Source organism: Rhodococcus sp. IEGM 1372, assembly GCF_030056835.1.
Lineage (GTDB): Bacteria > Actinomycetota > Actinomycetes > Mycobacteriales > Mycobacteriaceae > Rhodococcoides.
Map to the genome: position 1 here is coordinate 1 of NZ_JASHKS010000009.1, position 57671 is coordinate 57671.

General features: G+C 62.8%; 53 protein-coding genes and 1 pseudogene (1 of these 54 running past the window's edge). 19 read left to right on the top strand and 35 right to left on the bottom strand.

Annotated features, from left to right (window positions below; genetic code table 11):
• Positions 1 to 191 precede the first annotated feature (191 nt).
• From QM590_RS10785 to QM590_RS10800, 4 genes are read right to left on the bottom strand one after another with little or no spacing between them, the layout of a single operon-like run.
• Complete coding sequence (locus QM590_RS10785) at positions 192 to 761, bottom strand: hypothetical protein (RefSeq protein ID WP_269594974.1); 570 nt, start codon at positions 759 to 761, stop codon at positions 192 to 194.
• The gene (locus QM590_RS10790; RefSeq protein ID WP_269594973.1) at positions 758 to 1702 is read right to left on the bottom strand and encodes a hypothetical protein; all 945 of its coding nucleotides are present in this window, start codon (positions 1700 to 1702) and stop codon (positions 758 to 760) included. Before QM590_RS10790 ends, QM590_RS10785 begins: the two co-directional genes overlap by 4 nt.
• A 20-nt stretch (positions 1703 to 1722) precedes the next feature.
• The gene (locus tag QM590_RS10795; protein ID WP_269594972.1) at positions 1723 to 2079 is read right to left on the bottom strand and encodes a hypothetical protein; all 357 of its coding nucleotides are present in this window, start codon (positions 2077 to 2079) and stop codon (positions 1723 to 1725) included.
• Positions 2076 to 4526, bottom strand: coding sequence for an AAA family ATPase (locus QM590_RS10800; RefSeq protein WP_269594971.1), 2451 nt, complete (start codon positions 4524 to 4526; stop codon positions 2076 to 2078). The genes QM590_RS10795 and QM590_RS10800 overlap by 4 nt, the downstream gene beginning before the upstream one ends.
• A gap of 121 nt (positions 4527 to 4647) precedes the next feature.
• Here QM590_RS10800 and QM590_RS10805 point away from each other — a divergent pair, with 121 nt between their 5' ends.
• Entirely contained in the window at positions 4648 to 5421 is a 774-nt protein-coding gene (locus tag QM590_RS10805; RefSeq protein WP_269594970.1) for an 8-oxoguanine DNA glycosylase OGG fold protein, read from the top strand.
• Between the two features lie 66 nt (positions 5422 to 5487).
• On the opposite strand, the gene QM590_RS10810 is transcribed toward QM590_RS10805, so the two are convergent.
• Together QM590_RS10810 and QM590_RS10815 are read right to left on the bottom strand one after the other, a co-directional pair.
• On the bottom strand, positions 5488 to 6003 hold the full coding sequence (locus QM590_RS10810; RefSeq protein WP_269594969.1) for a hypothetical protein: 516 nt from the start codon (positions 6001 to 6003) through the stop codon (positions 5488 to 5490).
• Positions 6004 to 6026: 23 nt separating this feature from the next.
• Positions 6027 to 6554 (bottom strand): hypothetical protein, encoded by a 528-nt coding sequence (locus QM590_RS10815; protein WP_269594968.1) that lies wholly within the window; start codon positions 6552 to 6554, stop codon positions 6027 to 6029.
• A gap of 261 nt (positions 6555 to 6815) precedes the next feature.
• On the opposite strand from QM590_RS10815, the gene QM590_RS10820 reads away from it, so the two are divergent.
• From QM590_RS10820 to QM590_RS10830, 3 genes are all read left to right on the top strand, one after another.
• A complete protein-coding gene (locus QM590_RS10820; RefSeq protein WP_269594967.1) occupies positions 6816 to 7199 on the top strand; it encodes a hypothetical protein in 384 nt (127 codons plus the stop codon).
• 74 nt (positions 7200 to 7273) lie between these two features.
• Complete coding sequence (locus QM590_RS10825) at positions 7274 to 7486, top strand: hypothetical protein (protein ID WP_269594966.1); 213 nt, start codon at positions 7274 to 7276, stop codon at positions 7484 to 7486.
• The gene (locus QM590_RS10830) at positions 7486 to 8142 is read left to right on the top strand and encodes a hypothetical protein (protein ID WP_269594965.1); all 657 of its coding nucleotides are present in this window, start codon (positions 7486 to 7488) and stop codon (positions 8140 to 8142) included. Before QM590_RS10825 ends, QM590_RS10830 begins: the two co-directional genes overlap by 1 nt.
• A gap of 74 nt (positions 8143 to 8216) precedes the next feature.
• Here QM590_RS10830 and QM590_RS10835 read toward each other — a convergent pair whose 3' ends face one another.
• Together QM590_RS10835 and QM590_RS10840 are read right to left on the bottom strand one after the other, a co-directional pair.
• Positions 8217 to 8612 carry a RidA family protein gene (locus QM590_RS10835; protein ID WP_269594978.1) on the bottom strand — a complete coding sequence of 132 codons (396 nt, stop codon included), beginning with the start codon at positions 8610 to 8612 and terminating at the stop codon, positions 8217 to 8219.
• 129 nt (positions 8613 to 8741) lie between these two features.
• The gene (locus QM590_RS10840; protein ID WP_269594964.1) at positions 8742 to 10667 is read right to left on the bottom strand and encodes a flavin-containing monooxygenase; all 1926 of its coding nucleotides are present in this window, start codon (positions 10665 to 10667) and stop codon (positions 8742 to 8744) included.
• 183 nt (positions 10668 to 10850) lie between these two features.
• On the opposite strand from QM590_RS10840, the gene QM590_RS10845 reads away from it, so the two are divergent.
• Genes QM590_RS10845 through QM590_RS10860 form a run of 4 tightly spaced genes read left to right on the top strand, consistent with a single transcriptional unit; the run spans position 10851 to position 14844 of the window.
• Entirely contained in the window at positions 10851 to 11513 is a 663-nt protein-coding gene (locus QM590_RS10845) for a nitroreductase family protein (RefSeq protein ID WP_269594963.1), read from the top strand.
• 25 nt (positions 11514 to 11538) lie between these two features.
• Positions 11539 to 13101, top strand: a complete 1563-nt coding sequence (locus QM590_RS10850; protein WP_269594962.1) for a class I adenylate-forming enzyme family protein — start codon at positions 11539 to 11541, stop codon at positions 13099 to 13101.
• A complete protein-coding gene (locus tag QM590_RS10855) occupies positions 13098 to 13724 on the top strand; it encodes a TetR/AcrR family transcriptional regulator (RefSeq protein ID WP_269594961.1) in 627 nt (208 codons plus the stop codon). Before QM590_RS10850 ends, QM590_RS10855 begins: the two co-directional genes overlap by 4 nt.
• On the top strand, positions 13714 to 14844 hold the full coding sequence (locus QM590_RS10860) for a serine hydrolase domain-containing protein (protein ID WP_269594960.1): 1131 nt from the start codon (positions 13714 to 13716) through the stop codon (positions 14842 to 14844). The genes QM590_RS10855 and QM590_RS10860 overlap by 11 nt, the downstream gene beginning before the upstream one ends.
• A 41-nt stretch (positions 14845 to 14885) precedes the next feature.
• Here QM590_RS10860 and QM590_RS10865 read toward each other — a convergent pair whose 3' ends face one another.
• Positions 14886 to 15803: an ABC transporter ATP-binding protein gene (locus QM590_RS10865; RefSeq protein WP_269594959.1), complete on the bottom strand. Its 918-nt coding sequence runs from the start codon at positions 15801 to 15803 to the stop codon at positions 14886 to 14888.
• 279 nt (positions 15804 to 16082) lie between these two features.
• On the opposite strand from QM590_RS10865, the gene QM590_RS10870 reads away from it, so the two are divergent.
• A complete protein-coding gene (locus tag QM590_RS10870) occupies positions 16083 to 16934 on the top strand; it encodes a GntR family transcriptional regulator (RefSeq protein WP_269594958.1) in 852 nt (283 codons plus the stop codon).
• 43 nt (positions 16935 to 16977) lie between these two features.
• Here QM590_RS10870 and QM590_RS10875 read toward each other — a convergent pair whose 3' ends face one another.
• The 12 genes from QM590_RS10875 to QM590_RS10930 form a co-directional block, all read right to left on the bottom strand.
• Positions 16978 to 18306 (bottom strand): NtaA/DmoA family FMN-dependent monooxygenase, encoded by a 1329-nt coding sequence (locus QM590_RS10875; protein ID WP_269594957.1) that lies wholly within the window; start codon positions 18304 to 18306, stop codon positions 16978 to 16980.
• Entirely contained in the window at positions 18303 to 19499 is a 1197-nt protein-coding gene (locus tag QM590_RS10880; protein WP_283279063.1) for an NtaA/DmoA family FMN-dependent monooxygenase, read from the bottom strand. The genes QM590_RS10875 and QM590_RS10880 overlap by 4 nt, the downstream gene beginning before the upstream one ends.
• Positions 19463 to 20902: an MFS transporter gene (locus QM590_RS10885; RefSeq protein WP_269594956.1), complete on the bottom strand. Its 1440-nt coding sequence runs from the start codon at positions 20900 to 20902 to the stop codon at positions 19463 to 19465. Before QM590_RS10885 ends, QM590_RS10880 begins: the two co-directional genes overlap by 37 nt.
• Complete coding sequence (locus tag QM590_RS10890) at positions 20902 to 22191, bottom strand: NtaA/DmoA family FMN-dependent monooxygenase (protein WP_269594955.1); 1290 nt, start codon at positions 22189 to 22191, stop codon at positions 20902 to 20904. The genes QM590_RS10885 and QM590_RS10890 overlap by 1 nt, the downstream gene beginning before the upstream one ends.
• Complete coding sequence (locus QM590_RS10895; RefSeq protein ID WP_269594954.1) at positions 22188 to 23648, bottom strand: MFS transporter; 1461 nt, start codon at positions 23646 to 23648, stop codon at positions 22188 to 22190. Before QM590_RS10895 ends, QM590_RS10890 begins: the two co-directional genes overlap by 4 nt.
• Before the next feature lie 59 nt (positions 23649 to 23707).
• Entirely contained in the window at positions 23708 to 24997 is a 1290-nt protein-coding gene (locus QM590_RS10900; RefSeq protein WP_094704339.1) for an NtaA/DmoA family FMN-dependent monooxygenase, read from the bottom strand.
• Between the two features lie 37 nt (positions 24998 to 25034).
• A complete protein-coding gene (locus QM590_RS10905) occupies positions 25035 to 26348 on the bottom strand; it encodes an NtaA/DmoA family FMN-dependent monooxygenase (protein WP_269594953.1) in 1314 nt (437 codons plus the stop codon).
• A 33-nt stretch (positions 26349 to 26381) separates the two neighbouring features.
• On the bottom strand, positions 26382 to 27689 hold the full coding sequence (locus QM590_RS10910) for an NtaA/DmoA family FMN-dependent monooxygenase (protein WP_269594952.1): 1308 nt from the start codon (positions 27687 to 27689) through the stop codon (positions 26382 to 26384).
• Between the two features lie 183 nt (positions 27690 to 27872).
• On the bottom strand, positions 27873 to 29528 hold the full coding sequence (locus QM590_RS10915) for an ABC transporter substrate-binding protein (RefSeq protein WP_269594951.1): 1656 nt from the start codon (positions 29526 to 29528) through the stop codon (positions 27873 to 27875).
• Positions 29529 to 29659: 131 nt separating this feature from the next.
• A complete protein-coding gene (locus tag QM590_RS10920; RefSeq protein WP_269594950.1) occupies positions 29660 to 30544 on the bottom strand; it encodes an ABC transporter permease in 885 nt (294 codons plus the stop codon).
• The gene (locus QM590_RS10925) at positions 30544 to 31587 is read right to left on the bottom strand and encodes an ABC transporter permease (RefSeq protein WP_269594949.1); all 1044 of its coding nucleotides are present in this window, start codon (positions 31585 to 31587) and stop codon (positions 30544 to 30546) included. The genes QM590_RS10920 and QM590_RS10925 overlap by 1 nt, the downstream gene beginning before the upstream one ends.
• Positions 31584 to 32411, bottom strand: a complete 828-nt coding sequence (locus tag QM590_RS10930; protein WP_269594948.1) for an ABC transporter ATP-binding protein — start codon at positions 32409 to 32411, stop codon at positions 31584 to 31586. The genes QM590_RS10925 and QM590_RS10930 overlap by 4 nt, the downstream gene beginning before the upstream one ends.
• Positions 32412 to 32829: 418 nt before the next feature.
• Here QM590_RS10930 and QM590_RS10935 point away from each other — a divergent pair, with 418 nt between their 5' ends.
• From QM590_RS10935 to ribA, 4 genes are all read left to right on the top strand, one after another.
• Positions 32830 to 34122: an NtaA/DmoA family FMN-dependent monooxygenase gene (locus tag QM590_RS10935; RefSeq protein WP_269594947.1), complete on the top strand. Its 1293-nt coding sequence runs from the start codon at positions 32830 to 32832 to the stop codon at positions 34120 to 34122.
• A 158-nt stretch (positions 34123 to 34280) separates the two neighbouring features.
• Positions 34281 to 34787 (top strand): NAD(P)H-dependent oxidoreductase, encoded by a 507-nt coding sequence (locus QM590_RS10940; protein ID WP_269594946.1) that lies wholly within the window; start codon positions 34281 to 34283, stop codon positions 34785 to 34787.
• On the top strand, positions 34784 to 35281 hold the full coding sequence (locus QM590_RS10945; RefSeq protein WP_222075317.1) for a flavin reductase family protein: 498 nt from the start codon (positions 34784 to 34786) through the stop codon (positions 35279 to 35281). Before QM590_RS10940 ends, QM590_RS10945 begins: the two co-directional genes overlap by 4 nt.
• Positions 35281 to 36507 (top strand): GTP cyclohydrolase II, encoded by a 1227-nt coding sequence (ribA, locus tag QM590_RS10950; protein WP_269594945.1) that lies wholly within the window; start codon positions 35281 to 35283, stop codon positions 36505 to 36507. Before QM590_RS10945 ends, ribA begins: the two co-directional genes overlap by 1 nt.
• Before the next feature lie 110 nt (positions 36508 to 36617).
• On the opposite strand, the gene QM590_RS10955 is transcribed toward ribA, so the two are convergent.
• The 4 genes from QM590_RS10955 to QM590_RS10970 are packed head-to-tail and all read right to left on the bottom strand — an operon-like array spanning position 36618 to position 40416.
• A complete protein-coding gene (locus QM590_RS10955) occupies positions 36618 to 37721 on the bottom strand; it encodes an LLM class flavin-dependent oxidoreductase (RefSeq protein ID WP_269594944.1) in 1104 nt (367 codons plus the stop codon).
• 28 nt (positions 37722 to 37749) lie between these two features.
• Positions 37750 to 38796: an ABC transporter substrate-binding protein gene (locus QM590_RS10960; RefSeq protein ID WP_269594943.1), complete on the bottom strand. Its 1047-nt coding sequence runs from the start codon at positions 38794 to 38796 to the stop codon at positions 37750 to 37752.
• Positions 38797 to 38832: 36 nt separating this feature from the next.
• Positions 38833 to 39552: an ABC transporter ATP-binding protein gene (locus QM590_RS10965; RefSeq protein WP_269594942.1), complete on the bottom strand. Its 720-nt coding sequence runs from the start codon at positions 39550 to 39552 to the stop codon at positions 38833 to 38835.
• 3 nt (positions 39553 to 39555) lie between these two features.
• Entirely contained in the window at positions 39556 to 40416 is an 861-nt protein-coding gene (locus tag QM590_RS10970) for an ABC transporter permease (RefSeq protein WP_411741327.1), read from the bottom strand.
• Positions 40417 to 40531: 115 nt separating this feature from the next.
• On the opposite strand from QM590_RS10970, the gene QM590_RS10975 reads away from it, so the two are divergent.
• On the top strand, positions 40532 to 41062 hold the full coding sequence (locus QM590_RS10975; RefSeq protein WP_269594941.1) for a GNAT family N-acetyltransferase: 531 nt from the start codon (positions 40532 to 40534) through the stop codon (positions 41060 to 41062).
• Positions 41063 to 41154: 92 nt separating this feature from the next.
• On the top strand, positions 41155 to 42237 hold the full coding sequence (locus QM590_RS10980; RefSeq protein ID WP_269594940.1) for a ParB/Srx family N-terminal domain-containing protein: 1083 nt from the start codon (positions 41155 to 41157) through the stop codon (positions 42235 to 42237).
• 43 nt (positions 42238 to 42280) lie between these two features.
• On the opposite strand, the gene QM590_RS10985 is transcribed toward QM590_RS10980, so the two are convergent.
• The 3 genes from QM590_RS10985 to QM590_RS10995 form a co-directional block, all read right to left on the bottom strand.
• Positions 42281 to 42937: a nitroreductase family protein gene (locus tag QM590_RS10985; protein ID WP_094670769.1), complete on the bottom strand. Its 657-nt coding sequence runs from the start codon at positions 42935 to 42937 to the stop codon at positions 42281 to 42283.
• A gap of 279 nt (positions 42938 to 43216) precedes the next feature.
• Positions 43217 to 43930: an alpha/beta fold hydrolase gene (locus QM590_RS10990; protein ID WP_269594939.1), complete on the bottom strand. Its 714-nt coding sequence runs from the start codon at positions 43928 to 43930 to the stop codon at positions 43217 to 43219.
• Between the two features lie 12 nt (positions 43931 to 43942).
• Positions 43943 to 44452 carry an EVE domain-containing protein gene (locus QM590_RS10995; protein WP_269594938.1) on the bottom strand — a complete coding sequence of 170 codons (510 nt, stop codon included), beginning with the start codon at positions 44450 to 44452 and terminating at the stop codon, positions 43943 to 43945.
• A 190-nt stretch (positions 44453 to 44642) separates the two neighbouring features.
• Between QM590_RS10995 and QM590_RS11000 the strand changes: the two are divergent.
• Positions 44643 to 44900 (top strand): annotated as a pseudogene (locus QM590_RS11000) (TerD family protein); the annotation flags it as partial.
• Positions 44901 to 44972: 72 nt separating this feature from the next.
• Entirely contained in the window at positions 44973 to 45845 is an 873-nt protein-coding gene (locus QM590_RS11005; RefSeq protein WP_269594975.1) for a vWA domain-containing protein, read from the top strand.
• A 44-nt stretch (positions 45846 to 45889) separates the two neighbouring features.
• On the opposite strand, the gene QM590_RS11010 is transcribed toward QM590_RS11005, so the two are convergent.
• Positions 45890 to 46528 carry an isochorismatase family protein gene (locus QM590_RS11010; protein ID WP_269594937.1) on the bottom strand — a complete coding sequence of 213 codons (639 nt, stop codon included), beginning with the start codon at positions 46526 to 46528 and terminating at the stop codon, positions 45890 to 45892.
• A gap of 124 nt (positions 46529 to 46652) precedes the next feature.
• Between QM590_RS11010 and QM590_RS11015 the strand changes: the two genes are divergently transcribed.
• On the top strand, positions 46653 to 47633 hold the full coding sequence (locus tag QM590_RS11015) for a GlxA family transcriptional regulator (protein ID WP_269594936.1): 981 nt from the start codon (positions 46653 to 46655) through the stop codon (positions 47631 to 47633).
• On the top strand, positions 47630 to 48469 hold the full coding sequence (locus QM590_RS11020; RefSeq protein WP_269594935.1) for an adenylate/guanylate cyclase domain-containing protein: 840 nt from the start codon (positions 47630 to 47632) through the stop codon (positions 48467 to 48469). The genes QM590_RS11015 and QM590_RS11020 overlap by 4 nt, the downstream gene beginning before the upstream one ends.
• A 21-nt stretch (positions 48470 to 48490) precedes the next feature.
• On the opposite strand, the gene QM590_RS11025 is transcribed toward QM590_RS11020, so the two are convergent.
• The 6 genes from QM590_RS11025 to QM590_RS11050 form a co-directional block, all read right to left on the bottom strand.
• Entirely contained in the window at positions 48491 to 48985 is a 495-nt protein-coding gene (locus QM590_RS11025) for a hypothetical protein (RefSeq protein ID WP_269594934.1), read from the bottom strand.
• Positions 48982 to 49836 carry a ParA family protein gene (locus QM590_RS11030; RefSeq protein WP_269594933.1) on the bottom strand — a complete coding sequence of 285 codons (855 nt, stop codon included), beginning with the start codon at positions 49834 to 49836 and terminating at the stop codon, positions 48982 to 48984. The genes QM590_RS11025 and QM590_RS11030 overlap by 4 nt, the downstream gene beginning before the upstream one ends.
• Positions 49837 to 49842: 6 nt before the next feature.
• On the bottom strand, positions 49843 to 52797 hold the full coding sequence (locus tag QM590_RS11035) for a Z1 domain-containing protein (protein ID WP_269594932.1): 2955 nt from the start codon (positions 52795 to 52797) through the stop codon (positions 49843 to 49845).
• A gap of 145 nt (positions 52798 to 52942) precedes the next feature.
• The gene (locus QM590_RS11040; RefSeq protein ID WP_269594931.1) at positions 52943 to 54271 is read right to left on the bottom strand and encodes an ATP-binding protein; all 1329 of its coding nucleotides are present in this window, start codon (positions 54269 to 54271) and stop codon (positions 52943 to 52945) included.
• The gene (locus tag QM590_RS11045; RefSeq protein ID WP_269594930.1) at positions 54268 to 56331 is read right to left on the bottom strand and encodes a hypothetical protein; all 2064 of its coding nucleotides are present in this window, start codon (positions 56329 to 56331) and stop codon (positions 54268 to 54270) included. The genes QM590_RS11040 and QM590_RS11045 overlap by 4 nt, the downstream gene beginning before the upstream one ends.
• Positions 56332 to 56355: 24 nt before the next feature.
• On the bottom strand, positions 56356 to 57671 hold the 3' portion of the coding sequence (locus tag QM590_RS11050; RefSeq protein ID WP_269594929.1) for a CocE/NonD family hydrolase. Its footprint extends 379 nt past the window's final position; the window shows 1316 of its 1695 coding nt (coding positions 380–1695); the start codon falls outside the window, past its right edge; it ends in the stop codon at positions 56356 to 56358.

The window sequence follows — 57671 nt, forward strand, 5'->3', positions numbered from 1 at the left end:
ACCAGTGGGGACCTCGACCTGGCCACCAGTGGGTACTTTTTCATGGCCACGGACATGCGACTACCGCCACCCCGACGAACTGCTGCCCAATGATGATTCGACTGAGTCCTGAACCACAGACTTCGCGCGCTTGTCATCTCGCAGTCAACGAGAACCACCAGTTCGCACCCGTCAGCTGACGAACAACAGAATCAACCCCCCAGCATGAACAAGGCTTTGTCGATATCACGTGCGAGCCACGTAATGTCCTGCGCTGCAAGTTGCATTCTGATGTCTTCCACGATCTGCATGTAGCGTCGATACTGTCCGCGACTCGTTGTAGTTTTCACGCCAAGACCCTTCAGCGCCGCGACGGCCCGCCTGTCGAAAACAGCCATGCGCTCCGGTGCCGCAGCAAGGATCAGAGCCGACGCCAACGCGTCGCCAGAGGAGAATCCCGGCAAGACGCTCAGAGCACTCCGTGCCTCGCCGGCTGCCGATACAGTATCGGTCACCTCGTTGTTCGCTGCGACATACATTGCCCCAGTTGCTTGTCGGACCACGGTGTCCGGCGTTCTGTTCAATGCCATGACCCACGGCGTATCTGCACGCAAACGCTTCCAGAACAGCAAAGCTCCGATGTCGACTTTGCCCAGGCTCTTTGCGTCCTCAACTCGGGCCACCACGTCGAACAGGACCTCGTCGTAGGCTTCGGACGCCGCCGCGTCATAGGCAACATGCGCGTCGACAAGGCGTCGAAGACCGTTGGCTTCGAGAATCATTGCTGATGCACCGGTGCCAACTCCTGAACGAATCGACCTGAGTCTTCGTACACGCACCCGACCCCATGCTCCGAGAGCAAAGCGAGCAAATCATCGACCGGCTTGTCAGGAAGCAACATTGAGACCGCCGGTTTCGAATCGATGTGCCTTCGATAGTCGAGTAGCTGCCCCAACGCCATTCGGACAGCCTCTCGTGAGCTAGATGCCTTGGCCTCGTATAGAACATTGTCCGTGTGGTCAAAAATGTCTGCAAGAAGCGAGCGCGCGCCATCATCGACCTTCATCTGATAGCTACTCACGTCCGAGTTCCGCTTGACCAGCGTGGCCGCGAATCTATGCATCATTTCGCTCTCGGCACGCCGCGCACGGTAAGAAGAGAAGCTCTCGACGTAATACTCCTTGATCCGGTTTTCCTCCAACGGAATACGTCTTGATGAGGGCTGGCCGGGAGCACTTCTGCGTCCGCCGAGCCAAGGGTTGTCGGTGGCGCGGCCCAAGTCTTCGATGTGCCTCGCCCACAGCTCGGCCAGTACGGACGCCGACGGCTCTTTGATCAGCCGACCTGAGTTCAATACTGGGAACTTGAAGTTGGTCAGAGCAGATTGCACTTCTTCGACTGGTAGGCGGTCTTCGTCGGCAAGCATCACGTCCCAGCTGACGTCGACGTACTTTGCTTCGCGGCCGCTGTCGCCCCAGTGCTCGCCAGGGAAAATGCCGTCCGAGATGAGCTCACCGGCCGCTACAACGCCACGATTTGTGCCTGTGCGCAGCATGAAAACACGATCCCCTACTAAGGGATCACCATAGCCTTGGCCGAAGCTCCAGAAATCCGGATAAGTGAGACCCGCAGCGGTTTCTTCGATCATCTCCTCGCGAACAGAAGGATCGAGGCCTTCGTCACTTCCGTTCCACAGTACGAAGAAGCTCTTGTTCATTTCCATACCATCTCCTTTGGTCGCATTCATTCACCGTTCAAGAGCACAGCAACCACTCCGCACAGGTGCCGCACTTCCGCCACCGTGGGTGCCAACTCATACGCATGGTGGTGGCAGGCGTTGCTCAGCCTGTTCCACGCGACCGACGCGGCGTCCGCACGTTCCGTGGTATCCAACGACCGCAAGATCACCAAACGCGATCGCATGCTCGGCCTATCGATATCCACGCCCAGCGCCACACATCGCGCGACCACCAGTTCCTCCAACGCCTGGCGAGCGAGGAATGCGGCGAAACGCGCGGAACCGCCTGCAGCGCCATGACTTCCGTCGAGCAGCAATTCCGCGTTGCGGAGCGCCACTGCCGGTGACGTGGTCGTAGTCATTCGGCGAGAATCCCGTCGACCATCTTCTTGAGATCGTTCACCACTTCCCAGGTGATGGGTCGATCTGCACCTTTGTGAGTGCCGGCGTTCGCGATGTGGAGCGTCGGGAATCGTTCGGTTCGGAAGCCCAGCCACTGCGACAGGTCCTTGTCGGCATCCTCATGCACGGCCAGCGCAATCTTGTTACGAGTCTTGTGCACTGCCGACCATCGCTCTTCGGTCGCCAGTCGAGACTCCCCCGCCCTGTGTTGCTTTGCGTAGAACACCTGCTGCGCGGCCGATTCCAGCGCCAACCGGAACAAGCCCGGTGCAACTCGACGCTTGACGTCCTCGGGCACATTCTCGTCCAACACCAATGCCCGAACATCGTTGAAATACCGGGTCGCTTGATTCTGAGTCTCGGAAACACTGATGTTGGAACCTGGTTCGCGCATCACCTCCAACAGCCGAGCATCGACTGCGAGTTGCCTGATCGCAGTTGCCAATCGGTCGTCGTGCGAGAAAACGATGACCTGCCTGGTCTTCGCGAGCGTCGACAGGACCTTGATGAAGCCGTCGATCTTCGCTGGATCCATCGCCTGGATCGGATCGTCCAGCACGATGAATCGGAACGGACTGTTCGGCGTAGTCGCTCTCGGTATGAACAGTGCCAATGCCAACGCATGCAGCTCGCCCTGACTCATCACCGACAGCGCCTCGGACTCCACGCCGTCGACCGAGCCGGTCATAACCACTCGCCTGCTGGTGTTGTGGCCCACCAAGTTGATAGCACCGATGTCGACATTGCTTTCCTGCCGCAACTCCGCCCAAATGTCGCGCGCCTGCTCGGCAATCGGAGCAAGCCGCTGATCCCTCAATTGCTTGGCGTGCGAGGCAATCCACTTCTTGGCCGCGTCGACGTTCTTGACGGCTTCATCCGCCTCTCGCGCCGCGGATTCGAGAGTGGCCCACGCGGCCAGACGTCCAGCAATAGGTGCCCACGTGTCCTCACGCTGAGCCGCCGCTTCCTTGGCCTCGGTGCGCAACGCCTCCGCAGACTCGATAACCGCGGGGATCGTCGCAGCCAAGTGATCCGCCACACCGGAAGAACTCGACTGTTGCTCGCGCGCCAGGGCGACGGACTTTCGGTACTTCGACAAGGAAGGCAGGTCGACGCCCTCCACTGCGGTGGCGTCGGCGATTTCGTTCCCCAGTTCGACTGCGGCGCGTTGCGCTTGGTCGAGTCGGCGGCGGCTGTGCTTGTAGGCGGCCAGTTTCTGGCTCTGCTCGGCAAGCTGCGCCCGCGAGTGCTCGGCCCACGCATCGTCGAGCGTCCCCGTCGCGCAGACCGGGCACTCGATAGTGCCCGTCTCACTGTGCAGTCGCAGGGCCGCATCGAGCAGATCGTTGCGCTGCTCCACAATCGACAGTGCCTCATCAGCGGAATCCGCAATCTCGGCCGCAGCTGCCCGGAGCTCCGCCACGACCTCGTCGACACGCTGCTGCGTCGGGGCGCTCAACGCTGCGAGCCGCTTCAAACCGATGAGCGCGGGCGATGCCGATGCGTCGGCTCCCGTGGCGAGCGCCAGCACCGCGTCGAGATCCGCAACCCGCTTCTTGACCAGGGCTGTAGCGGTTTTGGCACGATCGTCCGACGCATCCGACAACGAGTTCTTGAGCTGGCGCAGGCTCTCCGCTGCTCGTTGACGGGGCCCCTTGACCTCCTTGAGTACCGCTGCCAGTCGCTTCTCGGCATCGGTGATCTCGTCGAGTCCAAGGAGTTTGGCCAGGGCGTCGTGCAGGGTGGACGGCGTCGCGTCGAACAGTCCGCCGATTTCGTCGTAGGACAGGATCGGGCGATGTAGTTCGACCGCAGACTTCCACCCCAGTGCATCGGTACCGGTGCTGCGCTTCTGCTTCCCCACCTGAGTCCAGGTGGAGCATCCCTTCAGCGCGGCATCGGAGGTCCAGTCGACACCGACTACCGTCGGTCCGGACCCTTCGATCGTGAGCCCCACCCGCACCTCACACGGATCTCCCTGATGCAGATTGCGCCAGGTATCGGCCCACAGCTTGGCCTTGTTCTCCCAGCGATAACTCGAACCGGTGATCGCGAATTCGAGGGCCTCGGCAAAGCTCGACTTTCCCGATCCGTTGCGCCCACTGACGATCGTGATGCCCGGCGCGGGGTGTAGCTCCAGCGCTGCTTTGGGCCCGATGCCCCGGAATCCCGCGACAGTGATCGAGGTCAGAAACGCACCGACCGGCTCTTCGAGGAGCTGACTCCCCGACGGCTCCGGAACGTGCGGGGTCGAGATGCCGTCGAGAAGCTCCTGCAGTGATGTCGGCCCTTCCAGGGCTGCGAGAACGAAGTACTTGACCTCTTCGGACAGCTCGGCATCCGCATCGATGGCGTCGATCACCACGTCGACGAGTGGCCTGTCGACAGCATTGTCGGCTACGGTCACCGGCACTCCCCTGCTCGTTCTGATGGCTAACCAGACCCCACAGTTCCATATGGGACCGACAGTTCGCAGGGACATCGCAAACGCAACGGAGTGTGTCGGTGCCCGATGCTTCGATGGCGGTATGTCACGACTCGACGAGGGGTTCCCGCCGCCCACGGCCTGTGTGCAGTGGTGTCAGCACCGCAGCTACGACCTGCATGTCCTCGACGACGGGGTGGAGCTGGACCTGGATTGGTGGAACGGCCATCTCGACCGAGCCGGTCATGATCTCCGGCTACGCGGCCGCAACCTCGACGGCGAAATCGTCGAATACGGCGGTGCCACCGTGCAGCGCAACGATCTCCGAATCGGCACCGATCTGGCTGTAGGTGAACACGATTCGCTCGGCCTGCTGTTTCTCTGCGCAGCCTGGCAGGGCAGCCACCGGCACCGCCGAGCGATGCGGCGATTCCCGGATGTCATGAACCCGCACCTCAGCCGTCCCGACGAGAACCCCGTCGCCAAGACCCTCGCCGTGCTCGACAGCTGCGTACGCAATCGCGTCGTGCCAGACCATCCGAACTCGACCTGGTCCGGCTGGCCCGATGCACCCGGCGTCGGAATGTCCCTGATGGCGACGTTCCTGTGGGCGGTGAAGGCGTCGGTCTACGGCGGCCCAGCACAGCTGATCGACCAATACGGAGTCTCGACCCTCATCCACGAAGGATGGCTCGAAGACCCGTCGGTCACTGGATTCACCCGTCGCCGCTACGACCGCTACGTCGAACTCATCACCGCATGGGCCACCGACATCGGCACCAGCCCCGAACTCGTCGAAATGTGGCTCGTGCAGCGCTGGAGCGCCCGACTGAACGAAGCACGACACGGTCGATACACCGCGCCCACGTTGTTCTGAATCAGCCTGCAGCTCAAGCGGATCCGAGCATGCAACTTTCCGTGGCACGCTGACCGTCGACACACGTCACGGAACGAACAGCACACCCAAGCCGGGGATCAGAGCATTTGACGCATCGGGATTCTCGCGGTCGTGGGTGACCGTCACGACCACTGGCCCCGCGCCTGTCTGAGCCGTCACCTCGACGGGCAAGCGATATGCCTGCGAGCCACCCTGATTGGCGGGCTGAGTGCGATCGACTTCGTCGTTCCAGTGCCGCAAGCCTGCGGAGCCCACTTTACCGGTAGACAGATTGCGCCAGTTGACCGTCAGGTGCCGGTAAGCGAACTGGTAGTAGTACGGACGTAAGTCGGCAGCAGCGAAGCGCACCTCACCCGGCTTCTCGCCGACCGTCGCCTTGATCGGGATCGTTTGGATAAGTCCGCCAGGAACGCTCACCGGGCCGAATTCGGGACCGGTGACGACTGGCACCAGAAGCTCGGACGTTGTGGGCGCTGCCGTGGCCGTACCGACGCCCACCCCCAGGACCAGTGGTACCGAGAGCGCCAGAGCTACTGCGGCTTTTCGTATCGATAGCTGCATTGCATGCCTTTCGTGTTGTCGGATCAGGGAACGAGCACGAGCCCAGCACCGGGGAGAAGAGTGTCGAGGTACGGAGAGCCCCATTGGCCGCCGTTCGAGTAGTCCTTGGTGTGCGTCACCATCACCACGACGGGACCCGGTCCGGTATTCGCGACCACCTCGAGGGGTAAATCTTCCCGCCCGTAGGGTCCACTCGGCGACGGCGTCGGATCGTCCTGCCAATGCCGCAGATCGGCGGTCCCCGTTGCACCCGTCGCAAGGTTTCGCCAGGTCAGGTTCAGATACCGGTAGGGATACTGATCGGCGAACGGGGCAATATTCGCGGCCGAGAAGGTAGCAACACCCGGCTCGTCACCCACCGTGGCTTTCATCGGAATGGTCTGGAAGAAGCCACCGGGAACGGCTCCAGGAGCGATCTGGAAACCGGTCACTATCGGCACTTGCAGGTTCGCCACCTGCGGGGCAGCCGCCGCCGTACCCACGCCGATGCCGAACACCAACGGGACGGTGAGGGTTGTCGCTACTACAGCTCGCCGCAATGGCTTTCGCATACTGCATCCCTTTCGTCGATGTCACACAACGCGATTCCACCTCGAACCGGAACCAGAGCCACATCACTTGGGTTGAAGCTGAAACATCAAGTGGTTCTTGACTCTTTCGTCGACCCACCCTCGCAGCAAATACGACACAAGGACCACTCGTATACCGATTCGTGACGGGGTCGTGACACGAATGACGTTAACAGACCACTTGGCCCGTTCGATTCAAAGAGTAGAGGTGATGCACTCCGCAGCCACCGGTGAGGACGACGAATGAGGCAAGTCCGCAACATCGTGGCCACGTGTGCCCTGGTCGCCGCTACCGCCCTTGCAGCCACCGCCTGCGGGTCCGAGGAGCCGACCACCACCGATACAGCCCCGGTCACCAGCGCGACTCCCGCTCCGTCGGCCGGCGGCTCCCCCGGCGGCGGCACCGGGACGGACGGATCGGCCGTCGAGGCTCCGAAGGTCGTGACTCCGGCACCGGAGCAGCCTGCCGATGCGGGACCCGCCGCCGTACAACCTGCACCCAATCGCGACGATGTCAACGTCGATGCACGCGATTTCGAGTTTGCCGAGGGCGAGTACTTTTCCAATCCCCCAGCGGCAACATCTTCTGCGGCTTCAATTCCGTCAATGCACCGGGTACAAAAGTAGGTTGCCAGGTGCGCTATTCGGTTCCAGGCAATACCGGCCGAGTCTGCGGCAACGTTGCCAATCACACCTACGGGGTGAAGATCACCCAAGACAGCATCGTCGAGCAGATCTGTACCAATCAGGGAATCTTTCTCCCCTCGAACTTGACCAGGGACGTCCCGGTTCTCGAGTACAGGCAAACGATTGGGGTTACCGGCAACTTCTGCCGCTCCACCGAAGCCGGCATCACCTGCTACGACGGCGACAGAGGCTTCATGATCTCCCGCGACGTCAACATCGCGTTCTGATGAAAGAGATCCGGAAACTCACGCTCGCCGTAGTGGTCACCACAGTTGCGCTGACTGCATGCGGCAATCAGGATGCCCCCGCCGCTGGGTCGGCCCCATCCACCAGCGCCGCCGCGGAGATACCCGCACCACCACAGGTGACCGTCGCGGCGCCGTCGAGCACCAGCGGTGAAGGTTCCGGCGAATCAGCCGAGGCACCCGCTGCCACCAGCGTGAAGCCGACGGCTGCCGATCCCGCGAACAACACCGCACCCATCACGCCGGTAGACCCGGCCACCTACTCGGTGCCCGACAATCAGGTTGCGTGGAAGTCCCCGTCCGGCAACGTGTATTGCAAGATCGGGTCGGGCCCATCCTCCTCCGGCTGTCAGGCCTCCGATGCTCCGGTGCCTGCGGGTGCCGAAGCCGATTGCGCACCGAACACCACATTCACCATCGACATGCTGTCGAAGGGCTTCTATCTCGACCCGGGTCACGTCACACCCACGTGTTTCAACCAGGGGGTGTTCGGGGCCGAGGGTCAGAAAGTGTTGCAGTACAACACATCCATCACCTTCAGCGGGTTCACATGCTTCTCCCGCGTCGAAGCGATGATCTGCGACGCGGGAGGTGGACACGGATTCGTGTTGTCGATGCAGCAGGCGACATCCAACTGACCATGCCCAACCGATCCAGACGGGCCTCCATGATCAAGTCCTTCGGATCGGCCCGCCTCGTCCCAGCGGTTGATCTACCCGACCGCGGTGCCCTCGAGCTCGACCAGCAAACTGGGATACGCGAGCCGGGTGACCCCGAGCAGGGTGCTGGTCGGCTTCACGCCCGCCGCGCCGAGCCTCGCTGCCAAGTCGCCGTAGTGCGGCAATAACGCGTCGACATCGGTGGTGTAGACATTGAGCCGGACGAGATTCGCCAAAGACATATTTGCTTCGGCAAGAACGGCTTCCATGTTGTCGAGGCACAGGGACAACTGCGCGCCCATGTCGTCGGCATGCTGAGGTGAGCCGTCATCGCCCGTCGCCGTTTGGCCGGAGAGATAGAGCGTCCGGGCCTGCCCCGAGACGATCTCCCCCTGGTTGAATCCCATGTCCACCGACCATCGCACCGGGTTGACTGCCGTTCGTTCCATCGCCGCGCGCTCCATTCGATCGTTCGTGTGAGTGTGCACCGTCGAGCCTTGCATGGAATTCGGACATCGTCGGCGGTATAGGTCCATGCGGTCTTGGATGCCTGTGGCGTCCAGGCGACATCCAACCGATCAGCGAGCCTCAACCCGTCGAGGCTCCATGACGAAGTCGTTCAGATCGGCCCGCCGCGTCATCTCCCAGTAGTCGACGATGCGCCATGGCAGTGTCGAGACCACGCGTCCGGCTTCGTTGCGGTACCAGTTATCCATGCCGCCGTGCGACCAGATCATCTTCGCGTGCGCCTCGTCGTGCTTGCGGACGTACTCGGCTTCCACATCGGCCTTGCACTCGATGGCTCCGATTCGCTTGTCCACCATGTCGATCAACACATCGACGATGTAGCGCACCTGACATTCGGCGATGGTGATGTAACTGCCGCCATGGCCCAATACTGTTCCGGGCCCGCAGGTGATGAAGAAGTTCGGGAAATCCGGGACGGTGATGCCGAGATACGCGTGCGCATCTTCCGGGCCCCAGATATCGCGGATCGACTCACCCGATCGTCCGCGCACGTCGATCGGCGTCAGCAGCTTGTGGGTCTCGAAACCCGTCGCGAGAATCACGACATCGACCTCGGTCTCCGAACCATCCCGTGCCACAACCGAGTTGGCGGTGATCGAGGAGACGGCGTCGGCGATGAGGGTGACATTGTCGCGCTTGAGCGCTGCGTACCAGCCGTTGTCGAGAAGCATCCGCTTGCCGAAGGGCGGGTAATCGGGAAGCGACTTCTCGATGAGGTCGGGGCGACCGTCAAGCTCGGCTTCGATGTAGCGGGTGAACACGCGTCGATGCGCGTCGTTCATCGGATTGATCGAGCGCTGCGGATGCTCCCATTCGGGATCGACCTGCAGCGAGCTGTGCACACGATCGTTGAAGTTCCAGGCGAGCCTGGTCCGGTACCAGAGCCGATACAGCGGAACGACATCCATCAGGTAGTTGGCGTCGTCGCCCATCTCGGTGAAGTACACGTCGCTCGACGACACCCATTGCGGCGAACGCTGAAAGACCGTCGCATGCCCCACCGTCGACGCGATGGCCGGCAGCACCTGCATGGCACTGGCCCCGGTTCCGACGATGGCGACGCGCTTGCCGGTCAGATCCAGATCGGCCGGCCAGTTCGCCGTGTGGAAGATCGGGCCGTCGAACGATTCGAGCCCGGGAATGTGGGGCACCTTCGGCCGGTTGAGCTGACCGGTCGCGGTGATCACCACATCGGCGGTCAGCGTCTCGCCGTCGACCGTCGTGACGGTCCAGCCCTGTCGCTGCGCGTCGTACTCGGCCGTCGCCACCTCGGTGTCGAAGCGAATGCGTTGCCGCAGATCGTGTTCGGACGCGACATCGCTGAGGTACTGCCACACCTCGTCGCGCTTGCCGAAGTGCGTGCTCCAGGCCCGTGGCGCGAAGGAGTACGAGTAGAGATGGCTCGGGGTGTCGACGCCCGCACCGGGGTAGGTGTTCTCGAACCAGCCTCCGCCCACGTCCGAGTTCTTCTCGAGCACAACGTGACTGATACCCGCCTCGTGCAGCTTGATGGCGGCGAGCATTCCGGAGACGCCGGCACCGATCACGATGACCGACAGATCGTTCGGTGCGGCCACCGGAGTGTCCGCGGCGGTGAACCCCATGTCCTCGGCAACCATGACGCCGAACTCGGGTGGAACCTGCTCACCGACGGCCACGCTGATCATCTCGACGAGGTGCTCCTGGTCGGGTGACGGCACCGCCATGGGCGTGCCCTCGTGGAACGCGCAGATCGCGTCGAGCGCTGCGGAGCGGATGCGGGCGGCCACTGAGTCGTCGAATCCGCCGGTTTCGTTGTTGTCCATGCCCCGGCTACGGGTGGGGCGGTACGGATCGGCGAGCCACGTGGGATCTCCGGTCAGCTGATAGAGCACCGCGACCAGCGTGGGCAGGTTGGCTGCGGTGAGAGCGCGCGAGAGCCGATCTCGATCGATCCGACCCACGGTTTCCGCTGCCGTTACTGCGTCTGTGGACACCGGTACCTCCTGTTGCGAGCTGCTCCATCCGACTCCGACAGCTCAACTAACCATGGTTAGGCAATATGACGCAAGGGTTTCGCGATCCCGAGATTCACGGGGCTTCAACCCTTGACAATGTGGCCTACACCACACAATGCTTCAGGGCACTACCTAACAGCGGACAGGCGAAGGGACACACCCATGGAACTCACCGAGGCGATGCGCACCACCGGCACCTGCAGGCGGTACCTCAGCGACCCTGTTCCCGACGAGGTGTTCAAGGCCGCGTTCGACGTCGCCCGCTTCGGTCCGCAGGGCGGCAACCGTCAGCCCGTACGGTGGATCGTCGTGCGCGACGCCGCCCGCAAGCAGGCCCTCGCCGATCTCTACCTGCCGATGTGGGACGCCTACTTCGCCGGCATCACCGGCGGAACCGTCGCTGTCGGGGCACTGCCCAAGACCGTGCAGGACGCCGACTACTTTGCCCGCCACCTCCACGAGGTGCCCGCCATCGTGGTGGTCTGCGCCGCGCTGGACGGACTGCACCCCACCGACCACGAACTCGGCCGACTCTCCGTCGTCGGCGGCGCATCCATCTACCCCACGGTTCAGAACCTGTGCCTGAGCCTGCGCGATCAGGGCGTCGCGACCGCGGTGACGACGTTGCTGTGCCACGAGGAACCCGCCATTCGCGAGCTGCTCAGCATCCCCGACGACTACATCACCGCCGCGCACATCGCCGTCGGCTATCCGGAGAAGTCGTTCCCCCGCAGGCTCACTCGTGATCCGGTGGAGCAGATCGTTGCGGCAGAGACGTTCTCGCAGCCGATGTTCGACTCCGCTGCTCTCTCCCCTGCCCTTTAACAGCTCGCACCTCGAGGAGTCCGCCGTGCCCGGTACCGCCATCCACCACCGCTCCCCCATCGGCCGCGCCACCATCGGCGATCAGCTGCGTCGCCATGCGCGGACTCAGCCGAACAAGGTTGCGTTCATCAGCTACGCGGCGGACGGCACCCGCGAGGTCACCACGTACGGCGAACTCGATTCTCGGGCAAACCAGTTCGCCAACCTGCTGGTCGATCTCGGGGTGACCGCGGGTGACCGCGTCGCATCGATGGCTCGTAACAGCGTCGATGTGGTGGTGGCGTACTACGGAACCCTCAAAGCGGGCGCAGCCTTCACCGGCATCAACGTGATGTATCGCGCCGCCGAGGTGAAGCACCAACTCGAACACGCGGAACCGACTGTGGTGGTGGCCGATCCGGCCTACGCCGAGATCGTCAACTCGGTGAAGCCGGACACCACCACCCTGGTGACGTTCGGCCCCGAATACGCCGCACTGACGGCGAACACCCCGTCCACCGAGCCGGACGTCGAGATGGGCGAGAACGACGTCGCGATGGTCATCTACACCTCGGGAACCGAAGCGGCTCCGAAGGGCGTGATGATTCCGCACCGCAACTTCCTCATCTCCACCGCGCCCGCGTGGAGCTGGGGCCTGCGCACCGGACCGGAGGACACCTGGCTGTTCGTCATGCCCTTCCACACCATCGCCGGGCTCGGTTCGATGACAACCCTGACGCTGATGGGGGCCACCCTCGTACTGCCCGCGACGGTCGACCCGGCTCAATCGCTCCGCATCATCGCCGCCGAGAAGATCTCCGTCATCGCGCAGACGCCGACGTTCTATCTGGCGCTGGCCCGTGATGAGCAGTTCGGCCCCGAGTCCGTGAGCCAGGTCAGACGCTGCCTCACCTACGGTGGCCAGGTGTCACCGCACACGATCAGCGCCTGGGCCGCCGCGGCACCGGAGGCCATCTGGGGCACCTACTGGGGGCAGTCCGAACTCTCGCAGCTCGGCTCGGTCGGCTGGTTCTCCAGCCTCGAGGACATTCCCGACGGCGACGCGTCGTGGATCGGCAAGCCCGTCACCCACCTCGAGATCAAGGTGGTCGACCCCGCGGGCAACAAGAGCGAGATCGGTGAATTGCTCTGTCGCACTCCGTCGGTGATGCTCGGTTACTTCAAGGATTCCGAGCGCACCGCCGAGGTGTTCCGGGACGGATGGGTACACACCGGCGACATGGTGCGCATCGACGCCGACGGCAACCTGTTCTTCTACGATCGGATGAAGGACATGATCAAGTCCGGAGGGATGAACGTGTCGTCACAGGAAGTGGAACGCACCATCCACACGCATCCGGATGTGCTGCGTGCCGCCGTCGTCGGAGTACCCGACCCGTACTGGTCCGAGGCCGTGACCGCCTTCATCATCGCCCGCGACGGGGTGACGGCCGACCCGGCTGCGATCATCGAGTACTGCCGCACCGAGTTGGCGTCGTACAAGGCTCCGAAATCGGTGCACATCGTGGCCGAGCTGCCCGTCGACCCGCAGGGCAAGATCCTCAAGCGAGAACTGCGGCTGTTGGCGGCGGTGGAGGAGACCGTATGACGCAGCCCGCCGAGGTCACCGCTCTCCCCCGACAGCAACGCACCCGCCAACGGCGAGACGACATTGTCGCCAACGCCGCGAACATCTTTGCGCGTGAGGGCTACTCGAACGTGGGGATGCGCGATATCGCCGACGCCGTCGGCATCAAGGGTGCCAGCCTCTACCACCACTTCCCGTCCAAGGAAGACATCCTCTTCGCGATCTGCCTGACGGTGACGCAGGAACCGGCCGAGGAGAACCTGCCACTGCTCGACGCGGCCGGAACTCCCACCGAGCGCATGTCGTCTCTGGTGCGGGCGCACCTGGTACATCTGAACCGGCGACGGGTGGAGTACATCGTCGGGCTGCACGAGCTCGCCTCACTCACCCCCGAACATCGCACTGTCATCGAGGACTACCGCCGCCAGTATCAACGACGCGTCCGCGATGTCATCACCGCCGGAATGCGCAGTGGTGAATTCACCGTCCCGGATGCGCGATTGGCGTCGTTCGCTCTGACCGACATGCTCAACGGCATCAGCAACTGGTTCCACGACGGCGGCGAACTGAGCATCGACGACGTCGCCGACAACTACGTCGAATTGGCCGTTCACCGCGTTCTGGGTGCGTCACATGGCAATTGACGGTCACTGCGACCCAAGCTTCTCGGGCGTGCGCGAGAAATTGGCGGCCAACCTGGACAGTGGAGCCGAGCTCGGCGCATCCATTGTCGTCGACATCGACGGCCACACCGCCGTCGATCTCTGGGGCGGCTATCGAGACACCGAACGCACCTTGCCCTGGGAGTCGGACACGATCACCAACGTGTGGTCGACGACGAAGATGGTGACGTGCCTGGCGGCGTTGATGCTGATCGACCGCGGCGTGCTCGATCCCGATGCGCCGGTCGCGACGTACTGGCCCGAGTTCGCGGCGGCAGGCAAGGAGAACGTCCTGGTCCGGCATCTGTTGTCGCACACGTCCGGCGTCTCGGGATGGGACAGGCCGTTCAGCGAAGAGGAACTCTACGACTGGGAACTCTCTACTTCGCGTCTGGCTGCGCAGGCTCCGTGGTGGGATTCGCGCACGACGTCGGGCTATCACGCAGCCAGCCAGGGCCACCTGATCGGAGAAGTTGTCCGCCGTGTCACCGGAAAGTCGTTGCGGCAGTTCGTGGCCGACGAGATCGCCGGTCCTCTCGGAGCCGACTTTCAGATCGGTGCCGCCGAGGCCGACTGGGGTCGGATCGCCGATGTGGTTCCGCCACCCCCGCCGACCGCTGACGCTGTGCCCGATCCGACGATGGTCCGTCGCAGGACGTTTCTCGGACCGTTGGTGCAGGCCTCGTCCGCGAATACCCCGGCGTGGCGCGCTGCGGACATGGGCGCGCTGAACGGGCATGGCAACGCACGATCGGTCGCGAGAATCCTGTCGGTCATCTCCCGAGGTGGAACTGTGGACGGCATACGACTGCTGGGCCCAGACACGATCGACACGATCTTCGAGGAGCAATCGAACGGAGTCGATCTTGCCCTGGGCATTCCGTTGCGCTTCGGCCTCGGGTTTGCTCTGCCCCAACATGAATCGATGCCCTACATCCCCGAGGGCAAGGTCTGCTTCTGGGGCGGCTGGGGCGGATCGCTCACCGTTCTGCACCCGGAATCGAAACTGACCATCTCGTACGTGATGAATCGAATGGGTCCCGGAATCATCGGCTCGGACCGGGCGGAGCAGTACGTCCGCGCCGTGTACGAAGCCGTGTGATCCACTGCTTCGTACTGAGCAGATAGCCGACCGCGACCCGTTTAAGCAGGCATAAAGTCCCGAAGCACGGGAAGTCTCGTCGCCGAGCGGTTCGCGAGTGTGGGCACGCAACCCAGCAGCCCCTTGGTGTAGGGATGCGTCGCGGTCGCGACGATCTCCGCGGACGCCTTCTGCTCCACCAACTCGCCGCGGTACATCACCAGCATCGTGTCGGAGAATTCGAGGCACAGCTTGATGTCGTGACTGACGATGAGCAGCGCAGTCCCCTGTTCCTGGGTCAGTTGCTGTAGCAACTCCATGGTTCCGCGGGCGAGCGAGGCGTCGAGCGCGCTGGTCGGCTCGTCGGCGATGAGCAGTCGCGGAGACCCGCACAACGCCAAAGCCGTCATCACGCGTTGACGCATTCCGCCGGACAACTCGTAGGGCCGACTACGCATCACCCGCTTCGTGTCGGAGAGCCCGACCTTGTTCAGCCAGTGCGCGGTTGTGTCTGCACGCTCACGCCTGCCCGTGATTCCCGCTCCCGCGAGCACGTGCTTGAACTGGCCCCCGATGGTCCACACCGGATCGAGTGCCGTCATGGCATCCTGAAACACCATCGCAATTCCGTCGGTTCGCCGCGGCACGCTGCGACCGGTCTCCGGCCGGGCCGGCGTGCCCTCGAATTCGAGACGCGTCGATTCGACTGTTGCGCCCGCCGACACGTCGAGCAATCCCGCGATCGTCATGGCCAAGGTCGACTTGCCCGAACCCGATTCACCCACCAGAGCAACTCGCTCGCCGGGTGCAATCTCGAACGATGCTCCCCTCACTGCGACCACCGCGGAGTCACCGGTTCCGTACGTCACAGTGAGATCCTCGACACCGAGAACCGGCCGGTCGGTTACCGGCGAGTAGTCATCGGTGTCATGATTGCGACTGGTAAGCGAAAGCGATTCTCGCTCTGCGGTTGTCGTCATAGGGAGCTCCTGCCGATACGCCGTCGATTAAGTACGGTGCCCATCGTCGCGGCACGGTGTTTCCCTGAGCCGCGTCGGCGGTAAACAGCGCATTACGCAATACATGCGCCGCGGCAATACGCCCCTGAGCAGCTATTTGTTCGTAAATTTCTCCCTTAAGGCCGTAGCGCGAACAACAAGTTCACCGCCGATGTCCGATATGCTCGTAGTCACCACCGGTGATCTCGACGTCGCGGCCACCTCGGATCTCCCATGCGCATCCCCGAAAGGCGATGACCGATGACTCGCCCCTTCTTCGACGACCACTCCGGCTCCGTTGCCGCCCATCTGCGCAGACAAGCCGATGAGCAACGCACCAGATACATTCGCGCGCAATCGAACCGCGGCGAGAAGTCCGTGACCTCGCCCCGTCGTGTGTACGAACTGATCCGCTCGGGAATCCGCCGCGGCACGATGCCACACGACGAAGTTCTCTCCGAGCAGCATCTCATCGAGACGTTGGGAGCGACGAGAAACGCTGTGCGCAAGGCACTTCAAATGCTGGCAGACGATGGCGTCGTACTGCGCGCGCGTCGAGCAGGGACGTCGATCGCCCACGACATCGTGGCCGTGCGAGAAGGCGAAATCGGTCCGCGAGCCTGGGCAGGTGCGCCGGACGAGGGACGCCTGACGGTGGAGACCCTGGAATGTCGGCGCATCACTGCACCTGCGGTGATCCAAGAGTTCATTGGTACCGAGGTGGACACCGTGATCCTGCTCGAGCAGATAGGCCGAATGGGCGGAAAGCCGCTGTACCTGCGGGTGGGCTACTGCATCACAGATTTCGACATCGAGGACTTCAAGGTGCGGATCGAGAGCAACCATTCGGAATTTCCACCGATGGCCGTTGCTCACCAGAGAATCTTCGACACCACGTTCGGCGGGAGCAGCTCCGTGGTCGAGGCAATCTCGTGCCAGGAACGGCCGGCCGAGCTACTGGAAATGGCGGTGGGTGCGCCGGTCCTACTGCGCGAGTTGATCACTCGCGACACCGACGGCCGTCCGGCAGAGCTCAGTTTCACTCATTTCCGAGCCGACCGAGTCGCCATCATCGGATCCACCGTCACCGCCGGCAGCACCACCCTGAACTGACACCAGGGGGTCGTGTGCATACCGACCCCCTGGTGTCGATCAATCAGAAGTCCAGCAGATTGTCGCGTAACTGTTTGTGCGCGTACGTGTCTCGTACCAATCCGCGACGACGCAGTGCGGGCACCAGACCGTCGGTCACCTCGGTGTAGTACCGACGTCCGAGTCGACCGGTCATGAGGAAGCCATCACCACCGACCGCATCGATGACCTCCTCCATCTGCTCTGCCACGGTATCGGGAGTACCCACCAGCGGCACCGAGGTGATGGACCAGGTGGCAGCCAACTGGCGCAACGTCTTCGGAGTTCCGTCCTCGTTGAGCTTGCTGCTCCCCGAACCCGCGAGAAAGTCCGCGAGTGTCGTGCGGTGCCCGTTGGTCGTCAGCTCCGGCGGCGGAGCATCGATGTCCATCGTCGACAGGTCGTTACCCGTCACTGCGGAAATATGCGCCAACGCAGCGTGCACGCGTCCATCGGTGGCCTCGCGGGACCGTGCATCGAGTTCGCGGGCTTCGCTGTCGGTCTCACCGAGCACCGGGGACACGATGTAGAGAATCTTGATCGAATCCGGATCGCGACCCGCGTCCGAGGCCATAGCCCGAACGTCCTCGCGATAGGCCTTCATCGCTCCGATGCCCTGGGCCTGGCAGATGATCGTGTCCGCATTGCGCGCGGCGAATGCGCGTCCGCGCGGCGATCCACCGGCCTGGCAGATCACCGGCCTGCCCTGCGGCATCGGCAGCGTGTTGAGCGGGCCGCGGGTGCGGTGGAACTTGCCGACGTAATTCGCGTCGTGCACCTTGGTGTGATCGACGTAGGTGTTCGACGCCTTATCCATCACCAGCGCGTCCGGTTCCCACGCCTTCCAGAGCGCATCGACCGCCTCGACGAACTCCTCTGCACGCTCGTACCGTTCGTCGTGCGGCGGCAGTGCGTCCATGCCGAAGTTCTGCGCGGCACGGTCCTCACTCGACGTCACCACGTTCCAGCCGACCCGTCCATGGGACATGTGATCGAGGGTCGATACCACCCGTGCCAGCAGGTACGGCGGGTAGAAGCTGGTGGACATCGTGGTCACGATCCCGAGTCTCGACGTTGCCGCGGCCAACATCGGCACCAGCGCAACCGGGTCGTGCTTCGGCGCATACTGCGCCTTCGCCAGGTCGAACTCCGTGGTGCCGCCGTAGATGTCGGACACCATCGACGAGTCCTCGAGCATCAGATAGTCGAACCCTGCACGCTCGAGCGCCTGGGCCATCTCGACGTGAAAGCGCCCGTCGGCCCAGGAGTCGGAATCGGATCCGGTCCAGTGCGAGCTCCACACCGGCGGACGAAAGCTGGTGAACCAGCCCAGATGCATGCGCGGTGTACTCATCGGGCACCTGCCAGGTGCTCACGGAGATTGCTGCCGCGGTATCCGGTGCCTGCGACGCCGCGTCGTGCGAGTTCGGGCATCAGCCCGTCGCACACATCGTCGACGTACCGACGATTGAGCACTCCGCCGCCACCCCCGTAAAACAGGAAGCCGTCTCCGCCGACCTCGTCGATGACGCTTTCCATTTCGTCCGCCACACTGGCCGGCGTGCCGACCAGTCGCAAGGATTCCGTCCGTTCGGTGGCCACGGTTTCGCGAATCGATCTGCCGTTCGCCCATGTCCGCAGGTTGTCCAGAATGCTGGTGCTCCCCTCGGTCTTCAGATCGTCCGGAATCGGCTTGTCCACGTCGAGCACGGAGAAGTCGATGTCGCCGGACAGCATGATCAATCGGCGTGCGATGGCCGCATCGGTTGGTTCGTAAAAGCGCTCCGCCTTGCGCTTCGCGTCGTCCTCGGTCTCCCCCAGAATCGGCGTCACCATGTAGAGAACCTTGATGTCATCGGGGTTGCGGCCGAATTCTGCGGCACGGGCCCGCACCGTGTTCCGGTACTCGCGCATCGCGTCTCGCCCCTTCGGCGCAGCGACCACGAGGTCGGCTACTCGCGCGGCGAGATCGATCCCGGACTTCGACGCTCCGGCCTGGCACAGCACCGGCTTGCCCTGCGGGCTCGGCAGGGTGTTGAGCGGCCCACGGACCGAGAAGTGCTCGCCGACATGATCGATGGTCCGCACCTTGGTGTGGTCCACGTAGGACTCGAGACCGGGAGCGATCGGCGATGCGGCATCGGCGTCCCAGGATGCCCACAGTTGGTTCGCGACGTCGACGAATTCCTCGGCGATCTCGTACCGGGCATCGTGGGTCGGCAGCGTGTCCTTGCCGAAATTCTGTGCCGCTCGGTCCCCGGTCGAGGTGACGATGTTCCACCCCATCCGGCCACGACTGAGATGGTCGAGCGTCGACAGCAACCGGGTGAGCAGGAACGGTGGGTAGAAACTCGTGGACGCGGTGACGACGATGCCGATCCTGTCGGTCTCGTACGCCAGTCGGGAGGCCAGCGCCATCGGGTCGTGCTTCGGCGCTCGCGGTGTCCACTTGAGTTCGGACTCGAACGTGCCGCCGTAGATATCGGTCAGCGCGGTCGAATCCTCCAGCATCACGAAGTCGATTCCCGCTCGCTCGAGCGCGCGCACGACGTCGACAGCGAAAGTGCCGTCGGCCCAGTCTGTTCCACCGGTTCCGGCAAAGGGGCCGGTCCAGTCGGGGACGAGGTAGTTGGTGAACCAACCGAGAGTGAACGGTTGTGACATCGATCCTCTTTTCCAAAGTGGTGGTCGTGAACGGTCGGGGCAGGGACGGCGGATTCCTCGGTGACGACCACCTTCGATTCGGGGGTCGACACAGCGACGGTCCGCCAGGGTCGAAGTGCCAGTAGGACAGCCAACGCCGCGACGGGGATACACGCGGTGAAGGCGAGTGAGTAGGACGCCTGAGCGACGACAGCGCCGGCGACGAGCGGGCCGAGCATGGTGCCGACATCGAACGTGACTTGGTACACCGCAATGGGACTGCCGCCTCGCCCCGCCAGCACGTCACCGACGGTCGCAGCGCTCGCCACCATGGCGCACGTGCCGCCCACTCCCCACAACACCATCGTCAGCACCAGGATCGGAAGTGTGGGAACAAGGGCGAGAACGACGAGCCCGAGCAGAATCAGACCGGACCCGAAGGCCAGCATGGGCCGTCGACCCCAGCTGTCGACGAGTCTGCCTGCAGGTTTGACGACAACGATCTGCACCACGGCTCCGACGACGAGAACCAGACCCGAGACGAAGGGGCTGCCACCGATCACCGTCGCGACGAACAGAGGGATGAGAGTGAACCGCACCCCGTTGCCGACCCAACCGTTGGCGAAGTTCGACGCGATCGACGCCCGGAATCCGCGGTGGCCGAGAGCACTTCGCAGGGTCATCGGTTCCGGTCGGGTCGTCGTATCGTGCACGACACCGTTCGCGGCGTCCTTCCTGTCACTCGATCGGAACGCGAACCATACGACGGCGACCCCGACGATCAGCGTCAGTGCGTGTGTGAGGAACGGAGCCCGAAGCGAGACCAGAGCGACCGCACCGCCGATCACCGGGCCCAGTACCCCGCCGATGAGGAAGCCGGACTGGAAGACGGACGCCGTTCTGCCGCCGGTTTCCGGGGTGCTGTAGCGGAAGAGCAACTGCTGCCCGGCCACGGTGAACATCGCAGTTCCAACGCCGCCGACGGCCCGGAGCAACAACAGTGAGAGAAACGTCGGAGCGAATGCTGCCGCCAGCGACGAGGTGGCCGCAAGCAGCAGTCCCGCGGTGAGGATCGTGCGTTCGTCGAATCGCATCAGCAGACGAGATGCGGAGAACGACGCCAACACTCGGGTGAAGGCGTAGATGCTCACCACCGAGGACGCCGCCAGATCGGACACCCCGAAATCTCTGGCGAAGACCGGAATGACCGGAGCCACAACGCCGTAGCCGAGACCGATGCACACGTTGACGAACGCCAACGCATACACCGGACCCGGCACCACCGAATCTCTGCGCAGCAACCGCATCAGAAGGACATGAGATTCTCACGAAACATGTCGTGCTCGTATTCGGTGCGTACGAGTCCACGTCGCTGCAGCGCAGGGACGAGGCCTTCGGTGATCTCGCCGACGTAGCGTCGACCTATGTTGCCGGTGATCAGGAATCCGTCACCCCCGACGAAGTCCATCGTCTCGCCCATCTGCTCGGCAACGGAGTCAGGGGTGCCGACGTAGTGCACGTTCTTCATGGTCCAACCCAATGCCGCTGTCCGGGGCGTGTTTCCGTAAGACAGGAAGTCACCGAGCGTCGTCCGGTGTCCGTTGGTGGAGAGCTCGGGGAACTCCTCGTCCAGCTCGTACGTCGACAGGTCGATCTCGGTCAGCGCCGAGATGTGGCCGAGCGCCGACTCGATGCGTGAATCGACATCGGCGGACATCCGCTCCACCTTGGCGCGGGCATCGGATTCGGTGTCGGCCAGCACCGGCTGCGTGATGAACATGATCTTGCAGCTGTCGGGATCACGCCCGGCCTTTTCCATCCGCATCCTGATGTCGTCGCGAAATGCCTTCATCGCGACCGGGTCCTTGGCTGCGCTGAGGATGGTTTCCGCGTTGCGGGCGGCGAATTCGCGACCCCGCGGCGAGCCGCCGGCCTGACAGATGACCGGCTCGCCCTGCGGTGACCGCGGCAGATTCAGCGGTCCGCGAGATGCGTGGTACTTGCCGCGAAAGTTCGTGACGTGGACCTTCGTGTGATCGACGTACGTGCCGGTGTCCCGATCGAGGACCATCGCGTCCTCCTCCCACGAAGCCCACAGCTGCTTGACGAGATCGACGAACTCGTCGGCGCGTTCGTACCGTTGGTCGTGCTCGGCCAGCTTGTCCATGCCGTAGTTCTGCGCGGCGCGGTCCTCGCTGGACGTCACGACATTCCAACCGACGCGCCCGCCGCTGAGGTGATCGAGGGTGGAGAACCGGCGCGCAAGCAGCCACGGCGGGTAGAAGGACGTCGAACACGTCGCGATGATGCCGATGTGTTTCGTCGACGCCGTCAGCATCGGAACCAGCGTCACGGGATCGTGTTTCGGCGCATACAGGCCGTACTTCAGGTCCACCCTCGACGTCTGCTCGAAGGCGTCGGAGACCATCGAGGAGTCCTCGAGCATGATGTAGTCGAAGCAGGCGCGCTCGAGCGACCGAGCGAAGTCCACGTGCAGCTCGCCGTTGGCCCAGGTCTTGCCTTCGTCGCCGGCCCAGGTGGTGTTCCACGGCGGGTTGGAGAAGTTGGTGAACCACCCCAGATGAAATTTGGTCATGCCGTGCTCCTTGCTCTCGATGTGGGTAGATCACTTCTGTGCAGCCGAGACAGCTCGGCGGGTTCTTTCGGGTGAATTCCGCGTAGTCCAGACGCCACGCTCGCCAGCAGCGCTGCGACAGCCATCGCGGCCACGGCGATCACGAATCCCGTTGTCAACGAATCCGATTCGCCCGCAGGCAACATCGCGCTGTCGCCGGAGTAAACTAACTCGCGCAGCGCAGGCGGCAGTACAGACACAGCGAGCACCAGGGCAAGCGCCGTGCTGAGGGTGACCGCAGTGTTGTCCAGGGACACCCGAAGACCGTTCGCCATTCCCGAACGGTTCGGTGTCACTCCCACATTGATCGCGGCGGCATTGGCCGTCTTGAAGATGCCGCCACTGAGACCCAGGGCGAACAGCAGTACGACAATGGGAACGCCCCGAGCCGGCCCCGCGATATGCAGGGCGAGCAGTGACAGCACTGCTGCGGTGCCGAGCGTGGACACCGTCGTCAACGTCCGCGTCGATACCCGGGTGGCCAGTGTGCCCGCGATCGGCGACATCACCGTAGTGCCGACGGCAAGCGCGGTGATCTGCAATCCGGCGTCGATAGGACTCGAGCCCCGGACACTCTGCAGGTACAGCGACATGGTCACCGCCACCGCGCCTTCCGCCATCGTCACCAGAAACGATGCGGTGTACGCACTCCCCCGGAACCTGTCCATCAGCAGCTTCGGATCCACGATCGGATCCGCGGCTCTCTTCTCCCACCACCAGAACAGCGGCACCGCAACCACGACGCACGTGAGCGGTACCACCGACTGCCACGCGCCGAAACCGTCACTGCCCCCTCGATTCACCCCGTAGACCAGGCCGCCGAGGATGACCATCGATCCCACTGCGCCAGCGTAGTCCAGGGGTGCCCCGGCTTTCGGCCGCGGAGTCCGGCGCAGGGTGAGCCAGGCCCACACCGTTCCGACGACACCGAGCGGAACGACGATTCCGAATACTCCACGCCACCCGACGGTCTCGGTCAGCACGCCGCCGAGCAGAGGGCCGATGGAGACGGCGAGCGACATGATCGTGATGTTCCAGCCGATGCCGATCGCGAGCTTGTGCGGCTCGAACGCGTCGACGAGAAGCGCAGTGGTGTTGGTGATCACCGCCGCAGCGCCGATACCCTGCACCACCCGCAGCCCGATCACGACATCCGGGTCACTCGCCAGCGCGATGACCGCGGCGCTGACGGTCAGACAGGCCAAGCCGGCGAGGTAGACCGGGCGTCGGCCTACGAGATCGGCGAGTTTACCGAGCACCAGAATGAACACTGCCGTGGTGAGCAGGTAGGCGAGCATGAACCAATCGGTTTGCGCTGCAGAGGCTCCGAGTCCCGCGCTCATATCCGGTAAAGCGACGGGGAGCATCGACACCGATACGAACGTGATGCTCATCCCGAGTCCGGTGACCGACAGCACGCGCCAGGGATACGAGTCGGGTCGCACCTGCGTCGACGGGCCGACCCCTGCAGCGACGATCAGAAGTCCATCAGGTTGTCGCGGAACAGCTCGTGCGCATATCCGTCACGAATCAGTCCACGCTTACGCAGTTCGGGTGCCAGACCGTCGGTGATCTCGCTGATGTACCGCCGGTTCACGCTTCCTGCGATGAGGAAGCCGTCACCGCCGACCTCGGCCGCGATATCGCCCATCTGCTCCGCCACCGCGTCGGCTGTGCCGATCAGTTGGACGGACTTCCTGATGTCCGAACTGGCCGCCTCGCGCAGTGTCATCCCGGTGGTGTTGGCACCGATCAGGGCCATCGTTCCCCTGCCCGCATTGGTCTCGACGGTGGGAATCGGCGCGTCCAGATCGAACTTCGAGAAGTCGATGCCACTCGCATAGGACATCGAGGCCAGGTTGACGTCGATGTTGTTCCGAAAACCGTCGAGGATCCGCTCGTTCTTGTCCTGCGCCTCTTGCTCGGTCTCACCGAGTACCGGGCTGACGATGAACATGATCTTGCACGAATCCGGGTCCCGGCCCTCCACGATCATGCGGGCCCGGACGTCGTCGCGATACGTCTTCATGGCCTCGACGCTCTCGACCTGAGCCAGAATGGTCTCGGCATGCTTGGCCGCGAAGCCGCGACCTGCAGGCGAACCGCCGGCCTGGCAGATCACCGGTCGGCCCTGCGGCGTCGGAGTGGTGTTGATCGGCCCGCGGGACGAGTGGTACTTGCCCTTGAAATCGATGTTGTGGACCTTCGCGAAATCCGCGAAGACGCCCGCTTCTCGGTCGAGCCGAACCGCATCCGGCTCCCACGAGGACCACAGTTGCTTGACGAGATCAATCCATTCGTCGGCCATCTCGTACCGGTGGTCGTGCTCGAACATCTCCTCGTAGCCGAAGTTCTGTGCCGTCCGAACATTGTGCGAGGTAACCAGATTGACCCCGGCACGCCCGTTGCTGAGGTGGTCGAGCGTGGCTGCCGTGCGGGCCGCCATGTACGGCGGATGGAACGACGTCGTCATCGTCGCGATGAGGCCGAGACGCTCGGTGTGCTGACTCAGGATGGGCAGCAACGAGTTCGGGTCCTGCTTGGGCACCGACCGCGCATTGGCCAACCACCACTCCGAGGAACCACCGAACGAGTCCGGGACGAACGAGCCGTCCTCGAACATGATGTAGTCGAATCCGGCCCGTTCGAGCGATCGCGTCATGTCGATGTACAGCTCGGGATGGTTCCATTCGGTTCCGCCCTCACCCGACCACATCTGATTCCACGACTGCACCTGCCAGCTCAAGAACCAACCAAGGTGGAACATGTCTTCTCCTCTTGTTTCGAGACCTACGGTCGGTCGATCAGAATGCGCGAAGATTCTCGCGGAAGTGGGTGTGCTCGTACGACGTTCGAGTCAGTCCTCGACGCTTGAGCGCGGGCACCAACCCGTCGGTGATTTCGGCGACGTAGCGCCGGTTCATCGGAGCGCCCGCGATGAGGAATCCGTCGCCGCCCACCTCCTGCATGACGCCGTCCATCATGTCGGCGACGTCGTTGGGAGTGCCCACGAATTCCAGGGTGTCGATGGCGCTGTGGCCGGTGATGCGCTCGCGCAGGGTCTGCGTGCCGTCGCCCTTGAACTCGGCGAAACTGCTGCGGTGACCGTTGCTTTCGAGATCTGCCGGCAACGGCGCGTCGAGGTCGAACTGGCTCAGATCGATACCGGACAGGTGCGAGCGCCCGGCGAGGAGACCGTCGATGTTGCTCGCCGCGGCATCTGCCCGACGCTTCTGCTTGGCCTTGGCCTCGGCCGTCGTCTCACCGAGGATCGGGGAGATCAGGTACATCACCTTGACGTCGTCGGGGTTACGGCCTGCCTCGACGGCACCCTGGCGGATGTCCTCGCGGTAGCGTCGCATCTTCTCGGTCCCATGGGGATTGGAGATGATGGCGTCAGCGTGCTTCGCGGCGAACTCCTTGCCTTTGTCCGAGCCACCGGCCTGCAGGAACACCGGCCGACGCTGCGGGCTGGGGATGGTGTTCAGTGGTCCCCTCGACTTGAAGAACTTGCCCTCGAAGTCGATTCGGTTGATCTTCTCGTGGTCGGCGTAGATGCCGCCCGCCGAGGTGTCCGCATGCACCGCTCCGTCTTCCCATGAGTCCCACAGTTTGCACGCGAGTTCGACGAACTCGTCGGCGATGTCGTAGCGGAGATCGTGCTCGGGCATATCGAATCCGTAGTTCTGCGCGGCGCGAGTGTTGCTGCCGGTGACGATGTTCCAGCCGATTCGCCCCTCGGCGATGTGGTCGAGCGTCGACATCAGACGTGCCACGGTGTACGGGTGGTAGAAGGTGGTGGTCAGCGTCGGAACGATGCCGAGGTGCTTGGTCGTGTACGACAGAATTCCGGCGAGGACGGCAGGATCGTGTTTCGGTGCCGCGGACGCCGTTGCCAGGTAGTACTCCATCGAACCCTTGTAGGTGTCCGAGACCTGCACCGAGTCCTCCATGATGAGGAAGTCGAAACACGCCCGCTCGAGCGAGTGCGCCAGGTCCACGTACTGATCGGGCATCATCCAGTCGGTCGCACCGGTACCCGACCACGGCTGGTTCCAGGACTGGACGCCGAAGCCGGCTCCGAGGAACCATCCGAGGTGAAATTTGTTGGCAGTCATAGTTTTTCTCCAGATACGAAACGAGTGAAAGGGTCAGAATTCGAGCAGGTTGTCGCGCAGATGATCGCTGCCGTACTCGGTCCGCATCAGACCTCGGCTCTGCAGAGCAGGCACGAGTCCGTCGGCGATCTCCCCGATGTACCGCCGGTTGTGCGGCTGGCTCCAGATCAGGAACCCATCTCCGCCGACCTCCGCCATGGCGTCGCCCATCTGGGCGGCAACAGCATCCGGGGTTCCGACCAGTTCCATGGATTCGGTTCGGTACGCCACGCAGGCCTCGCGGAGCGTTCGGCCGTCGGCCCAGTTGCGGAAGTTCTCCAACGTGGACTGATGTCCGTTGGTGTGCACGTCCTCGGGCATGGGCTTGTCGAGATCGAACGTGGAGAAGTCGATCTCCATGCTCGCCGACCAGCCGACCAGGACGCCGGCCGGGTTGGCGCGCACGGCCTCGGCTTTGCGCTGCTGGCGTGCCAGCGCGTCCTCGTGCGTCTCGCCGAGAATGGGTGAGACCACGTACATCACCTTCGCCGTATCGGGATCGCGGCCGTGCAGCGCCATCCGGCGCCGGATGTCGGAGCGGTACTCCTTCATCGCGGCAACACCTTTGGGTAGCGCCATGATCATGTCCGCGTGCTTGGCCGCGAAGTCGCGGCCTGCCGGTGAACCGCCCGCCTGAGTGATGACGGGTCTCCCCTGCGGTGACGGCAGAGTGTTGAGCGGCCCGCGGGAGGAGTAGTACTTGCCCTGGAAGTCGATGGTGTGGACCTTGGTGTGGTCGACGTAGGTGGACGTCTCACGGTCCATCACCACGGCGTCGGCATCCCACGAGTCCCACAGCTTCTCGACCAGCTCCACGTACTCGTCGGCGCGCACGTAGCGCTCGTCGTGCGGAGGCAGCGCGTCCATACCGAAGTTCTGGGCTGCGCGATCTTCGCTCGACGTCACCACGTTCCACCCGATGCGACCCGAGGACAGGTGATCGAGCGAGGCGATCGAACGTGCGAGCAGGTAGGGCGGATAGAAGGACGTCGATGCGGTCAGGGCGATACCGAGATGACTGGTGGCCCGGGTGAGCAAGGGAGCCAACGCCATCGGATCACCCTTCGGTGCCCACCCGCCGGTCTTCAGGGTTGCTTCCGAACTGCCACCGTACGTATCCGAGACCATCGACGAATCTTCGAGGAGCAGAAAGTCGAAGCACGCGCGTTCGAGTGTCTTGGCGAACTCGACGTAGAAGTCTCCGTTCAGCCAATCCCCACTGTCGGAACCCTCGAACGCGGTGTTCCAGGACGTCGGTACGAAGCTGCCGAACCAACCGAGATGAAATCTGTTGTCTGTCATGGTCACATTCGTTCCTCGCTGGTCGTTCTTCCTCGGTGTCGGTCAACTACACCGCGCGGATGTTTCGCCCGGCCACGTTCTCGGTAGCCGTCGGATTTCGCCGCGGATCGCGGACATTTCCGCACGCAGTTCGGTCGGGAAGCCCGATATGACCACCGACCGAACTGCGTGTGGGAGTGCGCTCTACGAACCGAGCGTCAGATTGGAGTAGTCGATCCGGAAATCGGTGCGCTGTACGAATCCGCCGATACCTGCCTCGAGCGCCACCGACGGCCGCACCCTGGCGATGAAGATGTAGGGAGCCTGCTCGGTCATGCGCAGCTCAGCCTGGTTCCAGAACTCACCGGCTTCCGGACTGAGTGCGTCACCCGCATTCAGACCCTGGTCCACGAGCGAAAGAAACTCCGGGTCGTTCCACAGTGCCGTGTTCGAGCCACCACCGGGCTGCGTCAGCAGCTGCAGCGAGTACGGCGGGGTCATCGTGACCGACGCCCCGATGCTCAGACTTGCCTGGATCTTGCCGTCGAGCTGATCTGCATTGAGCTGTGCCGCCGGGATTTCCGCGATCGTGACGTCGATACCCGCTTCGGCTGCATAGGACTGAATCTGGATTGCAGTGTCCTGCGCCGCAGGCAACTGGTTGTTGACACTCAGCGTGAACGAGAAGCCGTCCGGCATACCCGCTTCGGCGAGCATCGTCTTGGCCCTGGCCGGATCCCCCTCGAATGTCGGCAGATCGGAGCCGTCCCAGTTGGGAGCCTTGTCGTCGAGAACGTGGTTGTACTTGTAGGCACGACCGAAGAACACGTCCTCCATGATTTTGTCGTAAGGAATGGCGTAGGCCATTGCCTGACGCACCCGAACGTCATCGAACGGTGCCGTCGTGGTGTTCATGGCGTAGAGCAGGTACTGGTTGGACGTGGTGGTGGGCACGGAGACTGCGTCGTTGCCTTCCAGTGTCGCCTGATCGGAAGAGCGCAACGCCAGCGCCACATCTGCGTCACCTCGCGTCACCATGTTCGCTCGGGTCGCTGGATCGGCGACAACTCGACGGATCATCCGCTTCACCTCGGGCTCACCCAAGACGAAGTTCGGATTCGCCGTCATGACGATTTCCTGGCCGGGCGTGACGGACTCCAACATGTATGCGCCGTAACCGAAGTTGCCGCGCATCATGTCCTCGGCACCCCAGGCCACCGCATACGGATCCTCGGGAGTGGCGTTCTCGATGAGGTAGTTGCTGTCGTAGATCGACCCGATGTTCTCGGCCAGGTTGGCCAGCAGGGTCAATCCGTAGCCGGCCTTCTCCACGGTGAAGCTGACGGTGTAGTCGTCGACCTTCTTGATCTGGGTCGCCGGGTCGGTCAACATCGGCTTGTAATAGCCGGCCATACCGCCACCCGGAGTGGCGAACTTGCGCTCGAAGGACCACAGCACGTCGTCGGCGTCGAGCTCGTTACCGTGCTCGCTCATCACGCCCTGCTTCAGGGAGAAGGTGTAGACGAGCTGGTCGGGGCTGACCTCGTAGCCTTCCGCCAGATACGGCTCGAAATTGTAGAAGTCCTGAACCAACGCATCCGAGCCGTCCTCCTCGACGTACGGCTTACGAATCAACTGCGCGTGCATGTTGTTGGTGACGTCCTGATTGTCGGTGCCTGCGGTGTAGCCGTAGTCGCGCACCACATTCGACGCCTGATCCGGTGTCACGACGACGATTTCACCGGTCGCCGACGCCGAGGACTCGGTGCCGCCGTCCGAGCACGCGCTCAAGGCGAGGGCACCGACGAGCAGCGGGACCGTCCACCTGAGTCCGATGGAAAGACGATGAGGGGTTTTCACGAGGGTTTGTTCTCCTTGTTCGGTGCACGGGTGCAGGTGTCATCGCCGGTCGAGCCGGTGGCGTCGATCGCGGGAGATGAGGGAAGAGGGGGCTTTCGCGGACCGCGCTGTCCGGTGTGAAGGTGGCGGTGTCAGTGGGAGCGGCGGGTGCCCTTGGTCAGCCTGCGACCGACGATGGCCACCGAGGCGACGGTCAGACACAGCGCGAATGCGGGAGCGCCTGCCGACCAGAGCTTTCCGATGGCGGCGTCACCTGCACCGCGGGTGATCATCGAACCCCATTCGGGGGTGGGCGGCGGCAAACCGACACCCAGGAAGCCGAGGGCAGCGGTGAGGATGATCGTCATACCGAACACGACCGACGCGTTCTGCAACGCCGGCACCGACGAGTTCGGCAACACGTGACGGAACACCAGCTGCGTCTCGGACAGTCCGGCCTGACGGGCCGCGTCGAGATACGCGTCGCCGCGTACCCGCAGTACTTCGGTACGGACGAGCCTGGCCTGAATCGGCGCGAGAATGATCGAGAGTGTGAAAATCATGGTGATCGAGGACGTTCCGAAGAACGACACGACAACCAAGGCGACGATCACGGTGGGAACGGCTTCGAGCAGATCGAGGAAGCGCGCCGCGCCGCGGGCCAGGAAGCCGCCGAGACCGCGTCCTGCCTCGTTCATTCCGATGGTGAGTCCGATCAGAATTCCCGCCACGGTTGCGGCCAGTGTGACGGCGAGGGCGATCGTCACGTCGATGCGGGCACCGGCGATGGTGCGGGAGAACACGTCGAGTCCGTTGGAGTCGGTGCCGAGAAGGAACTCGGAATCCGGTGACAGAGAGGGTGCGCCGACGACCTTGGTCGGATCGAACGGGACGATCCACGGCCCGATCAGCGTGATCAGCAGAATCACGGCCAGCGGAACGAAGAGCAGTACGGTGCCGACCGAAACCGATCTCCGTCTCGGCGGCTTCACACTGCGAGTATCGGACTCGACTTTCTTCGGTACCAGAGCAACCATCAGGAACCACCTCCTGCTCGGCCCGGCTTGCGCCGCGGGTCGAGCAACATGTTGACGAGATCGACACACAGAAACACGATCAGCGAGATTGCCGCGACGACGAGCAGGAATCCCTGCAGCGCAATCAGATCCGTCGCCGCGACCGCCTCGACGGCGTAACGGCCCATGCCGCCGAGTCCGAACAGGGTCTCGAGGATGACCGCACCGCCGAGAAGAGAACCGAAGACCATGCCGAACAACGCGACGGTCGGCGGCAATGCTCGCCGGTACGCACTGGCATAGATGTACTTACGGGCCGAACCGGTGGCGATCTTGAACATCGTCGGTTGCGCGGTCAGGCTCGAATCGAGAGCTGTCAGAAGCTGTTTGAGCAGAATGGGGGTGACCGAGAGCACCAGCACAGCGATCGGAAGCAGCAGGTGCGAGATCATCGAGGACACCACCACGGTGTCGCCCCGCAGAATCGCGTCGAGCAGCGGGAACGAGGTGAGCGGCTCGGGTTCGGTCAATCCGGCCCGCACTCGGCCGGTAGGGGCGGGAACCACCTGCAGCGTGGCGTAGAACAGGAAGATTCCGACCACGCCGACAACGAATTCGGGAACGGCACCGGCTGCTTGGGCGTAACCGCGAACAGCCCGCGCCACAACCGAACCGGGCCAGGCCACGACCACTGCCGAGAGCAGCAACGTGATCGCCAGGAGAAAGAAGAACGCAATTCCTGCGAGTTCGAGCGTGCCCGGTAGCCGGTCAGCGATATCGGTCGTCACCGGCCTACCGGTCATGATCGCGTTGCCGAGGTCGAAGTGCAGGAGATCGCGCAGATACGACATCAACTGGGACAGGAGGCTGCCGTCGAGACCGAGCTCGGCCTTCGTCGCCAGGTAATCGGCCTCGGTCGCTTCGGGACCGACCACTTCGCGGGCCGGGTCACCTGGAATAGCGCGTACCAGGAAGAACGCGGCGACCGCGAAGACCAACAGATGCAGCGGTAGGACGGCCACTCGGCCGAGCCACCACCGTTGACGTCCGACAAATGTCTTCATCGCGCAGCCGCCACGGCGAGTTGCTCGACTGCTTCGTCACCGCGGTACGCGTCGAGCAGTTCCGCTGTGTACGGGTCCTGTGGTCGCTCGACGACATCGTCGGTGGTCCCATGCTCGACGATGACGCCCTTCCGCATGACGACGAGGTCGCGGGCGATGAAGGCCGTCGCGGGAAGCCCGTGCGAGACGAAGACCAGTCCGCATTCCGATTCGATGCAGTACCGACGGAGCATGTTCAGGATTGCGCCCTGAACCGAGACGTCCAACGCGGACACCACCTCGTCGCACAGCAGTATCCGGGGCCGAACGACCAACGCCCGGGCTATCGAAAAACGCTGCCGTTGACCTCCCGAGACCTCCGAGGGAAATCGGTCCGCCATCGAGGGGTGGATTTCGAGGGACTCCAATGTCTCGTCCACTCGTGCGTCTGCGGCCTTGTTGTCCATCCCCAGAAGCCGCAGGGCGGGTAGCCGCACCGCATCACGCAGGGTTCGGCGTGGATCGAAGGACGATGTCGTGTCCTGCGCGACATACTGCACCTTCGACCGGAATTCACGCCTGCCGGCCTTCGAGGACAGCACCCCGTTCAGTTCGGCTCCGTTGTAGCGCACCGAACCCGTCGTGGGCGAGAGCAGCCCGCACATCATCCGAACCAACGTCGACTTGCCGGATCCCGACTCACCGACGATTCCGATTGCCGAACTCGACGTGATCGTCATGTCGATGTCGTTCACGGCCGGTGCGCTGGATCCCGTGCGATCGAAACTCTTGCCCAGGTGTTCGACGTCGATCTCGGCGTACGCAGTGCGCGAATTGCCACTCATCAAGATCCTCCAAGCCGGTTGTCTCCAGCAGATCTGCTGCTTGAATGCACAGCTTTCGCGACACGCATTACTGAAAACGACCTCCGGCGTAACTGAAGTATTACGCCGCCTGAATCCGCTGGTCAGAGGCCCCGGAACTTTATTAACGCCGCAGTGACGTAGGTCTCGGCCACCCTTCGCGCCGGCGTCGAGCGGCGTTATCGGAACCTACAAACGGCTCGAGCAGGGGTTGTACGCGGCGTAATAACTCATTTACGCCTGCGCCACGTTCAGTAATGCCGCTGCAGCAGGCTTCGTTCATGAGCAACCGATGAGTTGCCCACCGTCACGAGAGGATTGGCATGAACGAGCACGCTTCCGCCGACTACGTCGAGCCGACGCAGTTGTCCACCGATCGACTCCACTCGGGCGTTGCCCGATGATGCACCTCGGATGGTTCTTCACCACGGGTTTCGGAGTCTACGGCTGGAACCAACCATGGTCCGGCAACGTCGCGTCGGACATCGGTCGACCCGATCTGTTCGTCGACGCGGCAAAGAGCCTCGAGCGCGCCGGATTCGACTACATCATGCTCGAGGATTCCTCGGTGTTGTCCGACGTGTACCGCGGAACGTTCGAGAGCTCGGTTCGACGCGGCACCACCGTGCGTTTCGACCCGATGCCACTCGTCCCACTGATGGCCGACGCCACCGAACGAATCGGCATCATCGCCACCGTCGCCACGACGTTCTACCCACCGTTTCTCGCCGCACGGTTGATGTCGACCCTCGATCATGTGACCAAGGGCCGCGTCGGAATCAACCTCGTCACCGCGAGCGCCGACGGAGCCGCGCAGAACTACGGACTGCCCAAGCAGATCGAGCACGACCTTCGGTACGAGATGGCCGACGAATGGGTGGACGTCGTATCGCAGCTGTGGGATTCATGGGACGAGGATGCGCTTGTCCTCGACCCGGAGTCCGGAGTGTTCGCCGATCACGAGAAGATCCACAAGATCGATTTCGCGGGGAAGTACTACGCCTCGCGTGGCCCGCTGAACATTCCGCGCGGACCCCAAGGGCGGCCGGTGATCTGCCAGGCCGGCGGCTCCCCTGCCGGTCGCGCATTCGGTGCCAAGCATGCAGACACCATCATCGCCAACGTTCGCGGACTCGACGCGATGAAGGAATACCGCGAGGACATCAGCCGCCGATTGGTCGAGTACGGCCGCAAGCCGGACGACGTCAAAGTGCTGTTCCTGGTCAGCCCCATCATGGCGGACACCGATGAGGAAGCCATCGTCAAGCGCGATCGCATGCGCGAAGTCCAGAAGAACAACATCGACGGCATACTCGCCGCGATGTCGTATCTCAGCAGCACCGATTTCTCCCAATTCGACATCGACGCGCCGGTACCCGATCTGACCAAGTACAACGGCCACAAGAGCACGCTCGAAGACATGGCCAAATCGGGCAAGACGCTGCGCGAGATCATTGCCAACTATCCGACCGTCGAGTCGATGGAACTCGTCGGAACAGCCGAGACCGTCGCCGAGAAGATGGACGAGGCAATGGAGTTCGTCGGCGGCGACGGATTCCTCATCGCCTCCCCCGTCACCCGCAAAGTGATCTCCGAGATCAGTGACGGTCTCGCTCCCGCATTGCGGAGGCGCGGAGCAATACGCGACGGCTACTCCCGAACCACGTTCCGCGAGAACCTCGCCGCCTTCTGACGTGGTGGCGTTGTGATCGCCGCAGTGCGGTAGCACCGCAGTACAGACCGCTGACACAGCCGCCGGGAGCGGCGCAATGGTCCCGCAACGATGGAGTCTCCGAACCGTCACGCACATCGTGTTGGCTGGTGTCGTCGCCTCGAAGAAAAGGTTCTTGAATGAAAATCACTGTAGTAGTGGGTAATCCGAAACCCGAATCGCGCACCCTCGATGCAGCGCGTGTCCTCGCCACCGCCCTGACGGGTGAGCCCGGCAATACCGTCGACGTCATCACCCTCGGGGCCGGACTGCTCGGCTGGGGCGATCCTGCAGTGGCGGCCGCCGTCGAATCCGTCGCATCGTCGGATCTCGTCGTCTTCGGCAGTCCGACCTTCAAGGCGACATACACCGGGGTACTCAAGCTGTTCCTCGACCAGTTCGCCGGAGGCACCGGCTTGCAGAATGTCGTGGCCGTTCCGCTCATGTTGGGTGCCGGGCCCGCTCATGCGATGGCACCGGACATGTTCCTCAAGCACGTTCTGGTCGAACTGGGCGCGATCACCCCCGCCCCCGGGCTCTACCTGATCGATACCACCTACACCACCGATTCTCTCATCGCCGACTACGTCTCACGCTGGGGCGACACCATCGTCGCCGCGGCCCGAACCCGAACGGATGCATCATGACCCTGAGCACCACCAGCCTCGACCAGTCCGTGCTGCGAAACGCGTTCGGACAGTTCCCCAGTGGAGTCGTCGCCGTCTGCGCCGAGATCGACGGGGTCAAGATCGGCATGGCCGCAAGCAGCTTCGTCGCGGTCTCCATCGATCCACCCCTGGTCGCCTTCTGCGTGCAGGACACCTCGACCACGTGGCCCAAGTTCGCGGCGGCCACTCGTATCGGCATCAGCGTGCTCGGTGAACTCCACGACGTCGCCGCACGAACCCTCGCGGCGAAGACCGGAAACCGCTTCGAGGGATTGACCACGACGACGACCGACGACGGTGCAGTCTTCATCGACGGTGCGAGCATGTGGCTCGACGCCACGGTGACCGAACAGATCACCGCCGGTGACCACGACATCGTGCTGATGCGCATCAACGAGCTCGAGATCAAGGATGGCATTGCTCCGATAGTGTTCCACGGCAGCAAATTCCGACGTCTCGCTGTGGATCTGTGATGAGTGCCGTCGAGCATGCCCTCGATGCACTTCGAGCAGGAAAGCCGGTGTTCGTCACCGATTCCGCCGATCGGGAGAACGAGGGCGACGTCATCCTCGCGGCCGACCGGGTCACTCCGGCGTGGACGGCGTGGACCGTCCGCAACACCTCGGGCCTGCTGTGTGCTCCGATGAGCGACGCTCGGGCGGATGCACTCGAACTACCGCCGATGGTGTCGAACAATCAGGATCCGAAGAGGACCGCTTACACCGTCACCGTCGACGCCGCCGTGGGCATCACCACCGGTATCAGCGCTGCGGATCGCGCCAGGACCCTTCAGGTCTTGGCCGATCCCGGTTCCGTCGCCACCGACATCATTCGTCCCGGCCACGTCCTGCCGCTTCGGGCACGGCCCGGTGGCGTCCTCGAGCGGCCGGGTCATACCGAAGCGGCCGTCGACCTGTGTGCCCTCGCCGGACTTCCCGCTGTCGGCGTCATAGCCGAGCTGGTTGCCGACGACGGTTCGATGATGCAGTTCCACGAGATCGAGAATCTCGGTGCGCGGATGCAACTTCCGGTGCTCACCATCGAGGAACTCATCGCGTATCGGCAGCTTCGCGATCCGGCACCGGTGGCCGGTCCCGCTCGGGTCGAGCGAGTGGTGGAGACAGTCCTCGCGACCCCGCACGGCGATTTCGCGATGTTCGGCTACCTCGATCACAAGACCGGGGCCGAACACGTCGCGCTGGTGTCGGGTGACGTCCGAGACAACGCCGTGGTTCGGGTTCATTCGGAGTGCCTGACCGGTGAATCTTTTCTCTCGCAGCGATGCGAATGCGGTCCACAGCTGACCACCGCACTCGAACGGATCGCCACCGAAGGTGGTGTACTCGTGTACATGCGTGGTCATGAGGGCCGCGGAATCGGTTTGCTGAAGAAGCTCGCCGCCTATCGACTGCAGGACGAGGGCTTCGACACCGTGCAGGCCAACCTCGAACTCGACGAACCGGCCGACGGACGCGAATACGGCGGCGCAGCAGCCATATTGAAGGATCTCGGTTTGACGTCCGTTCGCTTGCTGACGAACAACCCGGACAAGATTCGCGGACTGGAAGCGCACGGTGTCGACGTCAGTGCACGGTTGCCGATCGTCGTGGGTGCCGCGCAGGCCAACATCCACTACCTCGAGACCAAGCGCTCACAAATGGGACACTTGTTGCCGAAGGGCATTGCTCAGGGTTGGTGAACGGCCGAGCGATAGAGGCCTCCGTCGCATTCTCTATCATCCATTTTTTACACCATCTACTGGACAGATTTCCCATACGCGAAGACCCGGCGGGTTCGATCCCACGTGCCCTAGCGTGCGGGAACGGTGATTCCTCGCGCGTCGAGGATTGGTCGAACACCCTCGGCGAAGTGGTACGCCTCCTCCAGGTGCGGGTAGCCCGAGAGGATGAACTCGTCGAATCCGGCGTCGTGGTACTCCCCGATCAGGTTCGCGACCTCCTCGTGCGAACCGACCAGAGCCGTCCCGGCACCGCCGCGAACCAGGCCGACCCCGGCCCACAGGTTCGGGTAGATCTCGAGCGAATCCTTGCTGCCACCGTGCAACGCTGCCATCCGACGCTGCCCCTCGGACTGCGAAGACGAGTGCAGCGCGTGTGCCTGGGACACCTGCTCCTCGGGAAGCTCGTCGAGGAGCTTCTGCGCGACGGCCCAGGCCTCTTCGGACGTGTCGCGGCTGATGGTGTGCAGGCGAATGCCATAGGTGAGCTTGCGGCCCTCGGCGTCCGAGAGCGCTTGCACTTTCTCGATCTTGGCGCGGGCGTCGGCCGGCGGCTCGCCCCACGTCAGGTACGTCTGCACGTGCTTCGCCGCAACGGCGAGTGCGGGATCGGACGAACCACCGAACCAGAACTCGGGCAATGGATCCGGAGCTTCGGACACTCGGGCGTCGGCGACCTTGAAGAACTCGCCTTCGTGATCCACGGACCCCTCGGTCCAGATCCGGTGCACCAGTCCGAGGAACTCGTCGGTGCGGGCGTACCGCCGATCGTGGTCGGTCCAGTCCCCGAAACGACGTTGTTCGACGTCGTCTCCCCCGGTGACGATGTTGAACAACACCCGACCCTCCGAGAATCGCTGCAGCGTCGCTGCCTGCTGCGCCGCCAGCGTGGGCGGTGTGAGGCCGGGACGGAAGGCAACGAGGAACTTCAGTCGCCGGGTGCTCTGCAGTAGAGCGGCCGTGGTCAACCACGCGTCCTCGCACCAGGTTCCGGTCGGAGTCAGCACCCCCTCGTAGCCGAGACGGTCCGCGGCCTGAGCCACCTCCGTGAGGTACCGCAGCGACGGACGACGGAACCCGGCAGGTTCGACGATGTTGGCCGACGCGTGAGATGCGCCGACGATGGAGCGGCCGTCGCCTGCGGTGGGGAGGAACCAGAAGATGCGTGCGGTCACGAGTGAACTCCTAGAACGTGGTGGGTGATCAGTTGGTGGCGGCGGATGCGTCTGCGATGGCGTCGTTGTAACGCGTGTCGACGAAGTCCGCGAACGTGTTGCCGCCGGGGATGCTCCCGCTCTCGACGAATGCATCGAAGAGCGCCTGCTCGGACTCGATCACAGTGTCGTCCAGAGCAATTGCGGGTCGCTGGCTTCGTCCCTGCGCCAATTCGCCTGCGGCGGGGTCGATGCCGACGGCGGCGGAGTATGCCGCCGCCCACTCGGCCGGATTCTTCTCAGCCCAGGCCGAGGCTTTGGCCAGACGAACCACGAAGTCCTGCAACGCCGTGTTCTTCGCCGGATCGTCCAGAGCCTGCTGTGAGGCGATGCCGAATCCGTAACCGTTGGCAACGCCCTCGGCGGTGGTCAGTGTCTTCGAGCCGTTCTGGACCTGCGCGATCGCGGTGAAGGGATCCCAGATCGCCCAGGCGTAGACCTCACCCGAGGTGAATGCCGTCAGTGCATCCGCCGGCTGGAGGAAGATGATCTGGACGTCGTCCTCGGTCAACCCGGCCTTCTGCAACTGCAGCAGCACGTGGCCGTGCGCGGAACTTCCCTTGCCCACCGCGATTTTCTTGCCGCGCAGATCGGAGAACGAGGTGAGCGTCGAATCGGACGGCACGAGGATCTGATCGCCGCTGGCGTCGTTGCTGTAGGCGGAGACGACCTTGATGCGCGCGTTGGCTGCGACCCCGAACATTGGCGGCGTGTTGCCGGTGACCGCGAAGTCGATCTGACCGGCTGTTGCGGCCTCCACCTGAGGCGGGCCGGAAGTGAAGGTGGAGAACGCAACATCGTATGGGGCCGAGTCGAGCTCGCCCGACGCACGAAGCAGCGCCTCGGTGCCGCCCTTCTGGTCGCCGACGTCGAGGGTGACCGTGGTGAGCTGGTCTTCGGAGACGAGTTCGGGCGCTTCGGTGGTAGTGGTGTCGCTGCCGCGGGAGACGCAGCCGGTGAGTCCGACGACCGTCAGAGACAACACAGCGAGCACACCGATGGCGCGCAGGGATCTGGAACGAGCGAGTGACGACATGCGTGAAAGATCCTTCGTATGAGAGGAATTGATCGGTCAGTGGACGCCGAGGGCGGAGAGCAAATGGGTACGAATGCGAGAGAATCCGGCTGTTCCCCGGTCGCGGGGACGAGGCAGATCGACGGTGACGGTCTCTGCCACCGCACCACCGTCGAGCACCACCACCCTGTCCCCCAACGCGATCGCCTCGTCGACGTCGTGGGTGACCAGAAGGATGCCGAAGTGGTGCCGTCCCCACAGGTCGAGCAGGAGTGACTGCATGGTCAGTCGAGTGAGTGCATCGAGCGCCCCGAACGGTTCGTCCAGGAGCAGCAGTTCCGGCTCCCCCACCAACGCCCGCGCCAGGGCTGCGCGCTGAGCTTGCCCACCGGACAACGTGAGAGGCCACGCGTCTCGCTTGTCTGCAAGCCCGACTTCGTCGAGCGTCGCGTCAGCCGCGATCAGCGCGTCGTTGCCGGTGACTCCTGCGGTGTTGAGACCGTAGGACACGTTCTGGCGAACCGATCGCCACGGAAACAGCCGTGGTTCCTGGAACGCCACCGCGGGATTCCCGGCGACGTGCCGCTCACCCGTGTGGTCCGTCGACAGCCCGGCCAGAACGCGCAGGATCGTCGACTTGCCGGACCCGGATCGTCCGACGAGCGAGACGATCTCGCCGCGTTCGATGGACAGGTCGACGCCCTTCAGCACGTGACTGGATCCGTAGAACTTCTCGATCCCGCGCAGGGTGGCAACGGACGTTGTCGTCGCAGTCATGGGTCAGACATCCAATCGGTAACGAAGAGACCGCTTTTCGAGGATGCGCACGATGCCGTCGGTGGCGATTCCCATCAGCGCGTAGACAACGAGCCCGAAGATGATGGTGTCCACACGCAGGAAATCTCGCGCATTGTTGATGATGTAGCCGAGCCCGGATTCGGCATTGATCTGCTCGGCAACGATCAGTGACAACCACGCAATAGCCAGCGATTGCCTAAATCCCACCAGTAGTTGTGGGGCGATGCTGGGCAGGATGATGGTGGTGAACCGCTGACGCCACGAGAAGCCGAGTACAGCGGCCGTGTCGAGGAAGTCGCGATCGATCTGGCGGATCGCCGAGAACGTGTTGAGATACAGCGGAAATGCGACTCCGAGAGCCACGAGCAGAATCTTGGGAGTCTCGCCGATCCCGAACCACAGGATGAAGAGCGGGATCAGCCCGAGGTGCGGGAGTGCGCGCAGCATCTGCAGCGGTGGATCGACAGTTGCTTCGGCGAGCTTCGACAATCCGACGAGCGCACCGAGCGCCACCCCGATCACACCGCCCAGCACGAGTCCTTGCACCACACGGGTTCCGGAGACGGTGAGGGCATCGGCCAACTCTCCGTTGCGTAGCAATTCGAGGCCCGCGTCGAAGATCAGCGATGGCGCCGGCAGTACTCGTTCGGAGAGAACTCCGGCAGCACTGGCAATCTGCCACAGGACGAGTAGGGCGACGGGTGAGAGAACGCGAACGACGGTCCATCGGTACCGCTGCCACACCGACTGTTTCGGCGAAACATGCGCGGGGCCGCCGTTGGGAACGTCGCTGACACGCGTGTCCACGGGTGCCGCGGGAACGGCGTACGACGTCACGACCACGGGTACAGGCCTTCCGGTTGAGTGCGAGCAGGTTCGACTACTCACCTTCGGTCAGACCGGGGCCTACGACCAGGGTTCGAATCAGCGTGAATTTAGGTCGGGCAGAATTGCTCTCATGAACGTCGAGCCCATCCATACCGAGCGCCTGACGCTGCGCCTGTACGAGCCCACCGACGTAGACGGGATTCTCGCGTACTACAGCGATCCCGAAGTCTGCCGCTACCTACTGCACGAAGCATGGTCGCACGCCGATGCCGTTGCTGCGGTGGGCAAGCGGATGAAGCGAACCGGATTGAACACCCAGGCACTCGCGATGGTCGTCGAACACGAGGGGACGGTGGTGGGCAACGTCGAGGCATGGTTGATCGACGGGTCACCGGCTCTCGTCGAACTCGGGTGGACGTTCTCACCTGCTGTGGCCGGTCGTGGATACGCCACCGAGGCGGTACGAGCCTTGATCGAGCACGTGTTCTCGCTACCCCAGATTCACCGAGTGAGCGCACAGCTGGACGGACGCAACGACGCCTCTGCCCGCCTGGCCGCGAGGGTAGGGATGCGTCGGGAAGCGCACTTCCGCCAGAACTGGTGGTGCAAGGGTGAATGGACCGACACCCTTGTCTACGCGATGCTGCGCGAGGATCGCTGACGTCCATCATGCGACGTTCACCTCTGCGTTGGTTCCACGACATCGGCCGGTGACCGGAGTGGGGCAGTCTCCGGGGAACTTCACTCGAACTCATGGGAGTTTCACCGATGGCCTCGCTTCGTAGAGCTGCACTGTTGGGCACGCTCGCTTTGATCTCTATCGCATCCACGTCGATGGCCGGTGTTGCCACTGCTGCGCCCGCACGGACGGCATCACCGCTGTGCCAGGTCTCAGACCTGCTTCCCTCCGGATCGTCGTCGGGCCTCGGTTACCAATGTGCCCAAGCCGGTGAGCTTCTCGATCTGCCGATCGGTGAGGTGCGCGCGACACAACCGTCACTCGGGTACGACGAGGTGTACTACAAGCTCGGTCGATACACGCTCGGCAAGGACGAGATCAACAAGAAGTTCGACGACTGGTGCGAGGCCAACGGCCAGGAAGAGGCCGCGTCCGCGTTGCCCGACGCGCGACTGGACAATCCGACGTCGTTCACCTGCGCTGTGCCCGTCGGCCAGGAAACGCCCGACACCATCGCGCCGATGAAGACGGTCGTCATCGGGCCGGGCGGTGTGCCGTACCTGACCGACGGACACCACACGCTCACCTCGTTCTACGAAACGGCTGACGGTGGACCGAATCTGCATCTCCGACTGCGGGTGGTCGCGAACCTCAGTGATCTGAGCACCACCGATTTCTGGGCGCGGATGAAAGCCGAGAAGTGGGTGTGGAACTACGACGTCGACGGCAACGAGGTTCCGGTGGAACAGCTGCCCTCGGGAGTAGGCCTCGCCAAGTTCCAGGACGACAAGTACCGCAGCATGACGTACTTCGCCCGCGACATCGGCTTCACCCCCGGAACCATCCCGTTCCAGGAATTCTATTGGGGTGCATGGGTTCGCGACTCCGGCGCAGTCGACATCAGCGGATGGGACAGCAACAACCTCACGAGCTACCTGAGCACCGTCGAATCGGTCTCGCGCGCCCAGGTCGCCGCACCGAAAGACGCGGTGATCGACAGTGACCGCACCGCAGCGGAACTCGGTGCTCTGGACTCCTGGAACGACGGTAAGGCAGCCACCAAGGGTGAATTCGGAAAGCTCTCGGCACCGTACTCGAACGACAAGCCGGGCAAACTGGCCTACGCCTTGCAGTACAAAATGGGGCTGCCCAGGTAGTGCTTTTTCGACCCGAACATGAATCGGACGGGCTGCGCGCGAATCACCAGCGATCGACGTGCAGCACCGTCTCGATCGGATCCCGCGGAGCTACCTTGAACGTCTCCCCCGTGTAGTACGCCGTTGGAATCAGCGCACCCTGATGGAAGTCGTCGGGAATGCCGAGCAGTTCGGAGATTTCGGCTTCCTTCGCGAGATGAATTGTGGTCCATGCTGTTCCGAGACCACGCGCCCGTGCGGCCAGGGCGTAGTTCCACACTGCGGGCAGGAGAGAGCCCCACAGACCGGCTTGATTGCCGGCCGGGAGCGTCTTGCCGGCCTGAATGCACGGAATCAGCAGAACCGGAACCTCACCCATGTGCTCGCCGAGCCAGCTCGCACTGTCTCCGACACGCTTCTGGACCGAGGCACGTTCCGGGTCGTCTGTGAACAGGGCCGACGCAGAATGCTTGGACGCCTGATACGCGGTGAACAGTTCGCCGTAGATCGCACCGATACGAGCGCGAAGATCAGGATCGGTGACGACGATCCACTGCCACCCCTGCTTGTTCGATCCGGACGGGGCCTGCAACGCGATCTCCAGGCATTCCTTGATCAGTTCCATCGGAACCGGCCGCGTCAGGTCGAGACGCTTCCGGACCGTGCGCGTGGTGGTCAGCAGCTCGTCGGGAGTGAGGTCGATGATCGGGAATGAAGTCACTCCTCGATCATGCACCATTCGACCCCTGCAGGGCCCGGTTGGTCAATTCATCGTTCGCAGTGTCCCAACGCGCGGCCATTGACCTGCCACCGTGCCCGTCGCCCTCGTCGACGTGAAGTGTCGATCCGGGCCACTCCCGGTGCAGACGCCACGCGGTGACGGCGGGTCCGGACACGTCGCGTCGGCCGTGGATCAGGACGCCCGGGATATCGCGCAGACCTGCGGCGCGGTCGAGCAGAGGCGGATCGCAGAACCCGTCGTGCGACCAGTAATGCGTGGTCAGTCGGACGAAGGCAAGGCGGAACCGGTCATCGTCCCACCTGGGATCGCGTCTGATACCTCCGGTACCGATCGAGATGTGGACATCTTCCCACAATGCCCATTCACGGGATGCGCTGTCCGCAACACAAGATCGTCCGAGTTCAGCAGTTGGGCGTAGGCGTCGACTATTCGTCCGTGCCCGCGGCAATTGCCAACGCCGGCCTGCTCGGCGAAGGTAGCGAAACGATCCCACGCTTCGGGGAAGACCGCGCCGACGCCCTCGGTGATCCAGTCGACCTCCGCGCGGCTGGTCGTCGTGACCGACACGAGGACAATACCGAGAACCCTCGTCGGATGCGCGAGAGCGTAGGCAAGAGCGAGAGTCGAACCCCAGGACGCGCCGTTGACGATCCAGGCGTCGACGCCGAGGTGCTCGCGCAACGCTTCGATGTCGGCAATCAGATGGGCAGTGGTGTTGGTGGACAACGACGTCGAGAGATCGGACGCGTGCGGGGTGGACCGTCCGCACCCGCGCTGCTCGAATCCGATTGCGCGAACTCGCGATAGGTCGAAGTGACGACGAAACTGGCTCGCGTTCAGAGTCCCACCCGGACCGCCGTGCAGGTAAACCGCAGGCACGCCGTCTGACGGACCCCATTGCTCCCAATAGATGCGCTGGCCGTCGCCCACATCCAACATTCCGTGCAGTGTCGGCTCGTCCTCCAGTGTCATACCGCCATCACATCATTCGGGAGGCAGCATCTGCCTGATCACTGCCCACGCGGACACGTCGATCCAGGACGGATTCGATTGCTGCGGTGATCGAAACACCTCAAGCATCGACAATTCCGCGATGGACTGAATGTCCGACGCAAGAATCGGCTCGTCGAACAGCGTGATGTCCGTCGAGATTTTCCACTGGGGCCCCGGGACCGGGGAGCCGCTCACGGTGCCGGCACCCCAGATTCCGCGTCGGGCATGGGTACTGACCCAGAACAGAACCGGCTGCCCGGGTGCCATCAGACGCGTTCGATAGTTGTCGGCGACGCACCACTGCTCGTGCGCACGTCCGGCTTCGACCATCGGCGCGAGATCGGTCTTGTGCGGATTGCACTTGATCACCCACGCACCGAGCGTCTGGTCGGTTATCGCGCGCGCCGTCATGATCGTCATCGTAATGAAGAACTGAGCAACCGCGTCGTTGCTCTGCACCGCGTGGACGATTGCCAACACATCGGGTGTGGACGGCAGCACGACTGGATCAATGAGTTGCGCTCGCCGGCTGTGCCCGAGAGATACCCGGAGGGACTCCCGCACCTACTCGGAACTCTTTGTCTCCAGTTGCACGGCGACCCTGACCGGCAAGGTGCTTGCAAAACACGTACAGCAATTCATGTCGCCACTACGCTGGCCTCATGCGTTCTCGCGAGACCGAACGGACACCATGACAACCCTGGCGCGAGGCGGAAATACCCCAATCGAGGCACAGACGTTCGAGGTCACCGTCGACGATGCCAACGGTGTCGACCTACTTGCGTTCCAAGTGGACACAGGTCGAAAAGTACGCAACGACGACGATTTCGTGTTCTTCAACCAACCGTCGTCGCCTGAAGGCGCGGTCCGACTGTCATCGACGCAGTCGATCAGCATCGACCTGAGACTCGTACCTGGAGACGTCGACGCCATCGTAGTCGCGATCGCATCGGGCAGCGCACTGTCGTCTCGCGCTGGATTGATCGTAAGGTGCAGCGATATCGTTAGTCCAGCAACGGGTTTGACCACAGAAACTGCGGCAGTTCTCATCGAAATCTACCGCCGAGGCGGCGGCCGGAAGGTACGCAACGTGAGCGCCGGTTGGGATGCCGGATTTGCCGATCTAGTGCGGGAACACGGGGTCGACGTCGATGACACCGAGAACCCAAAAGTCCGTTCTGTGGCGGGCGAGGAAAAGCTGTCGATGGTCAAGCGCGAGAAGCTCGATCTCCGCAAGCATCACGTGCACAAGGTGCTGCTGAAGAAAGACGCTGTGGGGCTGCGGGCTCGCATCATTCTCGTCATAGACAAGACCGGCAGCATGAGCAAGCAGTACTCGACGCGCGTCGTGAATCGCGTCGTTGAACGCATGGTTCCTGTTGCGACCCAACTCGACGACGACGGCGAGCTCGAGCCCTACCTGTACGGCTCGTGGTACGCGCAACTGCCGGTCATCACCGTCGCCGACACCGATGCCTGGGCCGACACCTACCTCCATCTGTACGGCCATCACGGTGGCATCGACTACTCGTCGATCGGCGGCACCAACGACGAACTGCCGATCATGAATCAGATCCTGTCCACGGTTGTCTCGCGCCAGCCCACGTTGGTGCTGTTCTTCACCGACGGTGGCTTCACCAAACGCGGCCCGATCGCGAGTTTCATGCGGACGGCGTCGAGCGCGCCCATTTTCTGGCAGTTCATCGGTGTCGGCAAAGCGAACTACGGCCTCCTCGAAAAGCTGGACACCATGGAGGGCAGGCTCGTCGACAACGCCGGGTTCTTCGCGCTCGACGACATCGACAAAGTCTCCGACGCCGAGTTGTACGAACGAATCCTCAGCGAATTCCCGGATTGGATACGTGAGGCTCGGGCGGCGAAGATAATCGACTGACGATAGATACCTCGGGTCAGTGGATCTTGTAGCCGAATGCGGACTCAGGCGGTACCCACCGCGTCGTTGCCCTGAGCCGACGAGACCACCAGATTGTTTGCGGTCAGATCGTTTCCGTTCTTGACGGCGTCGATCCACTGATCTGTCGACGCGACCGCCGCGAAGTTCGACTGCAGCAGCACCATCAGCGCCTTGTGCAGTTGCTCCGCCGAGACGGTGCCTGCCTCGTTCGAGAGATTGATCGCGCCGGTGGCGTCGGACAGAATTTCGACGGTCAGATCCAGCACCTCGGCGTCGGCGCTGGATGCGAGGTCGCAGTTGTTGGTCATGTACCCGACGATTGTGACGGTATCGATATTGTTGCCCTGCAACCACTTCGCGACACCGGTTCCGGCGAACACGCTGCTGTACTTCTTCTCGACCCGCTCGAACGAGGGTTGCACCAGTGCCTGAATATCGGGGTGCAACTCGTACGTCGGGGTGCCCTTCACGAACGCCGGAGCGCCGTCGGGCATCTCGTGCTGCACGATCGCAACGGGAAGATCCTGCGCCACAGCGGCTTCGATCGCCCGGACAATGTTGGCCAACGACTGGTCACGAGGCGGGTACTGAATCTTCAGCACGCCCTCGAAGTACTCCTGCTGGACGTCGATGACGATCAATGCTCTGCGTGGTGCGGTCATGGTGTTCTCCTTCGACTGGCGATCTCGGTCGCTTCTCATCCTGCGGTGGCGGCCTTGCTTCCACGAGTGGCACGGATGCATACTTTCGATTGATTCGGGCCAACGGTGGAGATCGGAGACAGCCATGCGAATCGCGCTCTATGCGTTCGACGGCATCACGATGTTCCACCTCGCCGCGCCGTTGATGGTGTTCGGCGAGGTGACTCGACTCGGACTCGCACCGGACTGGGAGACGCGAGTGTGGTCCGACCGAGCCGGGTCGATCCGCACCGAGGAGGGCTTCCCGGTCGGCGAGATTGCCGGCCCCGATACCGTCGACTGGGCCGACATCGTCATCGTCACGTCGTGGCCGGAGTCGTTGCCGCACATCGGGAAAACCCTGTCGGCGCAGCTTCGTGACGCCCATTCGCGTGGAGCGGAAATCGCAGGATTGTGCCTCGGCTCGTTCGCCGTCGCAGATACCGGATTGCTAGCCGGCCGCCCGGCCGTCACTCATTGGACCAAGATGACCGAACTGCGGGAGCGAAATTCACACGCCGGCGTCGACGAGTCGGTGCTCTACATCGATCACGGCGACGTGATGACGTCTGCGGGCACCGCGTCGTCGATCGATTCCTGCCTCCACCTCGTGCGCAAACACCTCGGTTCGGCGGCGGCGACCCGGGTGGCGCGCAGTCTGGTGGTCGCACCTCATCGCGACGGTGGCCAGGCCCAGTACATCGAGCGTCCGGTCACGGAGGCATCCGGAGATACCGCGATTGCCGATGTGCTGAGCTGGGCACTCGAAAGACTGGACGAGCCCTTGCCCATCGAGCGACTGGCCGCTCATGCGCGCATGAGCCGACGCAGCTTCATCCGCCAGTTCCACCTCGAGACAGGTTCCACCCCCGCCCGTTGGGTACTGGACAAGCGACTGAACGAGGCCAAGAGCCTGCTCGAAACGACCGATCGCAGCATCGACAACATCGCATCGCTGTGCGGATTCGGCAGCGCCGTCACTTTGCGTCAGAACTTCCGCTCGGCCTTCGCGGTGACACCGACGGCCTACCGACGGCAGTTCGCCGTCGGTTCAACAACCACGAGCATCGTCGACAGGCAAAGATGAGCGACGTGATCCTGTGGATAGTTGCCGGAGTAGAGCTCGCCGCCATCATCGCGCTGGGTGTGGTCTTGATCGTCTCGCGTCGAAAGTTGAAGCACACACGTCGTGCACTGGACCGCGCTCTCGAATCGCAGCAACGCCGTAAGCGACGCGGCCTCGTGCCCTTCGCGATCAGAACCGCCTTCCACACCACGGACCTACTCATCAACAAGGGCTTCGGCGCAACGGTCCGCAACTCCGTCGAGGACCTGGCCGGCTGGGCGAAGGTCGAACGGCCCGATCTGGCGCGCATGACGGCAGACGGGGACATCGTGGTGATGTTCTCCGACATAGAAGGATCCACCGCCCGCAACGAGGAACTCGGCGACCGCGGCTGGGTGAAGCTGCTCGAGAAGCACAACAAGTTGATTCGCAAACACGTCGACGATCACGGCGGTCACGTGGTGAAAAGCCAGGGCGACGGCTACATGATCGCCTTCTCCGACCCGGCCCAGGCCGTGCGCTGCGGAGTGAAGGTGCAGGAAGCGCTGCTGAAGAACCCCGATCGCTGGGACCGCATTCGCGTCCGTATGGGCGTGCACGTCGGCAGCTCGGTGCGCCGAGGTGACGACCTGTTCGGGCTCAACGTCGCGATGGCGGCACGAGTGGCGAACCAAGCCGACGGCGGCGAAATACTGGTCAGCGAACCGGTGCGTGACGCCATCAGCACTGCCGCCGATCTGCCACTCGGCCTGCCCCGTGAAGTCGAATTGAAAGGAATGAGCGGAAGTTTTCAGTTGTATCCGGTCGCGCTTCCCACTCTTACAACTGCGGCACGCGGTGCCGCGGAGCTGACCTGACCGACGGGGCCAGACGCAGCCTCAACGGAAGACGCTGCCCTTAGACGCCAGAGCCTTGACCCGCTCGACTGTCCACGAGACGAGCGCCTCTGGTTTGCGCTTGCGACCCGTTTCCTTTCGGGTATCGATCTCCTGCTCCGCAATGATGTCGCGCAGTTGGTCGACCGTCAGTTCCAAGAGTTTGTCAGCAAGACCCTGCTCCCCCGACTCAGCGAAGACGACGAACGGGTCGAACACACCGGGCTGGCGCGTGACAGCTTTCCTGGTTGGCGCCTTACGCACTGGCTTCGCGGGTGCGAGCCGCGCGACCGTCTCGGCCCCATCCGACGACGGAGCAACGGTAAATGCAGCCGTAAGCGCTTTGGCGAACCGAGGCGTTCGTCCCGCTTCCTCCGCTACCACCTGGAACAATCTGGTCAGCAGAGACGCTGCAGTCGCATCCGCGCTTGCCAACTTCAGGAGCGCTCCACCAAGTTCTTGAACCTCTACCCGCTGCTGGGCGTCATTGCTTGTCATAGCTTCGCCTGTGCCTCCGTCATGATGTTCTTGGTGATCTCGCGCAGCTGGTCGAACTGGCCTTGGTTTCCGTATTTGACCTTCAAAGTGCCGTAATCACGGAACTCCGCTGACGCTGCGATCGAATTGGACTCGGCGAGATACACCGGCAGCACATTCTGAATATTCGCGTCGCGGCGAAGATTACGGACCGTCGTCCGGTGGATAGCCGAGTTGGACTTGTACTTGGTGATCACCAAACCCAGTTCAAGAATTTTGCGCCCCAGCCCCAAGGCGAACTGTTCGATGAATGTCTGTATTTGAGGGATACCATAGGTCGAGAGAACATCTGGGATCGTCGGGATGATGTACGCATCGGACATCGCCAACCCATTGAGGGTTATCGGGCCGACGTTGGGCGGGCAGTCGATCAGAATGTAGTCGTAGTAGTCCTTCAGCGGAGCGATCGCGTCGCCGAGGATGTCGACTCCGCTGGTTGCTCTGCCTTCGGATACCCGAAGCGCACTCAATCGCTCCTGCAACGGAATCAGATCCAGCGAGGACGGAAGCAGGTCGACGCCCGTCACTCGCTTCACCGCCGATACTCCCCGCACGATACTGGAGTGCAGGTCGAAGTTCGATGCGCCATCGAGAGCATCCTCGAACAGCGCTGCCAACGTTCGCTTTTGGTTGTTCAGAGCGAACCAGCGCTCTTCGCTGATCATCATGGTAGTCAGGTTGATCTGAGAATCCAGGTCGACCAGCAGTACCCGCTGCCCGAACTCCAGTGACATGAACTCCGCGACGGCCGCGGTCACCGTGGTCTTGCCGACACCACCCTTGAGGCTGATGGTCGAGATTACTTTCGCCATAGCGGACTACTGCACTTTCTTGTTCGCGTGACGGTCGATTCCGTCGACGATGGCTGCTCCCCCGGACTGTCGGACCGAGAATCCAACTCTGGGATTCGGGTCCGCTGCGAGCGGTAACGCGTAGGAGAACAGGGTGGCGAGATCCCCCGGGTCGATCGTGCCGCTCTCAGCTCGCCTCATGTTCTTCGTTCCCAATTCTGGGTCATTGGCGAACACCAAGATCAGACCCCCGCGCGTCCTCTTCCGAAGTTTCGCCGCTCTCGGCCCGCCATCTTTGCTTCGATTTCCTGCGATGTGCTCAATAGCGTCACGTTCCCGCACAGCAGTTCCCGTGAATCCTGTGCGATAGTCCTCATCGAGGCGTTTGCGGTGTACGACCGGCAACGGCTCGGCCCATCCCGCAACCGGCAACGGATCACGGGTCTTAGGCTTCGGAAGGAGAATTGCGAAGTCCTCCAGCGTCTTTTCGTCGATCGCCTTCTTCATCGCCGCCAAGTGTGGGTCGAACGACCAGTTCTCGTCCCAGACGAACTGACTGACTACATCCAGGACGAGCTGCGCACTCACCACTCCGAAGCGCGCGTCGAACGTCCTGCGCTTGCCCTGGCTTCCGGTCATCTCGAAGGTATCCCCGTCCGTAAGCTTTGCGAGGAGCGGCTTCACTGCGTCGAAGTGCAGCTTGTTCCACTGCCCATCACCACGCGGTCGCTGCATCGTGAAGCTGAATGATTCACCACCCGCGCCGCGATAGGTTTGGACGGCGTTGAACATCTTCTTGGTATCGGTCGGCTTGAGCCACGGCAGCTGCTGGAACACCATCGGCGGGACATCGCGTGGGGTCACCATCGGCTCACCTTTAGCGTTGATTCCCTTGTACCGCCGGAGCTCTGCACGAAACTCTTCCTCGTCGCGCACGATGGCTTCAAAGGCTCGGTACATGTCGTATCCCGCTCCGGCCGGACCCTGGACGTTCCGCCCGATAAACAGTCGCACCAGGTCCTTGTATCCCGCGCGAAAGCCAAACCATCGGCCGGTCTGCATCAACGTGTCGGCCTTGTCGGTGCGCCGGGTGTAGTAGGTCGTAGTAAGACCTGCGACGGTGAACCCGCGACTCAGCTTCGTCCCGCCGACAAGGATCTTCCATACGCTGCGCGCATCAAAGTCCAGTACCTCTTGTTCGTGCTCGTCGGGAACCTCCCCGTTGACCACTATGACCGGGCTGACACCTTCGGAGATTCGGTCGTAGGCATCGCCGATGAACTCGTCCAGATCGTCGAAGGATTCTGGAACCGCGTCCTCGGATCGTGCTCTCGCCTGGCACACCGGACCGAAGTCCTCGGTCCACAGAGCGCGCAACCGTGCACGCGACTTGGGTTGGCTATATGCCGCCTCTTTCCAGAGATCACGAACGTCGGTCGCCATCGCCTTGTGTGTCGCAGTCTTGACCGACTCGTGCACCAGCATGGTGTGATGATGGAAGGGCTTGCTTCCCTGCGACTCTCGATAGAGTTTGATGGCCCCGGCAAGAACAAACGAGTCCAATGCACTCAACAGTTCCTCGTTGCGCTCGTCATCCGAGCCAGCACTCAGACCACGAACAAAGGCACGTTCGTTCGAGTTCGCGGGCGTCTTGTCCTCGTCGGTGAATTCGTCGTGGTCGTCATGAAAGTCCGAGCCGCCCATATACCCGGCGGGTCGGTCGAGGCTGACTATGAAGTCGGTAGGGAAGATATTGACGCTGTCGTCGGGGTCGACGAAAACGTTCGCGAATGGTGTTGCGGTATAACCGATGTATTGAGCACGCGGCAGCATTGTCAGCAGCTCGGCGATGCGGTCGTTGATGGCCGTCCGTTCGATTTTCTCGGATTCGGACACCGGTGGTTTGACCGTATTCACCGACGCTTGATCGGCCTCGTCGTCGATGATCAGTGCGGGTATTTCGTTCAGTGTTTTCGGGAACTTATTCAGGTCGGCGACAAGCTTCTTCAGTACTGTCGAGTTTTTCTTGACCACTGCGATGCGGACGTTTGCTCCCCACAGATTTGCCGTGTCGTTAAGTGGCGCATTGTGATCGATTTTTTCGAACTCGAGCGCGCCGATGCCCTTGCCGAGCGACAAGTAGTCCTTTGTCAAGCCGGTCAATCTGCGCACGGCAGGAACCGAGTTCGACGTAGTGGGGTCCATGGTATGCGTGACAAATCGTCCCGCCTGCCAATCCGGGTCGCCGAGGTAATCGGGGTCGGACCCGATGTTCTGTCGGCCGATCAGCTGCAAATCGAGGCGGCGCTGCGTCTGACTGCGGAGCAGTTCGATGGTGCCGGTCAACACGATGATGAGCCGGTACCCGGCATCGATCGACTTAGCAAGGACACCGGTGAAGTTGGCGGTCTTGCCGCTCTGCACGTACCCGACGACAAGCCCTTTGGATTGGTAGGGCTCGGACCTGGTCGGATCTGCAAGCCGTTGTACCACTTGTGTTGTAGCAATATCGAGGCCGGTGATTGCATCGTCACTCCAGCCTTCACCTGCCAGAACTCCCCGGTAGGAATGCCAGTAAAACTCGTGGGCCTTTCGCCGACGCGGTGTGTACCACGGCCCCCACGGTTGCGGGGCCGCGATGACCGAGGGCTGATCAGCGCGAGGGTAGTGGTCGTCGAGGTATCGGTGAGCTTCTTCGGGTATCCCCAACAGCGTGTAAATCAGAGCTCGCCGCTCGGCCGACCCGGGCTCGGTTCCATCGGTCCACGATGCCGAGGATTCAGCGTCCCACTGACCGAAGCTCGTCCTCGCCGCTGAACGAACCTCAGACGCGTTCTCGTCGACCAGGACGTCGACAATGACGTCGATTTCGATGCCCGATGGAAACCGCTGCACCAGGTGCGCATTGACAGGGTGCACGAGCAACACCGGTGGGTAATCGCCGAACTGTCGAGCAATCGCCTCGACCAGATCCATACTCATCTCTCGTCCCCTGTCTGTTGAATACGCCGTGCAGTCACTGCTGCGACGAGGACGTCCTGCCAGGCCTGCATCTGTTCGATCTGTTTGTGACTGTGCCTGGCTCCCAGGAACATCTGCTGCGTAAGCAGATACAAAAGAGCCTTGATCAAGGGCGCGTCGGTGTTGTCGTAGCTGCGGCGGCCGAGCAGCTCTTTTCGAAAACGTCCGTTGATCCACAACGCGCGAGATTGAAGATCGACCTCGAAGACTTGTCTCGGGCCAACACTCGCCAAGCAACACGAACGGGGTCGCCATCGTCGAATGTGAAAGCGTCACTGAAGGCGTCGAGAAGGTCCTCGGGGAAACCTGATTCTGGAGCAACCACACTGACTGGGCGCGATTGGCGACTGCGGGCAGTCGTAACGGTGTAAACAGCCTGATCGAAATATCCGACGGTGGCCAAAATTCGCTCGAGCGCCACACCGGCACTGGCGTCGAGAGTCACCCCGAACTTCTCCGGGTTGATGGTGATGTGGCGCATCAGCGCATCGTCGAGATCGACCGACACCCGCGCCAGCCCGTAATCCGCTCGGGGACGAACCAATCCGTTCCACCCACCGACCTGCAACAACCGACCGGCACGATAGAAATAGAATCCCTGCCGGTCTCGGCCCGGTGCCCCATACAGTCGAAATTCAGCCGATGAACTACGCGCCGGCCAGATGTGAAGAGTGACCTCTGCCGACGATCCCGGCACGCCGATGCTGCTGCGCAGCGGAAAGGTCGGGTCACCCGAGAAGGGGTAATTGAACGGATCGATCGCCTTGACCTTCCTCAACGCACCTGTCTGGCTGTCATCGAGGTCGAACACATCGACAGTAATCGCCAATTCGTCACCGAGTAGGCGATGAAACACAATCCCCAGATGATCACGAATATCGCCGATCGCTTGTTCGAGCCAACCGGTTCGTTCCTCCTCGTCGGCCGAACGCGAGAATGTAGTGATGCCCTGCCACTCGACGATAGTGCCGGTACGGAGCGGGAAACGTGGCCGCGCCTCGGACATCTCCAGGGCGGCCCGCTCACCGTTCATGATGGAGATGGCGTGCGGATTTTCCCGATCGATAGTCCGACCCTGCGGCTCCGACCCCGCCGCCTGAGACCAAACGACCAGAGCACTCGCTTGGCTCAACGAAGCCGCTTTCATTCCGACTCCGAAGTGCCCGAGGTCGGATGAATCGTACTGTCGTCTACTGCCGTAAGTCATCGCACTGTCGATAGTCGCGGAGTCCATGCCCGCTCCGTCGTCGATTACCCTCAGCCCCGTCACCAGCGTCCCGCGCTGTAAAAACCGCACAAGGACGTGTTTGGCCCCGGCATCGATACTGTTGTCGATCAGATCGGCAGCAGCGGTGGTCAGAGTGTGGTGCAGCCCGATTGAGGTCGCGAGAGAAGCGTCCGGCGTCGCGTCGATCGTTCCGATCACGTCGCTCACTCTCGGTCTCCTCGAGCCACATCGTTACCCGAAACCCATGCACTCTCGAGAAGCGCCGTCACTTCGTCGTCACTTCCTGTTTCGTAGGCCGACAACAACCGCCTGGGACGCGTCTCGCCCGCTAACCCGATCGCGTCAGCCAGTACTCTGACGAGGTTCCTCTCTGAGATGGACATCGGGTCGCTGTGACCGATCATCCCGAGAACTCGCCGCAGCGGCCCAGCATCCTCGGGGATCGATGCTGCCGGCAGAACCTCAAAGCGACGATCGACTCCGAAGTCGAGGAATACCGAGTCGCCAACGTTGACAGCAAGTTCCGCGAGAAAACGGCGGATCGTTCCGCAGGTCGGTTGCGAACCGGACCAGCGAATCATTTGTTCACCGAGACGACTCGAAAGCTCTACAACGTCACCGCGCCCGCATCCGATCGCAGCAGCGACGCCAGCAGGCAGCGCAAATCCCGAACCTCGTAGGTGGTCACGAGAGACCACAATTCGGTACCGCCAGCCGAGACCGACACGGTAGAGCCGACGCGTGTGATCCGGCGACTTGACTCCAGACCGCTTCCGCCTGACCGCCCCCGTGGAATCGGCTACGAATTGCGGCACCTCGAGCGCTGCACGACCCTCGACTTCGATGTCAGCAGTGGACCACTCCTCCAGGTGCCATTCCAAGTCGTGATCTCGTTGGACGCGAGAGTCCGCCGCCAACGCACGCGAGATGGATTCGACGCCACGACCCGGATCGACAAGTTCTCGAAGAATCTCCGACGAAAGCGACTCGCCCATGGCCTCCAACGCTCCGACCAGATGATCGGCAAGCTTGGCAGTACGGGTCAATGCACGTCCAGCGACCAACGGGACTTCACACCAACGAAGCCACTCCTCCAACTCGTCACGCGTCATCGCCACAGCGTCCGTGACATCAGCGAGGTCGACGACACCGTTGACCGACTCGTGATCTTCGAGCAGTGACCGCGTGCGGCGTTTCGCCGCGTCGACACCCGGCGCAGCTGCCCAGCCGTCGGTGACCTCGAAGTAGTCGTCCAGACGATCGAGCACGAGCCAGAGTGGTACTCCAAGAGCCGGCACTTCCTTCGCAATACCCGGGTGCAGCTTCAACAGACGGTCCAATGGGGCAACCGGTTGAATCTCGACTCGCAAGCTCGCTAACAAGTTTCCTACTGCAGTCCCGTAACCACACGCGGAAGTGAAACGTGACTTGATCTCCGACTCGATTGTGCTGGTTCGAGCTTTGCTGACATGCAAACGCACGCTCATTTCACCGAGCGACTTGGGCGCGACCGCCATCAGCCGCTGGTGCAATACCAAGCTCTCCCGCTCGTTGAGCTGCTCGACGAGGTTCTCGATCTCGTCGATGGGATCCCCCACCGTGCCGTCCGGCAGGTCAAGCGCAGTCAACGCTGCAATCCGCGCGGCAACGTCTTGAATCGGTTCCGGCGACTCGTCATCGATGGTCACAGTCACCAGCGGTTGGCGACTCCGGCCTCGAATCCGCTGCCACTGAGCCAACTCGTGAAGATCGTCGATCAACTGACTGATCACTGGTGGTGCCGAAATCACTTCGTCGTCTGAGACCCGCGAACCCGGGTCAGTGAGAACCACACACCCGAGAATGGCGGCGACCAATTCGCGCGCCGTCCCGTCATGTGTGCCGCTGATCGCGAAGAAGTCCTGAACGGTCAACGGCAAGAACCCATCGACGGTCGCGGATTTGGTAAGCCTCCCTGCCAGGGTGGCAGCTCTGGTATCCAAATGAAGTGCCGAAACCGACAGACCTGGGTCCAAGGTGGGAAACGCATCGGACAGGACGATGCTCTTGTGTCCAGTAACAAACAGATCGGCGAGCTCAGACAACAGCTTCTCGAGGTCGCCACCCGATGCGGTCTCTCTGGGCGAATCCTCCAGCCACCATTCGTCGCGCCCCAATCGTTCCAACCGAGCGGCGCGGTCGGATACATAACTATCGAGCCATGGCAAGACGTCGACCCAGGTTAAGTTGGTGATGTCGTCTAGCCGGGACGAATTCACCCCCACCATTGGCCCACGATGCCTCTCTTGCCTTTACCGAAAACAGAACGAATGGTTCACGATAGGCCACCGCGACCTACCTCGTCCCGCCAAGCAACTCTTCGGTCCGGCAGCGGACACAAACGGTGCCGCCGCGCGGCTCGGCGGTTCGCTCGTCGACTCCGATTCGCCGGTCAGCGCACGGCAGCGCTGGGCAGGACCGGCACGGTCAGAAGACCCTCCGACTCCAGTTCGGATCATGACATCCCCTGCCGGGGCATCGTCGGTGATGTCTGGGTAGTCGTCACTGCGAACCTGCACTTGCAGCCGATGCCCGGCCGGCAACCGGAAATGCGTCGGCCACGCGCGCACGTCCAATTCGTACTCTCGCCCGGGTATCACCGGCTCGGGCGCGACGGATCCGTTGCGGTGGCTCGCCTTGAGCCAACCCTGGGTGATGCGCTCGACGGTGCCGTCCGGCGCGACATCGTCGACGATCACCGCTAGGTTGCCGTCGGATGCGGTGAAGGTCGCCGAAACCTTTGCAGTCGGGGACCCTGTGATCACCACATCAGCGGGTAGCGGGGTGGTCGAGAAGACCACCGCCGCTGTGGCAGCGTCGGTATGGTCCGCGGGCACGGTGTACGCCCGGCTGCCCTGCTCGGTAGACACCGGACTCAGACCACCGTCGGTTCCCATCGTCAGCGTCAGCTCGGTGGATTCGGCGGGTGGCCACTGACCGAATTTTTGCCAGCCACGTTCGACGGGCTCCGAGGAGATCTCGTAGGAATTGATCCGCTGAGCAGGCAGCGGCGCAGAATCGTCCTCGCGAAGCCACTTGTCCCACCATGCGAGGTATGCCCCTGTGCCGATATCGGCTTTCTGGCCCGCCGGCATCCCGTGTTCCCACGGCCCGGCTACGACCCACGTCAGATCCGGGTGCGCGCTGTAGTTCTGCATCATCGGATCTCGGTACCGGTCGTACCATCCGCCGACCTGCAACATGGGCACGTCGATGTTCTGCCACTTCGCCTTGACGCTGCGGTCGATCCAGTACTCGTCGTACAGCGGATGTTCGTCGTACGGCCCCTCGGTTGCGGGCGCGGTGCTCGCTTGCCAGGTGCGGATGGTGTCGGATCGGATCCCGCCGCGGTAGATCGTGTTCTCGTACCAGTCACTGAATGCATCGACCGGAATGACCGCAGCCAGATGCGGTGGATTGTTGGCCGCGGACAGCATCGACGTGTGGCCGCCGTAACTGACACCGGACTGGCCGACCTTGTCCGTCGACCATGGTTGCGCTGCAGCCCATTCGACGAGATCGTAGTTGTCCTTCTGCTCCTGCGGCCCGAACGGATCGAGCACACCCG

Excerpts from the sequence above, each read along its gene's own strand:
- QM590_RS10785 (WP_269594974.1), bottom strand. The coding sequence starts at position 761 with ATGATTCTCGAAGCCAACGGTCTTCGACGCCTTGTCGACGCGCATGTT.
- QM590_RS10790 (WP_269594973.1), bottom strand. The coding sequence starts at position 1,702 with ATGGAAATGAACAAGAGCTTCTTCGTACTGTGGAACGGAAGTGACGAA.
- QM590_RS10795 (WP_269594972.1), bottom strand. The coding sequence starts at position 2,079 with ATGACTACGACCACGTCACCGGCAGTGGCGCTCCGCAACGCGGAATTG.
- QM590_RS10805 (WP_269594970.1), top strand. The coding sequence starts at position 4,648 with ATGTCACGACTCGACGAGGGGTTCCCGCCGCCCACGGCCTGTGTGCAG.
- QM590_RS10810 (WP_269594969.1), bottom strand. The coding sequence starts at position 6,003 with ATGCAGCTATCGATACGAAAAGCCGCAGTAGCTCTGGCGCTCTCGGTA.
- QM590_RS10815 (WP_269594968.1), bottom strand. The coding sequence starts at position 6,554 with ATGCGAAAGCCATTGCGGCGAGCTGTAGTAGCGACAACCCTCACCGTC.
- QM590_RS10820 (WP_269594967.1), top strand. The coding sequence starts at position 6,816 with ATGAGGCAAGTCCGCAACATCGTGGCCACGTGTGCCCTGGTCGCCGCT.
- QM590_RS10830 (WP_269594965.1), top strand. The coding sequence starts at position 7,486 with ATGAAAGAGATCCGGAAACTCACGCTCGCCGTAGTGGTCACCACAGTT.
- QM590_RS10835 (WP_269594978.1), bottom strand. The coding sequence starts at position 8,612 with ATGGAACGAACGGCAGTCAACCCGGTGCGATGGTCGGTGGACATGGGA.
- QM590_RS10845 (WP_269594963.1), top strand. The coding sequence starts at position 10,851 with ATGGAACTCACCGAGGCGATGCGCACCACCGGCACCTGCAGGCGGTAC.
- QM590_RS10855 (WP_269594961.1), top strand. The coding sequence starts at position 13,098 with ATGACGCAGCCCGCCGAGGTCACCGCTCTCCCCCGACAGCAACGCACC.
- QM590_RS10860 (WP_269594960.1), top strand. The coding sequence starts at position 13,714 with ATGGCAATTGACGGTCACTGCGACCCAAGCTTCTCGGGCGTGCGCGAG.
- QM590_RS10865 (WP_269594959.1), bottom strand. The coding sequence starts at position 15,803 with ATGACGACAACCGCAGAGCGAGAATCGCTTTCGCTTACCAGTCGCAAT.
- QM590_RS10870 (WP_269594958.1), top strand. The coding sequence starts at position 16,083 with ATGACTCGCCCCTTCTTCGACGACCACTCCGGCTCCGTTGCCGCCCAT.
- QM590_RS10875 (WP_269594957.1), bottom strand. The coding sequence starts at position 18,306 with ATGAGTACACCGCGCATGCATCTGGGCTGGTTCACCAGCTTTCGTCCG.
- QM590_RS10885 (WP_269594956.1), bottom strand. The coding sequence starts at position 20,902 with ATGCGGTTGCTGCGCAGAGATTCGGTGGTGCCGGGTCCGGTGTATGCG.
- QM590_RS10890 (WP_269594955.1), bottom strand. The coding sequence starts at position 22,191 with ATGACCAAATTTCATCTGGGGTGGTTCACCAACTTCTCCAACCCGCCG.
- QM590_RS10900 (WP_094704339.1), bottom strand. The coding sequence starts at position 24,997 with ATGTTCCACCTTGGTTGGTTCTTGAGCTGGCAGGTGCAGTCGTGGAAT.
- QM590_RS10905 (WP_269594953.1), bottom strand. The coding sequence starts at position 26,348 with ATGACTGCCAACAAATTTCACCTCGGATGGTTCCTCGGAGCCGGCTTC.
- QM590_RS10910 (WP_269594952.1), bottom strand. The coding sequence starts at position 27,689 with ATGACAGACAACAGATTTCATCTCGGTTGGTTCGGCAGCTTCGTACCG.
- QM590_RS10920 (WP_269594950.1), bottom strand. The coding sequence starts at position 30,544 with ATGGTTGCTCTGGTACCGAAGAAAGTCGAGTCCGATACTCGCAGTGTG.
- QM590_RS10925 (WP_269594949.1), bottom strand. The coding sequence starts at position 31,587 with ATGAAGACATTTGTCGGACGTCAACGGTGGTGGCTCGGCCGAGTGGCC.
- QM590_RS10930 (WP_269594948.1), bottom strand. The coding sequence starts at position 32,411 with ATGAGTGGCAATTCGCGCACTGCGTACGCCGAGATCGACGTCGAACAC.
- QM590_RS10935 (WP_269594947.1), top strand. The coding sequence starts at position 32,830 with ATGATGCACCTCGGATGGTTCTTCACCACGGGTTTCGGAGTCTACGGC.
- QM590_RS10940 (WP_269594946.1), top strand. The coding sequence starts at position 34,281 with ATGAAAATCACTGTAGTAGTGGGTAATCCGAAACCCGAATCGCGCACC.
- QM590_RS10945 (WP_222075317.1), top strand. The coding sequence starts at position 34,784 with ATGACCCTGAGCACCACCAGCCTCGACCAGTCCGTGCTGCGAAACGCG.
- ribA (WP_269594945.1), top strand. The coding sequence starts at position 35,281 with ATGAGTGCCGTCGAGCATGCCCTCGATGCACTTCGAGCAGGAAAGCCG.
- QM590_RS10960 (WP_269594943.1), bottom strand. The coding sequence starts at position 38,796 with ATGTCGTCACTCGCTCGTTCCAGATCCCTGCGCGCCATCGGTGTGCTC.
- QM590_RS10965 (WP_269594942.1), bottom strand. The coding sequence starts at position 39,552 with ATGACTGCGACGACAACGTCCGTTGCCACCCTGCGCGGGATCGAGAAG.
- QM590_RS10975 (WP_269594941.1), top strand. The coding sequence starts at position 40,532 with ATGAACGTCGAGCCCATCCATACCGAGCGCCTGACGCTGCGCCTGTAC.
- QM590_RS10980 (WP_269594940.1), top strand. The coding sequence starts at position 41,155 with ATGGGAGTTTCACCGATGGCCTCGCTTCGTAGAGCTGCACTGTTGGGC.
- QM590_RS10990 (WP_269594939.1), bottom strand. The coding sequence starts at position 43,930 with ATGACACTGGAGGACGAGCCGACACTGCACGGAATGTTGGATGTGGGC.
- QM590_RS11010 (WP_269594937.1), bottom strand. The coding sequence starts at position 46,528 with ATGACCGCACCACGCAGAGCATTGATCGTCATCGACGTCCAGCAGGAG.
- QM590_RS11015 (WP_269594936.1), top strand. The coding sequence starts at position 46,653 with ATGCGAATCGCGCTCTATGCGTTCGACGGCATCACGATGTTCCACCTC.
- QM590_RS11020 (WP_269594935.1), top strand. The coding sequence starts at position 47,630 with ATGAGCGACGTGATCCTGTGGATAGTTGCCGGAGTAGAGCTCGCCGCC.
- QM590_RS11025 (WP_269594934.1), bottom strand. The coding sequence starts at position 48,985 with ATGACAAGCAATGACGCCCAGCAGCGGGTAGAGGTTCAAGAACTTGGT.
- QM590_RS11030 (WP_269594933.1), bottom strand. The coding sequence starts at position 49,836 with ATGGCGAAAGTAATCTCGACCATCAGCCTCAAGGGTGGTGTCGGCAAG.
- QM590_RS11035 (WP_269594932.1), bottom strand. The coding sequence starts at position 52,797 with ATGAGTATGGATCTGGTCGAGGCGATTGCTCGACAGTTCGGCGATTAC.
- QM590_RS11045 (WP_269594930.1), bottom strand. The coding sequence starts at position 56,331 with ATGGTGGGGGTGAATTCGTCCCGGCTAGACGACATCACCAACTTAACC.